We start from the raw sequence: 55,898 nt of genomic DNA on the forward strand, positions 1-55,898 counted from the left end.
ACCGTGTCGCCCTGGGGCAGGATCGGCCGGTCACGACGGAAAATCGCCGCAACGCGGGTTTCCACGTTCGGCATGTGTTCACGCAACTGCCGCAGTTGCTGGCCCACCAGCGGCCCGCCGTAGTACGCCCGCACCGCCACCAATTGCGCCTTGCCTTCGGCGAAGTCGATCACCTGCAAGGCACCGGGGTGCTGGATCAGGCGCTTGATGTAGTTGGTGACCACTTGTTCCGGGCTGATCAGCACGTCCACCGGAATCGCTTCGTTCTGGAACAACTGCTCTTCGCGGGTCAGGTACGCGGCTTCGCGAACCCGGGCGATCTTGGTCGGGGTGTGGAACAGGGTATGGGCGACCTGACAGGCGACCATGTTGGTTTCGTCGCTGTTGGTCACCGCGACCAGCATGTCGGCGTCATCGGCTCCGGCCTGGCGCAACACGGTCGGGAACGAGCCACGACCTTGTACCGTGCGGATGTCCAGGCGGTCACCAAGGTCGCGCAGGCGTTCGCCATCGGTGTCGACCACAGTAATATCGTTGGCTTCGCTGGCCAGGTGTTCCGCCAGCGAACCGCCGACCTGCCCTGCACCGAGGATGATGATTTTCATCCAGTCACTCCATTGAATCCATTTAACCGCGCGCGGCGGCGATCTTGATCAGCTTGGCGTAGTAGAAGCCATCGTGGCCACCTTCCTGGGCCAGCAACTGGCGACCATGGGGCTGCTTGATGCCGGCCGCCGTGGCGAGGTCCAGTTCACGAGCACCCGGCGTGCGGGCGAGGAAGGCTTCGATGACCTCGGTGTTCTCGGTCGGCAGCGTGGAACAGGTGGCGTACAGCAGGATGCCGCCGACCTCCAGGGTTTTCCACATGGCATCAAGCAACTCGCCCTGCAGCAGTGCCAGAGCGACGATGTCGTCGGGTTGGCGGGTCAGTTTGATATCCGGGTGACGACGAATCACGCCGGTGGCCGAACATGGCGCGTCCAGCAGGATGCGCTGGAACGGCTTGCCGTCCCACCACGCCTGAGTGTCGCGGCCGTCGGCGGCAATCAGTTCGGCGCTCAGTTTCAGGCGTTCGAGGTTTTCCCGCACCCGCACCAGCCGCTTGGCTTCCAGGTCTACCGCCACGACGCCGGCCAGTTTTGGCTCGGCTTCGAGGATGTGGCAGGTCTTGCCTCCTGGTGCACAGCAAGCGTCGAGCACCCGTTGGCCCGGCGCGAGGTCGAGCAGATCGGCAGCCAGTTGCGCGGCTTCGTCCTGCACGCTGATCCAGCCCTCGGCGAAACCCGGCAGGCTGCGCACATCGGCGGCGGCGTCGAGCACGATGCCGTCGCGGCTGTAGACACACGGCGTGGCGGCAATTCCCGCGTCAGTCAGCAAACCGAGGTAGGCATCACGGGTGTGATGGCGACGGTTGACCCGCAGGATCATAGGCGGATGCGCATTGTTCGCCGCGCAAATGGCTTCCCATTGATCTGGCCAGAACGCTTTCAAAGATTTCTGCAGCCAGCGTGGGTGAGCGGTGCGCACCACCGGATCACGTTCCAACTCGGCGAAAATCGTTTCGCTTTCGCGCTGAGCATTACGCAGCACAGCGTTGAGCAGCGCCTTGGCCCAGGGTTTTTTCAGCTTGTCGGCACAACCGACGGTTTCACCAATGGCGGCATGGGCCGGGACACGGGTGTAGAGCAACTGATAGAGACCGACCAGCAACAGCGCCTCGACATCGGCGTCGGCAGCCTTGAACGGCTTCTGCAGCAGCTTGGCCGCCAGCGCCGACAAACGTGGCTGCCAGCGCGCGGTGCCGAACGCCAGGTCCTGGGTAAAACCGCGATCACGGTCCTCGACCTTGTCCAACTGCGTAGGCAGCGAACTGTTGAGCGAGGCTTTTCCGTTCAGGACGGCAGCGAGTGCCTTGGCGGCGGCCAGACGCGGATTCATTGAGCGTCCGCCACTTGGCCGAGGACAGTGCCGGTGGCGAATTTCTCGCGACGGCTGTTGAACAGATCGCTGAAGTTCAGCGCCTTGCCGCCGGGCAATTGCAGACGGGTCAGGCACAAGGCCTGCTCGCCGCACGCGACGATAAGACCGTCTTTGCTGGCGCCGAGGATTTCACCCGGGGTGCCTTTGCCTTCGGCGAGGTTTGCGGCCAGTACTTTCAGGGCTTCGCCGTTCAAGGTGCTGTGGGTAATCGGCCACGGGTTGAAGGCACGGACCAGACGCTCCAGCTCAACCGCCGGGCGACTCCAGTCGATGCGTGCTTCGTCCTTGTTCAATTTGTGCGCATAGGTAGCGAGGCTGTCGTCCTGCACTTCGCCCTCCAGGGTTCCGTCGGCGAGGCCGGCAATCGCCTGGACTACAGCCGGCGGGCCCATTTCGGCCAGGCGATCGTGCAGGCTGCCGCCGGTATCTTCGGCGCTGATCGGCGTGGTGACCTTGAGCAGCATCGGCCCGGTGTCGAGGCCGGCTTCCATGCGCATCACGGTCACGCCACTTTCGGCGTCGCCCGCCTCCACGGCGCGCTGGATCGGCGCCGCACCCCGCCAGCGTGGCAGCAGTGAGGCGTGGCTGTTGATGCAACCCAGGCGCGGAATATCCAGCACCACTTGCGGCAGGATCAGGCCGTAGGCGACCACCACCATCAAGTCCGGCTTCAGTGCGGCCAGTTCAGCCTGAGCATCTTCGTTGCGCAGAGTGGGCGGTTGCAGCACCGGGATATTGTTCTCCAGAGCAAGCTGCTTGACCGGGCTCGGCATCAGTTTTTGCCCGCGACCGGCCGGACGATCCGGTTGGGTGTAGACCGCGACGATCTCGTAAGGGCTGCTCAGCAGGGCCTTGAGGTGTTCGGCGGCGAATTCCGGGGTGCCGGCAAAGACAATGCGCAGTGGCTCAGTCATGGGTGACGTCTCTTGAAAAGAAAAAGGCTTGCCGCAGCAAGCCTTTGAAGATGGGCATCAGGCGTTCTGGCGATGAAGCTTTTCCAGTTTCTTCTTGATGCGGTCGCGTTTGAGCGTCGACAGGTAATCGACGAACAATTTGCCGTTGAGGTGGTCGCATTCATGCTGGATGCACACCGCGAGCAGGCCTTCGGCGATCAGTTCATAGGGTTGGCCATCGCGGTCCAGCGCCTTGACCTTGACCCTTTGCGGGCGATCGACGTTTTCATAGAAGCCGGGTACCGAAAGGCAGCCTTCCTGGTATTGCTCCATCTCGTCGGTCAGGGGTTCGAACTCGGGGTTGATGAACACTCGCGGTTCGGTGCGGTCTTCGGAGAGGTCCATCACGACGATACGTTTGTGCACGTTGACCTGGGTAGCGGCGAGGCCGATGCCAGGCGCTTCATACATTGTTTCAAACATGTCGTCGACCAACTGACGCACTTCGTCGTCCACTACGGCCACTGGCTTGGCGATAGTGCGCAGACGCGGATCAGGGAATTCGAGGATGTTTAAAATGGCCATAAGCTTGATAAGTGCACGTGTGAAGTAAGGTCGGGTCGATGGCCTGGCGGTCCGAAGATGCAGGCTACCGTTGTAAAACGTAGCTCCCTTTTGTAGACAAGCAAGCCGGGAGCGAGCCACTGACGGCTCTGGCGTTTCACGCGAATGCACATAATAAAGGGATTCACCGCATGAGGAAATCACTACTCGCCCTGCTGCTCCTGGCTTCGGCAGGTTGGGCGTACGGGCAAGGGCAGCTTCGGGAAGAGATTCCCACCATAAAGCTGTCGCCTCAGGTTCGCAGCAGCCCGGTGACCGAGGCTATCCCCGGCATTGCTCTGAAGTCGATCAACAGCTTTCTGCTGAGCAACCGCATCGTCGACAAGGCCGAGGAATTCGACAAGGCGCCTTACATCGTCGCTGGTGATTCCGAACGGGTGCTCAGCGGCGCGGGTGACCGCATCTTTGCCCGTGGCCATTTCGATCCGGCACAACCGGCGTACGGTATCTTCCGCCAAGGCAAGGTCTACACCGATCCGCAGAGCAAGGAAATCCTGGGGATCAACGCCGACGATATCGGCGGCGGCGATGTCGTGGCCATCGAAGGTGACGTTGCCACCCTGGAGTTGCTACGCACGACTCAGGAGGTCCGCCTCGGCGATCGCTTGTTCAGCGGTGAAGAGCGCGCGATCAACTCGACCTTCACGCCCAGCGCACCGAGCCACGAAATCAACGGTTTGATCATCGATGTACCGCGTGGGGTCACGCAGATTGGCGAGTTGGATGTGGTAACGCTGAACAAGGGTCAGCGCGACGGTCTGGCCGAAGGCAATCTGCTGGCGGTAATGAAAACCGGTGAAACCGTAAGGGACCGGATCACTGGTCAGCCATTGAAAATTCCCGATGAGCGCGCCGGTTTGCTGATGGTTTTCCGTACCTACGACAAACTCAGTTATGGGCTGGTGCTCAGCGCCTCGCGCTCACTGTCGGTGATGGACAAGGTACGAAATCCGTAAGAGTGCTTCACAAGTTACCAACAGAGTTATCCACAGCTTATTCCCGTTTGTACGGGTGCTCATAACGATCAAGGATGATCCATGTCGATGCCTACTGTTACACCGGTTTCCCCCGCGGAACTGGAAGCTCGATTACGTCTGCACCGTTTGCCGGAACTCGGTCCTGCGCGTTTCAAGAAACTGCTCGAAGCCTTCGGTTCGGCATCCAAAGCCATCAGCGCGCCAGCCAGTGCCTGGCGCGCGCTGGGTTTGCCACTGGCCTGTTCCGAGGCCAGGCGTAGCACTGAGATCCGTGACGGCGCCAGTCATGCATTGGCCTGGCTGGAGCGCCCGGCCCAACATTTACTGATGTGGGACCAACCGGACTACCCGGCACTGCTGGCACAAATCAGCGATGCACCACCGCTGTTATTTGTCGCGGGCGATCCGGGCATTCTGGAAAAACCACAACTGGCGATGGTCGGCAGCCGTCGCGCTTCCCGGCCAGGAATGGACACCGCTGCCGCGTTTTCCCGCAGCCTGGCGGGTGCCGGTTTTGTCATTACCAGCGGCCTGGCCCTGGGTATTGACGCCGCCGCGCACCAGGCCGCGCTCGACGTTGGCGGGCAAACGGTCGGTGTGCTCGGCACGGGGCTCGAGAAGTTTTATCCACAGCGAAATAGACGCCTGGCGGACGCCATGATCGCTTCGGGCAGCGCAGTACTTTCGGAGTTTCCGCTGGATGCAGGTCCCAGCGCCAGCAACTTCCCACGGCGCAATCGCATTATCAGTGGTTTGTCCCTTGGAGTGCTGGTGGTCGAAGCCAGTGTCGCCAGCGGTTCACTGATCACCGCGAGGCTGGCGGCGGAACAGGGGCGCGAGGTGTTTGCGATGCCCGGGTCGATCCATCACCCCGGCGCCCGCGGCTGTCATCAGTTGATTCGGGACGGTGCGGTGCTGGTGGAAACCATCGAACATATCCTCGAAGCCTTGCGCGGTTGGCAACGACTGTCGTTATCCACAGAAACCTGCACCCCTGCGACGACTCACCCACTGCTGAAACTGCTGCATGTCGCGCCTCACACCAGTGAAGCGCTGGCCGACGCAAGCGGCTGGGCCTTGCCGAAAGTGCTGGCGGCGCTGACAGAACTGGAAATGGATGGCCGCGCCGTGTGCGAAAACGGGCGCTGGTTTGCACGGGTGAGCTAGGTTTTATAAACAAGATCGGTAAACTGCGCAGAGCCTTAATCTGGAGTGTTTTTCATGGTCAACAGTTGGCGTGTGCAACAAGCCGCGCAAGCAATTCGCGCCGGGGCGGTGATTGCCTACCCAACCGAAGCAGTCTGGGGTCTGGGTTGCGACCCGTGGGACATCGATGCGGTGGAACGTTTGCTGCTGATCAAGGGCCGGTCTGTGGAAAAGGGGCTGATTCTGGTCGCCGACAACATCCGTCAGTTCGATTTCCTCTTCGAAGACTTCCCCGAGTTGTGGATGGACCGCATGGCCAGTACCTGGCCGGGTCCGAACACCTGGCTGGTGCCGCACCAGAACCTGCTGCCGGAGTGGATTACCGGCGTGCATGAAACCGTGGCGCTGCGGGTCAGCGATCACCCGCTGGTGCGGGATTTGTGCGCGCTGGTCGGGCCGCTGGTGTCGACGTCGGCCAATCCGCAGGGGCGCCCGGCGGCACGTACGCGGATTCGCGTCGAACAGTATTTCCGTGGCCAGGTGGATCTGGTGCTGGGCGGAAACCTGGGCGGACGCAAGAACCCGAGCGTGATTCGCGATCTGGCGACCGGCAGGGTTGTGCGCCCGGACTGATACCCTGGTGCGCCCATCGCGAGCAAGCTCGCTCCCACAGGGGATTTGTATTCGACACAGAAACCTTGTGGGAGCGAGCTTGCTCGCGATGGCGTCAGTCAGGGCAACAAAACAACCGAGCCCGTCGTGCGCCGCGCCGACAACTCGGTCTGCGCCTTCGCCGCGTCAGCCAGTGGATAACGCTGGCTGATGTCCACGGTCAGCTTGCCGCCGATGATCATCTCGAACAACTCGTCGGCCATGCGTTGCAGGTTCTCGGCGTTGTTCGCATAAGTGCCCAGGGTTGGCCGGGTCACGTACAGCGAGCCTTTCCCCGCCAGGATCCCCAGGTTCACGCCGTCGACCGCGCCGGACGCATTGCCGAAACTCACCACCAGCCCACGCGGCGCGACGCTGTCGAGTGAAGTCAGCCAGGTGTCCTTGCCAACACCGTCGTACACCACCGGGACTTTTTTGCCGTCGGTCAATTCCAGCACACGTTGCGCGACATTTTCATGGCTGTAATCGATGGTCGCCCAGGCACCGTTGGCCTTGGCCAGCGCGGCTTTCTCCGCCGAGCTGACAGTGCCGATCAGCTTCACGCCCAAGGCCTTGGCCCATTGGCAGGCCAGGGAACCGACCCCACCGGCCGCGGCGTGGAACAGGATGGTTTCGCCACCCTTGAGTTCATAAGTCTGACGCAGCAGGTATTGCACGGTCAGGCCCTTGAGCATGACGCCGGCGGCCTGTTCGAAGCTGATGGCGTCCGGCAGTTTCACCAGATTGGCTTCGGGTAAGACGTGAACCTCGCTGTAGGCGCCCAGCGGCCCGCTGCCATAGGCCACGCGATCGCCGATCTTGAAGCGGGTCACGTCGCTGCCCACTGCCTCGACCACGCCCGCACCCTCTGAACCGACACCCGACGGCAGGGACGGCGGTGGATACAAACCGCTGCGGTAGTAGGTGTCGATGAAGTTCAGGCCGATGGCCTTGTTGGTCACGCGTACTTCCTTCGGACCTGGCTCGGCGGGTTGGTAATCCACATATTCGAGCACTTCGGGGCCGCCATGGGCGCGGAACTGGATACGCTTTGCCATCAGAACTCTCCATAGGTCGTTTTACCAAGCTCCCTATCGGACTCCTAAGCTTGATCTTCGTCAACTGCGGCGGGGTGACTTGCGATGGTATGCTACGCGCCCATTTGCGCAGGCTGAGCTCCAATGGAGCGCCGCGTTGTTTTGCCCGATTCAAGGTGATGACATGACGACCCGCACCGAGGCCGTAAAAGCCTACCTGCTCGACCTGCAAGACCGTATTTGCGCCGCCCTGGAAGCCGAAGACGGTGGCACGCAATTCGTCGAAGACGCCTGGACCAGGCAGGCGGGCGGTGGCGGTCGCACCCGTGTGATAGAAAACGGCGCGGTGATTGAAAAGGGTGGCGTCAACTTTTCCCATGTCTTCGGCAGTGGTCTTCCACCGTCTGCCAGCGCCCATCGACCGGAGCTGGCCGGTCGTGGCTTTGAAGCCCTCGGCGTGTCGCTGGTCATCCACCCGCACAATCCGCATGTGCCGACTTCCCACGCCAACGTGCGTTTTTTCATCGCCGAAAAAGAAGGTGAAGAGCCGGTCTGGTGGTTCGGTGGCGGCTTCGACCTGACCCCGTATTACGGCAACGAAGAAGACTGCATCCACTGGCACCACGTCGCCGAGCAGGCCTGCGCGCCGTTCGGTCCGGACGTCTACCCGCGTTACAAGGCCTGGTGCGACAGCTACTTCCACATCAAGCATCGTCACGAGCCGCGTGGCATCGGCGGCCTGTTTTTCGACGACCTGAACGAGTGGGACTTCGACACCAGCTTCGCCTTCATGCGTGCTATCGGTGACGCGTACATCGACGCCTATCTGCCGATCGTGCAGCGCCGCAAGAACGATGCGTTCACCGCCAAGCAGCGTGAGTTCCAGGAGTTCCGCCGTGGCCGCTACGTTGAATTCAACCTGGTCTACGACCGTGGCACGTTGTTCGGCCTGCAATCGGGTGGGCGTACCGAGTCGATCTTGATGTCGCTGCCGCCACAAGTGCGCTGGGGCTACGACTGGAAAGCCGAGCCTGGCAGTGAAGAAGCGCGTCTGACCGAGTATTTCCTGCAAGACCGCGATTGGTTGGCCGAAGCCTGAACGAGGAATCCTGATGGACCGTTATGTCGTATTCGGTAACCCGATTGGCCACAGCAAGTCGCCGCTGATCCATCGCCTGTTCGCCGAGCAGACCGCGCAGAAACTGGATTACAACACGCTGCTGGCGCCACTCGACGACTTTTCCACTTGTGCCCGGAGGTTTTTCCTAGAAGGACGCGGCGCCAACGTGACGGTGCCGTTCAAGGAAGAAGCCTATCGGCTGGCGAACAGCCTGACGGCGCGGGCGCAACGGGCCGGAGCGGTGAACACCCTGAGCAAACTGGCCGATGGCAGTCTGCTGGGCGACAACACCGACGGTGCCGGGCTGGTGCGGGACCTGACGGTCAACGCCGGGTTCAGCCTCAAGGGCAAACGCATCCTGCTGCTCGGTGCTGGCGGTGCGGTGCGCGGTGCTTTGGAGCCGTTGCTGGCCGAGCAACCGGCCTCGGTGATCATCGCCAACCGCACGGTGGACAAGGCCGAGCTGCTGGCGGAACTGTTCTGCGATCTGGGGCCGATCTCGGCCAGCGGCTACGACTGGTTGCAGGAGTCGGTGGACTTGATCATCAACGCGACCTCGGCGAGCCTGACCGGTGATGTGCCGCCTATTGCCCCCAGCTTGATTGAGCCTGGCAAAACGGTGTGCTACGACATGATGTACGGCAAGGAACCGACCTCGTTCTGCCGCTGGGCCAGCGAACACGGGGCGGCGGTGTCGATGGATGGCTTGGGCATGCTGGCCGAGCAAGCGGCGGAAGCGTTCTTCCTGTGGCGCGGCGTGCGCCCGGATACGGCGCCGGTGCTGGCTGAGCTCCGCCGGCAATTGGCCTTGTAACCTACTTGTAGGAGCGAGCTTGCTCGCGAAAAATCTGAAGGCGCTGTTGGGCATCTGGTTTTGCGCGTAATCGTTCACGACTTCGCGAGCTAGCTCGCTCCTACAGAGAGCGGTGTTTCAATCCTCAAACCGGATCGGGCATTTCTCCGCCCCTTCCAGCTTCCTCAACTCTTCCACCACCTGCGGCCGGGCCCGGCGCAAGGTCAGGCTGCGGTCCTGGCGAAGCAGGCGCCGCGCTTCCTGATGCAGCATTTCCACCCCTGAGTAGTCGATGAAGTTGATCTGCTGCGCCTCGATCACCACACGCACGCCGTGCATGCGTTGCAGGCGCACTTGCAGGTAATGGCTGGCGCCGAAAAAAATCGAGCCCCCCACCCGCAGAATGTCTTCCTCGCCATCTCGCACATGCTGCACCCGTGGTTGCGATGTGCGTTTGAGGTAGAAAAAAAGCGAGGCCAACACGCCAGCGTAGATCGCCGTCTGCAACTCCAGCAGCAGCGTGGCGACGCAGGTCAGCGCCATGACCACAAATTCGGCGCGGCTGACCCGCAACAACGCGCGAATGCCGCGATGGTCCACCAGTCCCCAGGCGATCAACAGAATGCTGCCGGCCATGGCTGGAATCGGGATGTGCGCGATCAGGCTCGCGCCGAAGATCGCAAACAGCGCCACCCACAATGCCGAAAAAATCCCGGCCAGCGGCGAACAGGCCCCCGCTTCGTAGCTCAGGCCTGAGCGAGTGAAGGAGCCGGCCGACAGCGATCCGGAAAAAAACGCACCGACGATATTCGACAAGCCCTGGGCGCGGACTTCCTGATTCGCGTCGAGTAATTGCTGCGAACGTGCCGAGATCGAGCGGGCGATCGACAGGCTGGTTACTAGCCCGAGCATTCCGACCGCCACCGCGCTGGGCAGCAGGCGCAGGATCAGATCCAGGTCCAGGGGTAACGGGCTGAAGGGCGGCAGTTTGCCGGTGAAGGCGCTTACCAGTTGCACATGGCCGAACATTGATGGCCAGAGCCAAACCAGCAAGCCGCCGAGAATCAGGGTGATCAAGAGCGTCGGCCAGCGTGGCAGCAGCAGTTTGAGGATCACGCCGACCACCACGGTCGCCAGACCCAGCGCCAGCGAAGGTTTGTCCATTTCGCCGAGATGGCGCAACAACGTGATGAAACTATCCAGCGCGGTGGCCTGGCTGGGCAAGTCCAGCCCCAGCAGGTTAGGCAATTGACCGATGGCAATCACCACGGCAGCACCCAGGGTGAAGCCGAGTACCACCGAGTGCGAGACGAAATTCACCAGCGCGCCGAACCGCAGCAAACCCAGCAGCCACTGAAAGATACCGGCAAGAAACGTCAGCAACAGGATCAGCATGACGTAGTCCTGCGACGCTGGAACGGCCAGAGGACTGACGCTGGCATACAGGACAATGGAGATGGCGGCCGTAGGACCGCAGATCAAATGCCACGACGAACCCCAGAGGCAGGCGATCAGAACGGGAATGATTGCGGCGTACAGGCCGTATTCCGGTGGCAGGCCGGCGATCAGTGCGTAGGCAATGGATTGCGGCAACGCGAGGATCGCGCCGCTGAGGCCGACGATCAGGTCGCGCCCGACACTGGCGCGGGTTTGCCGGGGTAGCCAGGTGAGGAAAGGGAAGAGTGAATGGCGGCTGGGAAGGGCCATGGGTCCTCTCGGGTGGGGATTTTGCGCAAGGGTAGCAGGACAAGGCGATCATTGTGGCGAGGGGGCTTGCCCCCGTTGGACGGCGCAGCCGTCCCAAAACCATTGAATGTGGTTTATCAGGTAGACCGCATTCAATGGTTTTACGATCGCTTCGCAATCGAACGGGGCGGTGCGGCGGTCCGACAAGCCCCCTCGCCACAAAGACCATATCGCCTCTGGTTTAGAGTTTGGCTTTGACCGCTGGCAAAGCATCCTTGCCATCCACTGTCTTCACCCCATCGAGCCATTTATCCAGCACTGCCGGGTTGGCCTTGATCCACGCCTTGGCCGCGTCGGCATTGCTGACCTTCTTGTTCACCACCTCGGCCATGATGCTGTTTTCCATCTCCTGAGTGAAACTCAGGTTGGTCAGCAGTTTGCCGACGTTCGGGCAGGCCTGTGCATAACCTTTTCGGGTCAGGGTATGCACGCTGCCGGTGTCACCGAAGTATTTCTCGCCACCCTTCAGATAATGCATTTTCAACTGCACGTTCATCGGGTGCGGGGTCCAGCCGAGGAAGGTCACGAATTTCTGTTTTTTCACCGCACGGGACACTTCCGCCAGCATCGCCTGCTCGCTGGACTCGACCAGTTTCCACTGGCCCATGTCGAAATCGTTTTTCTTGATGATCTCTTGCAGCGAGATGTTTGCCGGTGCACCGGAGCCGATGCCATAGATCTTGTGGTCGAACTTGTCGGCGTACTTGTTCAGGTCGGCAAAGTTATGCACACCCGCGTCCCACACGTAGTCCGGGACAGCGAGGGTGAATTCGGTGCCGTCGAGGTTCTTCGCCAGTTGCGTGACATCGCCGCTTGCGACGAATTTGTCGTAGAAGCCCTGCTGCGCCGGCATCCAGTTACCCAGGAACACATCGACCTGGCCGTCCTTCAACCCGCCAAAGGTGATCGGCACCGCGAGGGTGTCGACCTTGGCCTTGTAGCCCATGCCGTCCAGCAGAAACCCGGTGATGGCGTTGGTCGCGGCAATGTCGCTCCAGCCCGGGTCGGCCATCTTCACCGTCTCGCAACTCTGATCGGCAAACGCCGAGGCACTGCTCAGAGCCAGGAGCCCGACCGTCAGTACTGTGGATAACCTTTGCATGGACTTCCCCTTAACATTATTGGTTTTGGCAGGGTTGTGGATAACGTGCTTTACGTTCCAGATCGTCGAGGTCGATGTGGTTGCGCATGTACTGCTGACTGGCGTCCACCAGCGGCTGGTGATCCCAGCTCTTGAGCTTGCCGAGGGTCAGCGCCTCGGCCACGAAGCGTCGGCGCCGCTGGCTGGCGAGCACCTGCTGGTGAATCGCCGGAATGTTCCATTTGGCCCGCGCTTCGGCGAGAAAATCGTCGAACAACTGGCGATGTTGCGGCGAATGACTGAGTTCTTCCAGTTCGCGAGGGTCATTCTGTACGTCGAAGAGTAGGCAAGGGTCGTCTTCGCTGTAGATGAATTTGTAGGCACCGCGACGGATCATCATCAACGGGCTGACGGTGCCTTCGGCCATGTATTCACCGAACACTTCATCGTGGCCGCCCTGCCCTTGCAGGTGCGGAACCAGCGAGCGGCCGTCCAGCGGCAAGCCCGGTTCCAGCGAGCCGCCGGCCAGTTCGACGAATGTCGGCAACAGGTCCGCCGTGGAAACACTGGCGCTGACCCGGCCGGCGCCGAACTGCCCCGGTGCGCTGACCAACAGCGGCACCCGTGCGGCCATTTCATACCAGTGCATTTTGTACCAGAGGCCGCGCTCGCCCAGCATGTCGCCGTGGTCACCGGAAAACACGATGATGGTGTCATCGATCAGCCCGGTATCTTCGAGGGTTTGCAGGAGTTTGCCGACGTTGCTGTCGATATAGCTGCACGCGCCGAAATAGGCGCGACGGGCATCGCGGATCTTATCCACAGGCAGTGGCTTGTCCCACAGGTCGTAGACCTTGAGCAAACGTTGCGAGTGCGGATCGAGGTCATGCGGGTCCGGGGTTGTAGGCAGCGGGATATCGGCATCGTCGTACAAATCCCAGAAAGCCTTGGGAATGGTGTACGGATCGTGCGGGTGAGTCATCGAAACGGTCAGGCAGAACGGCTGGTCGCCATCCTCGCGGATATGGTCGAACAGGTACTGCTGGGCCTTGAACACCACCTCTTCGTCGAAATCCAGTTGATTGGTGCGTACGCACGGGCCGGCTTGCAGCACCGATGACATATTGTGATACCAGGTCGGGCGCACGTCCGGTTCATCCCAGTTTACCGCCCAGCCGTAGTCGGCCGGGTAAATGTCACTGGTCAGGCGTTCTTCGTAGCCGTGCAACTGGTCTGGCCCGCAGAAATGCATCTTGCCCGACAGGGCGGTGCGGTACCCGAGACGGCGCAGGTAATGGGCGTAGGTCGGTACGTCAGCGGGGAAATCGGCGGCGTTGTCGTAGGCGCCGATCTTGCTCGGCAACTGGCCGCTGACCAGTGTGAAACGCGATGGCGCGCACAATGGGCTGTTGCAATAGGCGGAGTCAAACACCACGCCTTGTGCGGCGAGGCGACTGAGATTGGGCAGTTTGATGGGCGATGGGCCGTAGAACGGCAACATTGGCGCGGCCATTTGATCGGCCATGATGAAAAGAATGTTCTTGCGCTTCATGTGATCGCGGCATTCCATAGTGGATGTTTATGCGAGAGTGCTGGCCTTGAGAATGAAACCCTCGCACCTTGCGGTAAAGCCCATACGCGGCAATGACTAGGATAAGCACAGCTTATGTATGACGCCCTTGGTGACCTGTCACTGGATCTGCTTCGCGCCTTCGAAGCGGCGGCCCGTCAGCGCAGCTTCACAGCGGCGGCGGTTGAACTGGGCACCACGCAACCGGCCATCAGCCAGCAGATCAAGCGCCTGGAAGAACAACTGGCAACACGCCTGTTCGACCGCATTTATCGCGGAATCGAACTGACAGAAGCTGGGCAGATTCTTTTTGAGCAGGTTCAGCTCGGTTTGCAGAATATCGACGCAGGATTGAGCGCAATCAGCGCACAGCAACAGCATGAAGTGCTGCAGGTGGCCACGGATTTTGCCTTCGCCGCCTATTGGTTGATGCCGCGTCTACACCGCTTTCACGCGGCCAATCCGCAGGTGGATGTCAGCCTGGTCACCAGTGAACGCAGCCATAACATGCTACGTACCGATATCGATGTGGCGGTGCTGTTCGGCGATGGCCGCTTCAAGCAGGGTGAAAGCCATTGGCTGTTCAGTGAGGAAGTGTTTCCGGTGTGCAGCCCGCAGCTGTTGAGCGAGCGTCCACTGCCCTTGCCAGCCCAGGCATTGCTGGAGTTCCCTTTGTTGCACCTGCGTGGGGAACACAGCAGTAACTGGTTCGACTGGAGTGGTGTGTTCCGCGAGTTGGGCATTACCTCGCCCCCGGCGCCCGGGCAGTTGCGCTTCGATAATTACACCTTGCTGATTCAGGCGGCGATTGGCGGCCAGGGCGTGGCCATCGGCTGGCGCCACCTTGTGGATAACTTGCTGGCGCAAGGATTGTTGTGTCGACCGATCGGCGAAACGGTGATGTCGAGGCTGGGTTACTACGTGGTTCTGCCCCAGCGCAAAAGACGCGGAGCATTGATCCAGCAGTTTGTGGATTGGTTGATGGCCGAACAGGCCTGCAGTGCGCAATCGCTCAACGGCCTGACGCTGCCGTCCATTGCGGTTTAACTGTCGGTTGCGATGAAGTTGACGTGCTCGCCGATGTGCAGGTTCAGGTGCAATTCATCGGCAATGCCCACGGCAGTGCGGGCCAGCCGTTTGAGCGGTTCAGCCAACCCCGGTTCGGGGTTGCCACCGATGTTGGCAAAGTGTTCGATGGTCAGCCCTGGTACCCCGCGCGGTTCGTTAACCAGCGTCCACTTCAAAGGACTGCTTTGCAGTGCCTCGCGGATTTCCTCGGCGGCGTGACGTTGCAAGCTATCCTCGGTTTCCGGGTCGTCCAGCACGTCGAAATCACCCACCAGAAACAATCGGGCGATGTTTGCTGCCTGCATGCCATCGATGAGCGCATCCACTGCCAGCACCTGCTCGACCGGGCCGGGCACGATGGTTTTTTCCACGTGTTCGCTATTGAACGGTAACCCTGGTGCGTCCAGTAAGCAGATAACCACTGAACTGCCGGCCACACTCTGCTTGACCCGTTGCGCGTCGAACAGGTCGCCAGTCTTGGTGCGCAGCCCCGGACGGGGTGCCAGCGCCGTCAGGTCATCGAGAATCGCGATCACTTCATGCTGGCGTCGCAGCATTTCAGCCATCAGCGCACTGCCCAGGCTACTCATGGCACCATAAAGCACCACTTTCACGACGGGGGTTTCGGCATTTTTCATGGCTGGGCTTCCTGTTTTCCAGCGTCTATATAACGTATGACCCGCAGGAAACGGCGAGGGTTCGAACAGCTTTCAGAGGGGTTCAGATGCAGCAGATAACGGGCTACCACGCCCACGTTTATTTCGATGCCAGCACGATCGGGCAGGCGCGGGCCTTGTGTGAACAGGCGGCGCAATTGTTTCCACTGAAAATGGGCCGCGTGCACGAGCGCCCGGTTGGTCCGCACCCGGACTGGAGCTGCCAGTTGGCGTTCGAACCGCAGGTGCTGGGCGACGTTCTGCCGTGGCTGGCGCTGAACCGCAAGGGGCTGGTGGTGTTCCTGCACCCGGACACCGGCGACGATTTGCTTGACCACACCGAGCACGCGATCTGGATGGGCGCGATTCGGCCGCTGGACCTGTCTGTTTTTTGATCAGAGTGTTTCTTCAGCCTCACCGGGCAAATGTTCGTCCAGATGCAGCCACGGCAAGCGGCTGTCGGTCCAGATGTGCCGCTCGGCTGGTGCTTGCTCAGGATGGTCGAGGGTGGCGATGGTCAGGTCGATGCTTTCCGGACTTAGTTGCGTCGCTAGTGCCAGTTGCGCCCCACAGTGGCCGCAGAAATATCGCGCACAGGTGGATGAAGAATCGTACCGCGCCGGCGTCCCGGCCAGCCATTGAAAGGCGGATGCCGGCACGGTTATCCAAGTGGTCACTATGCCGCCGCTGACCCGCCGGCAAATCGAACAATGGCAGTGGGCGATATCGTGCAGCGGCCCGCTGAATTGATAGCGCAGTTGCCCGCAATGGCAGCCGCCGGTGTGAAGCTCGCCCATGTTCAACCTCCCGCCCTGTGTTCAGGGACTTGAAACCCAATCCGACGATCGGTTGCACATCCGGTCCTTGCTTTCATTGGCGAAAGCTGGCTGAAAGCTTCCCCGATTAGGATCGCCCCCACTACCGGCAACAGACCGGTTGGCCAATGCCAGCGTTTATCGCTCGCACAGCCCATTTAACAACAACAATGGTGATTCTGATGTCCTCTTCCATCCGCCGCTTCGCTGCAACTCCGCCCGTACGTCTCGTGCTTCCCGTTCTGCGCTGATCCCGCCTGATCCGCCCATTCCCTAGCCGCGCTACGCCTGGAGTATTCCCATGCTGACTTTCCTTGGCTTCGCCATGGTCATCACGTTCATGTTCCTGATCATGACCAAGCGCCTGTCCGCGCTGATCGCCCTGATCATCATTCCAATCATCTTTGCCCTGTTCGGCGGTTTTTCGCCGAAAATCGGTCCGATGATGCTCGAAGGCATTACCAAGCTTGCGCCAACCGGCGTGATGCTGATGTTCGCTATCTTGTACTTCGCCCTGATGATCGACTCCGGCCTGTTCGACCCGGCCGTGCGCAAGATCCTCAAACTGGTCAAGGGCGACCCGCTGAAAGTTTCGGTCGGCACCGCCGTTCTGGCGCTCGTTGTCTCCCTCGATGGTGACGGCGCGACCACTTATATGATCTGCGTGGCCGCCATGCTGCCGCTCTACAGCCGTATCGGCATGAGCCCGCGAATCATGGCCGGCCTGATCATCCTCGCCGGTGGCGTGATGAACATGACCCCATGGGGTGGCCCGACCGCTCGCGCCGCCAGTGCGTTGCATGTGGATCCGTCCGACATCTTCGTACCGATGATTCCTGCGATGCTGGCTGGTGTGGTGGCGATCCTGGTCATTGCCTACTTCTACGGCAAGCGTGAACGTGCACGCCTGGGTGAACTGCACCTGGTGGGCGATGAAATCGACCACAGTGAAATCAGCGTTTCGCAGTTCCCGGATGCCCGTCGTCCGAAGCTGATCTGGTTCAATGGCGCCCTGACCCTGGCCCTGATGTGCACCCTGATCGCCGGCCTGCTGCCGTTGCCGGTACTGTTCATGGTGGCGTTCAGTATCGCCATGATCGTCAACTATCCTTGCCTGCAACAGCAGAAGGATCGCGTCGCGGCTCACGCCGGTAGCGTACTGGCGGTGGTCGGGTTGATCTTTGCGGCCGGTATCTTCACCGGTATCCTGACCGGCACCGGGATGGTCGACGCCATGTCGAAGAGCCTGTTGGCGGTGATTCCGGACTTCCTCGGCCCGTACCTGGCAGTGATCACGGCGCTGGTAAGCATGCCGTTCACTTTCTTCATGTCGAACGATGCATTTTATTACGGCGTGTTACCGGTACTTGCCGAAGCCGCCAGCCATTACGGTATAACCGCAGTGGAAATGGCACGTGCCTCGATCGTCGGTCAGCCCGTCCACCTGTTGAGCCCGCTGGTTCCATCGACCTACCTGTTGGTGGCCCTGGCTGGCATCGACTTCGGTGACCACCAGCGCTTCACTCTCAAGTGGGCAGTGCTGGTTTGTATCTGCATACTGATTGCTGCACTGCTGTTGGGGACTTTCCCGGTGTTCAGCACTCTATAAGCCCAAGACTCACCACTTCGGGTCCAGGCTTCGCTGTTTGAAGCCCGGGCCCGTTTTGGTTTAACAATCGCTCAAAGGAATACACATGGAATGGCTGACCAACCCTGAAATCTGGGTTGCCTTCTTCACCCTGACCGCCCTGGAAATCGTCCTGGGTATCGATAACATCATCATGATTTCGATCCTGGTCAGCCGCATGCCCAAACACATGCAGGCGCGCACCCGGATTTTCGGTCTGGCGCTGGCCATGATCACGCGAATCCTGCTTCTGCTGTCGATCACCTGGGTCATGCGCCTGACGGCGGACCTGTTCGTAGTATTCGGCCAGGGTATTTCCGGACGCGACCTGATCCTGTTCTTCGGTGGTCTGTTCCTGCTGTGGAAGAGCTCGCAAGAGATGTACCACGCGCTGGAAGGTGAAGACGAAACCAACGAAGAGCCTTCGGGCAAGGGCGGCAACTTCCTCTACACCATCGTCCAGATTGCGATCATCGACATCGTATTCTCCCTGGACTCGGTGATCACTGCGGTCGGCATGGTGTCCCACGTACCGGTCATGGTCGCGGCAATCATCGTGGCCGTACTGGTGATGATGTGGGCATCTGGCACCATCAGTGAGTTCATCGACAAGCACCCATCGCTGAAGATGCTGGCGCTGTCGTTCCTGCTGATCGTCGGTACGGTGCTGATTGCCGAATCCCTGGACGTGCACGTGCCAAAAGGCTACGTCTACTTCGCCATGGCGTTCTCGCTGGCGGTGGAAGCGATCAACATCAGGATGCGCACTGCCATCGCGAAAAAGAAGAAACAGCAGGATCCGGTAAGGCTGCGCAAGGACATTCCGGGCCAGTAACCCGGTAGCGGTAAATACGCAAAACCTGTGGGAGCGAGCTTGCTTGCGATGGTGGTCTGTCAGTCAACGTCAAAGTTGAATCTGATGGCCTCATCGCGAGCAAGCTCGCTCCCACAGTGTTTTGTGTGGCTGGAAGATCGCTCTTTTCATGACAGTTTTGTTTCAATCGCGTCTTTGGCTATGCGATGCTGGCGCGCAGACCGTTAGCCAACTACAGCTTAAGTACAGAACGTAGAACGTCGCGCGGTACCGTCAACTTGCTCCTTTGGGGCGCTACACCACAGGGGGTCATTATGCTCACCCTGCTCAATTTGCTTTCTGCCGTGGCCCTGCTGATCTGGGGCACGCACATCGTCCGAACCGGCATCCTGCGGGTCTACGGCACCAACTTGCGCCATGTCATCAGCCATAACATGTCCAACCGCTGGCTGGCTTTCCTCTCCGGGATCGCCGTGACGGCGATGGTCCAGAGCAGCAACGCCACCGCGATGCTGGTCACCTCCTTTGTCGGCCAGGGCCTGATGGCGCTTACGCCAGCGTTGGTCACCATGCTCGGTGCCGATGTCGGTACGGCCCTGATGGCGCGGGTGCTGACGTTCGATCTGTCGTGGTTGTCGCCGTTGCTGATTTTTGCCGGGGTGATTTTCTTTCTGTCGCGCAAGCAGACCCGACTCGGGCAGATGGGCCGTGTCGCCATTGGCTTGGGGTTGATCATTCTGGCGCTGCAACTGATTGTTGAAGCCGCGCACCCGATTACCCATGCCAAAGGGGTGAAGGTGATTTTCGCCTCGCTCACCGGCGATATCCTGCTCGACGCCTTGGTCGGCGCGCTGTTCGCGATGCTTTCCTATTCCAGCCTGGCCGCTGTATTGCTCACCGCGACCCTGGCGGGCGCCAACGTGATCAGCCTGCCGGTGGCCATCGGGCTCGTGATCGGCGCCAATATCGGCAGCGGCGTACTCGCGTTCCTCAGCACCAGCATGCAGAACGCCGCGGGGCGCCAAGTGGCGCTGGGCAGCCTGCTGTACAAACTGATTGGTCTTTTACTGATCATTCCAGTGCTCGATCCGCTGGTGCACTGGCTCGATGGCCTGGACTTCAGCCCTCAGGAAATGGTCATTGGCTTTCACCTGCTCTACAACATCGCGCGTTGCCTGATCTTGCTGCCCAGTGTTGGGCCGATGGCCAGGTTTTGTGCCTGGGTGCTGCCGGAGCGCCCGCTGGCCAACGGTACGGCCAAGCCCCGACACCTTGACCCCACGGCGTTGGTCACCCCCGGTTTGGCGCTGGCCAACGCAGCCCGGGAAACCCTGCGCATGGGCGACCTGATCGACAACATGCTCGAAGCCATGCTCGACGTGTTGCGCGGAAAGCAAACCGCCGTCACCCAGGAAATGCGGCGCCTGACCGACGATGTCGAAGCGCTCTACAGCGCGATCAAGTTGTATTTGGCGCAAATGCCCCGGGAAGATCTCAGCGATCAGGACAGCCGGCGCTGGGCGGAAATCATCGAACTGGCGATCAACCTGAAACTGGCTAGCGACTTGATCGAACGCATGCTGCGCAAGGTCCAGCAGCAGAAAACCTCGCAGCGCCGGTCGTTTTCCGAAGTGGGGCTGGACGAATTGACCGGGCTTCAAACTCAGTTGATTTCCAACCTGCGGCTCGGGATGTCGGTGTTTCTCAGTGGCGACCCGGAAAGTGCCCGCCAGCTGGTGCGTGAAAAACGTCGTTTCCGCGCACAGGAACGGCGCCTGGCTCACGCTCATGTCAGCCGCTTGCAACGTAAAATCGTGCAAAGTATCGAAACCAGTTCGTTGCACCTGGAGCTGATCGCCGACATGAAGCGTCTTAATTCGCTGTTTTGCAGCAGTGCCTACGTGGTGCTGGAAACATCGGACACAGGTGCGCTGGTGGTCGACGATTTGAGCGACATCACTCATTCACCCTGAACGTCCACAGTTGCCTGAAGTCTGTTGAACTTACGCTAGCCGTACGGAAGCTCGTTATGCGTTGTCTGTTGTTCGCCTGCCTGTTGCTAGGTTCACTCCCGTCATTCGCCCTGGATCGCTTCCAGGTCGAGGGCTACACCCTGCGCAACGGTTTGCAGTTGCTGCTCAAGCCCGGCACTGACCATGGGCATGTGGCGATCCGGCTGGTGGTCGGCGTTGGCCTGGACGATTTCAAGTGCGAAGAAAAGGAGTTGCCGCATCTGCTGGAACACTTGTTGTTCAGCGGTATCGACGCCAGCGGCGAAGGCGGCCTGGAAGAAAGCATGCAGGCTCTGGGCGGCGAGTGGAACGCGTTCACCAGTAATGCCGATACGACTTTCGTCATCGAAGCCCCGGCGAAAAACCAGCGCAAGGTGCTCGACCTGTTGCTGGCGCTGCTGACCCAGACCCGCTTCGACGACAGCGCCATCAAAGCGGCCAAGCAAGTGGTCGAGCGTGAAGACGGCGGCCACTACTCGCACCTGCAGCGCTGGCTCGATCGTCAGGACCTCGGCCACACGGCCAGCAACCAACTGGCCGTGGAGTTGGGCCTCAAATGCCCGGAGCGTGCGCAGGTCGATGACCTGACCCGTGAACAACTGGAGCAGGTGCGCAAGGACTGGTATGCGCCGAACAACATGACCCTGATCGTGGTCGGCGACCTCGACAAGTTGCTGCCAGCCTATCTGGAGCGGGCGTATGGCGCGCTGGAGGCGATCACCCCTGGCGAGCATCCGCCGCTGCCGCAAATCCAGGCCAGCGCCACCCATGAGCGCACCTTGACCCACAGTCTGGTCGGCAACGGCGCCAAGTTGCACTGGCTGGTGCCGGAGCCGGTACTGGAGGATGGGCACGATGAAACCTTCGATTTGCTCAAGGACTATCTGGATTGGGCGCTTTATCGCCAGCTACGCCTGGCTCACGGTTTGTCCTACGGCCCGTGGGCGGAGCGCGAGGTGTTCGGCGGCGTGGGTTTCATGAGCCTCAACGCCGACCTTGAGCGCGACGCCGTGGCCGATGCCGAACAAGTACTCGAGGACCTGAAGGCCGGTCTGCTCAAGGACGGCCTCAATGCCGACACCTTCAACCGCCTCAAGCAGGCCGCGATTGCCCGCCAGGCCTGGGCCGTACAAGGCAACAGCGCGTTGGCCGACTACTACTGGAGCGCCATCGGTAACTACGAGGACGGTCACTTCACCAACCCGGCCCGGGAGCTGCAAGGGGTGACCCTGGAAGAAGCGAACAAGGCCGTGCGTGAATTGCTCCTGCAACCGGGGTATTTGCGGATCGAGAAGCCTTTGTTCAGTTTTGACCAGTTGATGTGGCTGGTGGTCGGTGGGGTGGGCTTGATCGTGTTGATGTTGGTGGGCTGGCGTTTGCACCGCAGGAAGTAACCATTCCATGTGACAACGGACTGAGAGGCCTGCCGGTTCCCTGTGGGAGCGAGCTTGCTCGCGATAGCGGATTGTCAGCCGCCGAAAATGTTGGATGTGCCGGCCTCATCGCGAACCCTCGCCACAGCGCCGCACCAGCGGTACCCTGTCGAGGTTTTTTCCTACGACGACTGTGAAACCACCGAATGCAAAACCTATCCCTTTTCGTACAGCGCATCCTTGATTTGATGAAGCGGTACCCTGGGGTCATTGCGCTCTTTGGTTTCATCTCCGGGGTGGGCAGTTTCATTCTGGTCGATCGCCAGCAAGGCCTGGCGAGCTGGATCACCACCATCATGCTGATCAGCTGGATCTGGCTGATGCTGGAAAACAGCTTGACCAAGCTGTTCACGCGCATCTTCAAGCGCGAAATACCGGAACCGTTGTTGCGTTACGCAACGCAGATGATCCATCAGGAAAGCCTGTTCTTTGTCCTGCCGTTCTTCTTCATCACCACGACGTGGAACAGCGGCCAGTTGTTTTTCACCGGGTTGCTGGGCGTGGCGGCGCTGATTTCGATCGTCGACCCGCTCTACTACAAGTGGCTGGCTCCACGGCGCTGGGCGTTTCTGGCTCTGCACACCCTGACCCTGTTCGCCGCGCTGCTCACCGCATTGCCGGTGATCATGCACCTGACCACCGCGCAAAGTTTCAAATGGGCACTGGGTATCTCGGTACTGCTGTCGTTCCCGAGCCTGGCGTCGATCTTCCCGATTCGTACCCTGCGCAATGCGCTGGCGATCTTGAGTATCACCCTGGGCATCGGCGCCGTTGGTTGGGAGCTGCGCTCGTGGGTGCCGCCGGCGACGCTGTGGATGACCGACGTGGCCATCAGTACGCAAATGCAGGATCGCACACCTGGCGCCAGTCTCGACGAAGTCAGCGCCGAACAGATCCGTAATGGTGGGCTTTACGCGTACACCGCGATCAACGCCCCGCGTGGCCTGGACGAGCGGATTTATCACGTCTGGCAGTTCAACGGTAAAGAGGTCGACCGCATCCCCCTGGATATTCGTGGCGGGCGCAAGGAAGGTTACCGGGCCTGGACCCACAAGCAGAACTTCCCGGGCAACCCGGCCGGTAAATGGCAGGTTAGGGTCCTGACCGAAGATGGCCAGGTCATTGGCGTGCTGCGCTTCAAAGTCACGGACAGCACAGCGATCAAAGAAAAGTAGTCCGGTTCGTGCTATTACGTAGAGCTGCGTAATCACTGAACAAGCACGGAGCTTATGATCAGCAGCACGATGGCCGGCAACGCCCGATTGGACTCCTCGAGCACCCCTGCGCGGTTGCGGGTGACGGGCGACTGGACGCTTGCCCATTACGCTGACCTCAAGCTGTTGAGCGAAAAACTCCACGGCCAGTACGACGCCAACACCCCCATCGACCTCAATGGTCTCGGCGCCCTCGACACCGCCGGTGCCTCGCTGTTGGTCGAGCTGCTCGGCTCCGAGCGCCTCGGTCGTTCTGCCGAACATCCTGATTGCACACTCTCTGCCGCTGATCGGGCGTTGCTGCAAACCGTCTACTGCTCGTTGACCGATTTCTGCGTACCGATCAAGGAACCGGAAGTCAGCGTTTCCATTCAGTTGCTGACCCGCATTGGCCGCGCGGTGGACACTGTCTGGCAGGACACCCTGCAACTGCTGGGTTTCGTCGGCCTGATCATCGAAACCATCGTCCGCGGCCTGTTCCGTCCCAAGCGCTGGCGCGTCACGCCGATGATCGCCCATATCGAACAGACTGGTCTCGACGCCGCCCCCATCGTTGCGTTGCTGACTTTTCTGGTGGGCGCCGTGGTGGCGTTTCTCGGGTCGACGGTGCTGGCCACTTTCGGCGCCACCGTCTTCACCGTGGACCTGGTGGGGTTTGCCTTCCTGCGCGAATTCGGTGTGCTGCTGACCGCGATCCTGATGGCCGGGCGCACCGCCAGTGCGTTCACGGCGCAAATCGGTTCGATGAAGGCCAACGAAGAAATCGACGCCATCCGCACCCTGGGCCTCGATCCCGTGGAGTTGCTGGTGGTGCCGCGGGTCCTGGCGTTGCTGATCGCCCTTCCGATGCTGACCTTCCTGGCGATGCTGTCAGGGATTATCGGCGGTGCCGTGGTCTGCGCGGTGGCGCTGGATATCTCGCCAGCGATGTTCCTGTCGCTGCTGCAAACGGACATCGGCGTTCAGCACTTTCTGGTGGGGATCGTCAAAGCGCCGGTGTTCGCCTTCCTCATCGCCGCCATCGGTTGCCTCGAAGGCTTCAAGGTCAGTGGCAGCGCTGAGTCTGTGGGCGCGCACACCACGTCGAGTGTGGTGCAGTCGATTTTCGTGGTGATCGTGATGGATGCGATCGCCGCGATGTTTTTCATGGAGATGGGTTGGTGAGTCGTATCCCCAGAGCGCCCTCCGAGGCGGTGATTGAAGTCCGTGGGTTGTGCAACCGTTTTGGAAGCCAGAGCGTGCACGAGAACCTCGACCTGGACTTGTACAAGGGCGAGATCCTCGCCGTGGTCGGCGGCTCCGGCAGCGGCAAGTCGGTGCTGCTGCGCAGCATTGTCGGGTTGCGCCAGCCCAGCGAAGGCGTGGTGAAAGTTTTCGGGAAAAACCTGCCGACCTTGTCCGAGCACGAGCGTTCGCTGGTGGAGCGGCGATTCGGCGTGCTGTTCCAGAAAGGCGCGCTGTTCTCTTCACTGACGGTGACCGAGAACGTCGCCCTGCCGCTGATCGAACACGCCGGCTTGAGCCGCAACGACGCCGAGCACCTGGCGGCGGTGAAAATGGCCCTGGCCGGGTTACCGCTGTCGGCCGCAGAGAAGTACCCCTCGTCGCTGTCCGGCGGCATGATCAAGCGCGCCGCGCTGGCCCGGGCATTGGCGCTGGACCCGGACATCCTGTTTCTCGACGAACCCACCGCCGGTCTCGACCCGATCGGCGCCGCCGCGTTCGACCAATTGATCCTGACCCTGCGCGATGCTTTGGGCCTGAGTGTCTTTCTGGTGACCCACGACCTCGACACGCTCTACACCATCACTGACCGGGTGGCGGTGCTGGCGCAGAAAAAAGTGCTGGTGGCGGACGCCATCGACAAGGTTTCGGAAACCAACGATGCGTGGATTCACGAATACTTCCATGGCCCTCGTGGCCGCGCGGCATTGACGGCCGCCCAACAGCTCAACGAGGTCTGACATGGAAACCCGAGCCCATCATGTATTGATCGGCCTGTTCACCGTGATTGTGGTGACGGCCGCGCTGCTGTTCGGCCTGTGGCTGGCCAAGTCCAGTGTCGACACCGAGTTCAAGGACTACGAAGTCGTGTTCAACGAGGCGGTCAGCGGTTTGTCCCAAGGTAGCTCGGTACAGTACAGCGGGATCAAGGTCGGCGACGTGATCTCGCTGCGCCTGGACCCGAAAGACCCGCGCCGGGTGCTGGCGCGAATTCGCTTGGCCGGCGATACCCCGGTCAAGGAGGACACCCAGGCCAAACTGGCCCTGACCGGCGTCACCGGGACTTCGATCATCCAACTCAGCGGCGGCACACCACAGAGTCCGACGCTCAAGGGCAAGGACGGTAACCTGCCGACCATCGTCGCCTCGCCCTCGCCCATCGCCCGGCTGCTCAACGACAGCGAAGACCTGATGGCCGGGGTGAGTACGCTGATGCATAACGCCAATCTGATGTTCTCCACGGAAAACATCGAGCGCATCAGCAACACCCTGGAGCACCTGGAGCAAACCACCGGGGCCATTGCCGATCAGCGCGGCGATATCCGCCAGACCATGCAGCAACTGGCCTCGGTGGGTAAGCAGGCCAACACCATGCTGGAGCAGACGACGGCGTTGATGCGCAATGCCAACGGGCTGCTCAACGAGCATGGCAAGGAAGCGCTGGGCAGTGCCGAGCAGGCGATGAAGTCGCTGCAGGAGAGCAGCGCCACCCTCAACAAACTGATCACCGCCAATCAGGATTCGCTCAACAGCGGCATGCAAGGCCTTAATGGCCTGGGCCCGGCGGTCCGTGAGATGCGCGAAACCCTGAGTTCGTTGCGCACCATCACCACACGCCTGGAAGCCAACCCCAGCGGTTACCTGCTGGGCAGTGACAAGACCAAGGAATTTACGCCATGAAGCTGATTCGGATTGCCCTCCTCGCTGGCTTCACATTGATCAGTTCGTGCTCGATCCTGCCCAAGCCCGAGCCCTTCGAGGTCTATCGATTGCCGTCGGCCCAGAGCGCATCGGCCAGCCATGGCACGCCGCAGCGCTGGTCGCTGCGCCTGAGCAAATTCCAGTCCAGCGAAGCGTTGAACAGTCCGAACATTGCCGTAATTCCCCAGGGCGATGTGATCAGCCACTACAAGGGTTCACGCTGGAGCGACCCGGCGCCGGTGCTGGTGCGCAATCGCCTGCTGGAAGGTTTCCAGCATGACGGGCGGGTGCCGCTGCTGAGCACCGATGACAGCATTTTCCAGACTGATCTTGAATTGGGCGGTAGCCTGCAGGCGTTCCAGACTGAATACCAGGGCACGAATGCCAGCGCGGTCGTGCGTCTGGATGCATTGCTGGTGCGCAGTTACGACCAGCGCATCCTCGCCAGCCGCCGCTTTGAAGTGCGCCAGCCGTTGAGCAATGTGCAAGTCCCGGCGGTGGTGGCGGGGTTTGGTCAGGCGAACGATCAGTTGACCGCGCAGGTGGTGAACTGGGCGGTTGAGCAAGGACAGAAACTCGCCCCGCCGCCCAGACCTTGAGGACTTGCGCAGTCCTGTGGGAGCGAGCTTGCTCGCGATGACTGAGGCACCTTCACAATCAATGTGCCTGACACACCGCTATCGCGAGCAAGCTCGCTCCCACAGTTGACTTGTGTCGGCCTGATCAGCTCGGCAAAAACGCCTGATGCAACTCTTCCAGCGTCTCAAAGTGATACGTCGGCGCTTCGGCGCTCAACTCTTCATGGCTGCCGAACCCGTAACCTACCGCCGCCGCGTCCAGGCCATTGCTGCGCGCGCCGATCAGGTCGTGCTTGCGGTCGCCGATCATCAAAGTGTTGGCCGGGTCCAGGTTTTCTTCGGCCATCAGGTGAGCGATCAGCTCGACCTTGTTGGTCCGGGTGCCGTCCAGTTCGCTGCCGTAAATCACCTTGAAGTGTTTGGCAAAATCGAAATGCCGGGCGATTTCCCGGGCGAACACCCACGGTTTCGAGGTCGCGATGTACAGCTGTCGCCCTTGTCCGCCCAGGGTTTCCAGTAGTGGCGTGACACCATCGAACACCCGGTTTTCGTAGAGGCCGGTGACCTTGAAGCGCTCGCGGTAGAAATTCACCGCTTCCCAGGCCCTGGCTTCATCGAAGTCGTAGAACTGCATGAACGCTTGCAACAGTGGCGGGCCGATAAAATGTTCGAGTTTGGCCAGGTCCGGCTCATCGATACCCAATTTGTCCAAAGCGAACTGGATCGAACGAGTAATGCCCTCGCGTGGGTCGGTCAGGGTGCCATCGAGGTCGAACAAAACGGTTTGGTAATGCATGTCGAATCCTGAATAAGGGGCCGGGTCAAAGCTGGTCGTAGCCTTCGGCCAGATGCAGGTCCTTGAGCTTCACGTAGTTCGCCGCGCTGTAGGTGAAAAACGCGCGTTCCTTGTCATTCAGCGGGCGGATCTGCTTCACCGGGCTGCCCACATACAGGAAGCCGCTTTGCAGATGCTTGCCCGGCGGTACCAGGCTGCCGGCACCGATGATCACCTCATCGTCGACCACCGCACCGTCCATGACGATGCTGCCCATGCCGATCAACACCCGGCTGCCCACCGAACAGCCATGCAGCATGACCTTGTGGGCGATGGTCACGTCATCACCGATCAGCAACGGAAAGCCGTCCGAGTTGAACGGCCCGGCGTGGGTGATGTGCAACACGCAGCCATCCTGCACGCTGGTGCGCGCGCCGATGCGGATTCGGTGCATGTCGCCACGGATCACTGTCAGCGGCCAGACCGAGCTGTCTTCGCCGATTTCAACGTCGCCGATCACCACCGCCGAGCCGTCGACAAAAGCGCCTTTACCCAGCAGCGGCGTGTGGTTCTGATACTTGCGAAGGTTCACGATAGGGTTTCTCTCTGTTGCTGATAGCTGCGGTGAACGTCGATTGTAATTAAGATGGCTGCATGTTTCTTCAGCCAAGGTATCAACCGTGAGCGCGAACAACCCTCTTTTGCAGTCCTATGACCTGCCGCCGTTCTCCGCCATCCGCGCCGAACACGTACAACCGGCCATTGAACAGATCCTGGCTGACAACCGTGCCGCTATCGTCGAGATCCTCAAGACCCAGGTCAAACAGCCAACGTGGGCTGGCCTGGTGCTGGCGATGGACGAACTCAACGACCGTCTGGGCGCCGCCTGGAGCCCGGTCAGCCACCTCAATGCCGTGTGCAACAGCGCCGAACTGCGTGAAGCCTACGAGTCGTGCCTGCCGGCCTTGAGCGCCTATTCCACTGAAATGGGTCAGAACCGCGAACTGTTCCAGGCTTTCGAAGCCCTGGCCAGCAGCCCGGAGGCCGCCGGTTTCGACGTGGCGCAGAAAACTATCCTGGAACACTCCCTGCGTGACTTCCGTCTGTCGGGTATCGACCTGCCGGAAGCCGAACAAAAGCGTTACGCCGAAGTGCAGAGCAAGCTGTCCGAATTGGGCAGCCGTTTTTCCAACCAGTTGCTCGATGCCACTCAGGCCTGGACCAAGCACATCACCGATGAAGCCGCCCTCGCCGGCCTGACTGATTCGGCCAAAGCGCAAATGGCCGCCGCGGCTCAGGCCAAGGATCTGGACGGCTGGCTGATCACTCTGGAATTCCCGAGCTATTACGCGGTGATGACCTACGCCCAGGACCGCGCGCTGCGTGAAGAAGTCTACGCCGCGTACTGCACCCGGGCGTCGGACCAGGGGCCGAATGCCGGCCAGAACGACAACGGCCCGGTCATGGAAGAAATCCTCGACCTGCGTCAGGAACTGGCAAAACTCTTGGGGTTCAGCAGTTTCTCCGAGTTGAGCCTGGCGACCAAAATGGCCGAGTCCAGCGATCAGGTGCTGAGTTTCCTGCGCGACCTGGCCAAGCGCAGCAAACCGTTCGCTGCCCAGGATCTGGAACAACTCAAGGCTTATGCCGCCGAACAGGGCTGCCCGGATCTGCAAAGCTGGGACAGCGGTTTCTACGGCGAAAAACTCCGTGAACAGCGTTACAGCGTCGCCCAGGAAGCCCTGCGCGCCTACTTCCCGATCGACAAGGTACTCAGCGGCCTGTTCGCCATCGTCCAGCGCCTGTACGGCATCGAGATTGCCGAGCAGAAAGGCTTCGACACCTGGCACCCGGATGTCCGCCTGTTTGAAATCAAGGAACACGGTCAGCACGTCGGCCGCTTCTTCTTCGACCTCTATGCTCGCGCCAACAAGCGTGGCGGCGCCTGGATGGATGGCGCCCGCGACCGTCGTCGCACCGCTGGTGGTGTATTGCAAAGCCCGGTAGCCAACCTTGTGTGCAACTTCACCCCGGCCGACAGCGGCAAGCCTGCGCTGCTGACCCACGACGAAGTCACCACCCTGTTCCACGAGTTCGGTCACGGCCTGCATCACCTGCTGACCCGCGTCGAGCATGCTGGCGTGTCCGGCATCAACGGCGTGGCTTGGGATGCGGTCGAGCTGCCGAGCCAGTTCATGGAAAACTGGTGCTGGGAGCCGGAAGGCCTGGCGCTGATTTCCGGTCATTATGAAACCGGCGAACCGCTGCCTCAGGACCTGCTCGGGAAGATGCTTGCGGCGAAAAACTTCCAGTCCGGCCTGATGATGGTGCGCCAACTGGAGTTCTCGCTGTTCGACTTCGAACTGCACGCCACCCACGGCGACGGCCGTAGCGTGCTGCAAGTGCTTGAAGGCGTGCGTGACGAGGTTTCGGTGATGCGTCCGCCGGCCTACAACCGCTTCCCCAACAGTTTTGCACACATCTTCGCTGGCGGTTACGCCGCGGGTTACTACAGCTATAAGTGGGCTGAAGTGCTTTCGGCCGATGCGTTCTCGAAGTTCGAAGAAGAAGGCGTGCTCAACGCCGACACCGGTCGTGCGTTCCGCGAAGCAATCCTGGCCCGTGGCGGCTCCCAGGAGCCGATGGTGCTGTTCGTCGACTTCCGTGGTCGTGAGCCATCAATTGACGCACTCTTGCGCCACAGCGGCCTGAGTGAGGGCGCGGCAGCATGAGTGAGGGACCTGTGATTACGAAAAAACGCTTTATCGCCGGGGCGGTCTGCCCGGCATGCAGCGAGCCGGACAAATTGATGATGTGGAATGAAGACCAGGTCCCGCACCGAGAGTGCGTGGCCTGCGGTTACTCCGACACACTCAATGAGCAAGGGCTGTCAGTGCCCAAGGAGTTGGGTACGCGGGTGAACACCAGCGCCCCAAAACCTGCCGACACCAAGGTTCAGCCGGTTCAGTTCTTCCCGAATCCGAAGCTGAAGAAAAAGCCTGACGAACAAAATTGAGTGAAAAAAGCCCCCGTTGTGCAATGCAGCGGGGGCTTTTTTTATTCGATGTGAGCGGACTTGAACCAGCTCTTCATTGAACACGCAGCGAATGGGCTGGTGCTGCAATCGCCATTGGCCAGGGCCGTGCGCAGTTTTTCCACGTCGGCCTGCATCATGTAGCGAATTCCGTCCTTGAAGTGGGTGCTGTCGCCAAAGCCGCCCTGGGTCATTTCGTTCAGGGCCTCCTCCTTGGTCCAGCCCTGGATGACAGTCCGGTACATGGCGGCCATCAGGCCGGTACGGTCGGAACCGTGTTTGCAGTGCATCAGCACCGGGCCTTTGGCTTCGGCGGACCGAATGGCGCGCAAGGCCTTGAGCACATCGGCGTCATCCACATGGTTGGTGCGATAAGGCAGTTGTACTTGCGTGATACCTGGCGCGGACAACCAACTGGAGTCTGCTTCGGGCAGGAAATTGATCACAGTGCCCACCTTGAGTTTCTCCAGCAGCGGCACCGCGCCCTTGTCCGGCAAGGCGCTGCGATAGAGCGTCGGCGACATCTGGAAGAGGTTGTATTGCTTCTCTATCTGTTGAGCCCAGTCTGCTGGACGCTGCATCACACTGTCGTCAGCAAGTGCCGGTGTCAGGTTAGCGAGCACAACCAGCGACAAGCATATTGCAGATAAAAAACGTGGAAAAAGCATGCTTGAGCGACCGTTCAGAAAGGGACGGGAAGATGGTGGCAAGGATCAGCCATGCACGGTCAAAGGCCTGTGAGCTGACTGTCAAAGAATCGTGAAGTCCGCGCTCAGGTTATAGTTTCAGTTTGATGAAGGATTTGAGCAGCTCGTTCAGTCCGACCCCATAGTTAAACACCTGTCCAGTTAAAGGGTTGCGCTTGCGACCTTCAAAAGACGAGCCGGCATTCGCAGATTTAGTTTCGTACACACCGAGGCTATACAGTTGATGATCATCTTCGTCAATTTCAAATTCCTCAACGTCTACTCGAAGCTCGGGTGATTCAGCGGGAAGACGATAAAGGTACGCTATGCCCTCTGGGGCAATTATTTGTTGATGATAAAAAGCGAGTGCAAGTTGTGTAAGGGCGGCAATGTCCTTTTCGTCGATGCTATTGTCTGGAGTGACATTGATATCGGACCAAGGATCAAAATCGAGCTTTGAAGTCTTGCCTTCGTCTTTTATATGGAGTGTCACTGAGGGAGCGCCTGCGAGAATATCAGCGAATTGCTCCATTGTTTTGTTCGGATACTCGCCTGCCCTTATTAGCTTGATAATTACCTGCACACCTTTCGTCGTTTCTTTTTGTTGTAGATAAGCACCAGTTTTTATGAGCATTGACATTTTTATCCTCCAGGCTGTCTGGAATGCATGCGGGAGCCCGCATGCATTCGGCAATAGCACTTTCCAGTGATCGGAAAGTCAGGGCTCAGGGATTGACGATACTGGCATAAGCCTTTGCCAGCGCCTGTAACTTGGCTTTGTCGTCGGCATCGATGGTCCCGTCTCCATCGACATCCTTGCCCACGGTCCGGATGCTGAAAGAGTTGCCAAGGTCGGTGGAAGTGGCGGTGTAGTAAGTTGAGTCGACCAGCTTTTCAACTTGCATTTCATTTTCCGCATCCCAACTCAACTCTTTGCGAGCCAGTTGCAAAGAAACCAAGGTGTTGGGTTCCGAAGGGCCTGGTTTCATGAGTTGAAGGAAAATACCGCGTTGATTAAAGAAAGACATTAATAAATCCTTTTATTTGATTGCTGTTGAGGGTATTGCCTGTTGGGTTGAATATACGGTTGGGTATTGAATCTAACCACTGACTATATGTTTCCTGAGTTTTCTGATTATTAATGAACAAGTAAGCATCATGATGCCCCTTTGTCAGATGAAGGGCTGAGCGGTACTGGTCGACAGGCAGTGAGTTTGGTACTGTATGGATATACAGATCAAGGAGTCCGCTGATGGTTAGCTCTCTGCCTCCCCGCGGCCGCGGCACCGCAACCAACCCGCACAACCGCTTTGCCCCCAGCCATTCGGTGGTTGAGGACGACGGCTGGTATCAGGAAGTACCGCTCACCCAGGGCACCGAGGTGAGCATTGAAACGGCGAAAACCATCATTACCCGCAATACGTCGCCGGACTTGCCCTTCGATCGATCGATCAATCCCTATCGCGGTTGCGAGCATGGCTGCATCTACTGCTACGCGCGGCCAAGCCATGCCTATTGGGACATGTCGCCCGGGCTGGATTTCGAGACAAAGCTGATCGCCAAGACCAACGCTGTGGATGTGTTGGAGCAACAACTGTCCAAACGCGGCTATCAATGTGCGCCGATCAACCTCGGCTCCAACACCGACCCCTATCAGCCGATCGAGCGTGAATACAGGATCACCCGGCATACCCTCGAAGTACTGCTGCGATATCGCCATCCCGTGACCATCGTCACCAAAGGCTCGCTGATACTTCGCGATTTGGACCTGCTGACCGAACTTGCACAGCAAAACCTGGTGGCGGTGATGATCAGCCTGACCACCCTGGACGACGATCTCAAACGCATCCTTGAACCCCGCGCCGCAGCGCCCAAGGCCCGGTTGCGGGCGATCAGGGTCATGCGCGAGGCGGGCATTCCGGTGGGCGTCCTGTGTTCACCGATGATTCCGATGATCAACGACAGCGAACTCGAAAGCCTGCTCGCCGAGGCTCACGGCGCCGGAGCACAAAGCGCCGCCTACATGATGCTGCGTCTGCCGCTGGAAGTGGCGCCGCTGTTCGAAGAATGGCTGGGCGCCCACTATCCGCAACGGGCGGCGCATGTGCTGAGCCTGATTCGCCAGAGCCGTGGCGGTGAACTCTACGACAGCCGCTTTGGTGCTCGAATGCGCGGCGAAGGTCCTTTCGCCGACCTGCTGGCACAGCGTTTTGCCAAAGCCATCAAGCGCCTGGGGCTCAATCGCCGGGAAGGCTTTGACCTGGACTGCAATGCCTTTTGTCCGCCTGGTCGCCAAATGTCGTTGATTTGAGGACAATTGGCCTATGGTTGAGTACTGAAGATCGCGCTCGCGTCTTAGGCTGGTCACGTTCTTTGTGACCTGTAACACGCATTCTAGAGCGTTTTATTCAGTTTCAATTAAGATTCGGCCGCTACCTTGTTCATCGAGTGACTGATGGGTCGAGATGTTTGGCCTGGATGTTTTTTAACCAGCCACTGGCTTCACACCGGACCACACGGGATGACTCCCTGAGCCCGCCAATGAGGATGAATTGATGAGTGACAAGGATAAACAGCCGTTGGCTGCGTCGGCTTCAGCCCAACCCGAGGCCGAAACCGCCGATGCAGCGTTGCAGCATATCGTTGACGGCTTTTTGCATTTTCATCATGAGATCTTTCCTCAACAGGAAGAGCTCTTCAAGAAACTCGCCACGGCCCAGCGGCCACGAGCGATGTTCATCGCCTGCGCCGATTCGCGCATCGTTCCCGAGTTGATTACCCAGAGCTCCCCCGGCGACCTGTTCGTGACCCGTAACGTCGGCAACGTCGTGCCGCCTTACGGGCAAATGAACGGTGGTGTTTCCACGGCCATCGAGTACGCCGTACTGGCTCTTGGGGTGCATCACATCATCATTTGCGGGCATTCCGACTGCGGCGCCATGCGCGCGGTGCTCAACCCGGACAGTCTGGAAAAAATGCCCACGGTCAAAGCCTGGCTGCGTCATGCCGAAGTGGCCAAAACCATGGTGCAAGAGAACTGCAACTGCTCCAGCGAAAGCGAAAGCATGCACATCCTCACTGAAGAGAATGTGATCGCCCAGTTGCAGCATCTGCGCACCCATCCGTCGGTTGCTTCGCGCATGGCCAACGGTCAGCTATTTATTCACGGCTGGGTCTACAACATCGAAACCAGCGAAATCAAAGCGTACGACGCAGATCAAGGCTGTTTCCTGCCGCTCAATGGCAGCCTGCCAATTCCCGTGGCGACGCCCAAAGCGCGCTTCTAAATCCTCCTAAATCGTTGTGTGGTTCAGCCGAGGCTGCCGTTCAGGCAGCCTGGCTTTGCCATGCCTGAAGAAAAATTTCGGGAGACTCACCATGCGTGCTGCTCGACTCAAAGCTGTTCTGCCACGGGAGCTGCTGGCTTCGGTGGTTGTGTTTCTGGTCGCCCTGCCTCTGTGCATGGGCATCGCGATTGCTTCGGGGCTGCCGCCGGCCAAAGGCCTGATCACCGGCATCATCGGTGGTCTGGTGGTCGGCTGGTTGGCCGGTTCGCCACTGCAAGTCAGCGGCCCGGCGGCGGGCCTGGCCGTTCTGGTGTTCGAGTTGGTCCGCCAGCACGGCATCGCCATGCTCGGGCCGATACTGTTGTTGGCGGGTTTGCTGCAACTGGTGGCTGGCCGATTGAAGCTGGGCTGCTGGTTTCGAGTGACGGCACCCGCGGTGGTGTACGGCATGCTGGCCGGGATTGGCGTGCTGATCATCCTGTCTCAGGTGCATGTGATGCTGGATGCCGTGCCCAAACCTTCGGGTCTGGATAACCTGGCGGCCTTCCCGGCGGCGCTGTCTCTGGCGTTGCCCACGTTTGGCTGGCAAGCCGGGTTGCTCGGTTTGTCGACAATCGCCGTCATGTGGCTGTGGGATAAATTCCGTCCGCAATCCCTGCGCTTCGTTCCTGGCGCGCTACTTGGCGTCGGTCTGGCCACGCTTGCCAGCCTGATGCTGGCGTTGCAGGTCAAACGGGTTGAGGTTCCGGCCAACCTGACGGAGGCCATCGACTGGCTCAAGCCAGAGGATCTGCTCAACCTGGCTGATCCGACCTTGCTGATCGCGGCGTTTGCCGTGGCTTTCATCGCGAGCGCCGAAACCTTGCTCTCAGCCGCCGCGGTTGATCGTATGCACAGTGGTCAGCGCTCGGACTTCGACCGGGAATTGTCGGCGCAAGGTATCGGCAACATGCTGTGTGGCCTGCTTGGAGCGTTGCCGATGACCGGCGTTATCGTACGCAGTTCGGCGAATGTTCAGGCTGGCGCAACCACGCGGTTTTCGACCATTTTCCACGGCCTGTGGTTGTTGGCGTTCGTACTGTTGCTGTCCAGCGTGCTGCAAAGCATTCCGGTGGCGAGCCTGGCGGGCGTGCTGGTGTACACCGGTTTCAAGCTGGTGGATCTCAAGGTATTCCGTGGTTTGGGCCGGTATGGTCGGGCGCCGATGTTCACCTATGCGGCAACCGCGCTCGCCATCGTTTTCACGGACCTGCTGACTGGCGTATTGATTGGCTTCGGCCTGACGCTGGTGAAACTGGCGCTGAAAGCTTCGCGGTTGAAAATCAGCCTGATCGACCTGCCTCAGGAAGGGGAAATGGAATTGCGCCTGGTGGGCGCGGCGACCTTCCTCAAAGTGCCGGCGCTGACCCAGGTGCTGGGTAGTATTCCACCAGGCGCGACGGTGCATGTGCCGCTTAACAACCTGAGCTACATCGATCACTCGTGTCTGGAGCTTCTGGAGGAGTGGGGCCGGGCGAATGCGGCCAAGGGTTCGAAGCTGTTGATTGAATCGCGGGGGCTGAAGCGCAGACTTGAAGGCAGGGTTCGTACCAACACGGGCATAGGTGCGGCTGGCTGAGGCCCGATGTGGGAGCGAGCTTGCTCGCGATGGCGGTAGATCAGTCAACTTTGATGTTGAATGACATAGCCTCATCGCGAGCAAGCTCGCTCCCACAGGGGATTGTGTTTACCGGTGAATCAAGCCGCCGGTTGATCCAGTTCCAGGCCTACGCCCAAACGGCGGGACATGCACGGCCAGCGTTTCCACGCGGCGCCGGTGTCCGGGCTGTTGAGCTTCTCGCGGTAGGCTTCCACGGACTCCAGTGCGAAGGTTTCGTCGTTGAGCATCTCGTCGATGGCGTGATGCACCACTTCGTCCAGTTGGTTGGCGAACGTCTCACCGATCAATTGGTGAGCAATCAGGTTGGCGACAGTCATGTCCAAGGGGATCAGTGGCTGGCCAAGATGCTTGATGTACAGGTCGTTGACCTCTTCGACAAACCGGTGCGCCAGATAGGCTTCATCCAGCAGACTGTCGAGCCCGGCATGGCCGGCCATGATGGCTGGCGGCTGGAGGAAGTATTGCTCGGCGATTTTCAGCACCGGTTTGATCTGTGACTCAATGCCCGCTTCCCTGGCGACTTCATTGGCTGCATCCAGCAGATCAGGCACTTCTTCGATGTAGGCGGCGACAAATCGCGTCAGTACGCCTTTGGTATCGGCCTCCGGCAATTGGATCGCCGGGTGCAGATGAGCCAGTTTGCTTTCCAGTTGACGCGTCAGCAGACCGGTCTCGGCTTCGTGTTGTTGGGCTGTTTGGATCTGCTCGCGCAATGCGGCGGTGTTCATGAAAACTCCAGGAAACAAGGCAATGAAATAGGGAAGACATAACTTAGCTGGCTTACGAAAAATGCTAAGACGCATTTGTCATAATTATTTCATCCTTGAGACGGTCCCGTTATATCGATTTGCCACCACTCGTCTGCATCCTTCTCCATTCGTGCCCTGCAACGCAAGTTAATGCTGTTTCAGATCATTTACGCCTTCGCATTGCGAGGTGAGAGTCGCTGTCTATACTCGGGGTGGAATGGAGTTAGCTGATGACGCCCGACTGCATATGCAGCAAGGCCCGGTGCTCAAGTTCGTAGTCTGATGCAGCCGCTCCCTTGCCGCAGGTGAAAGCCGGCGGGATAACAAGAACGATAAGGGGAACCCGCAATGATGCGACATCCACATGTCTGGATGGGCCTCCTGTTGTGGTCGATTTTCAGTCAGGCGCAAGCGGCCTGGACTGTGAATATGGCGCCTGGAGCGACTGAAATCAGTCACGCAGTATTCGACCTGCACATGATTATTTTCTGGATCTGTGTGGTGATCGGCATCATCGTATTTGGTGCCATGTTCTGGTCGATGATTCTCCACCGCCGCTCGACCGGGCAGGTGGCCGCCAAATTTCATGAAAGCACCACCGTCGAAATCCTCTGGACCATCGTGCCCTTCCTGATCCTGGTGGCCATGGCGGTTCCCGCTACCGCGACCCTGATCAAGATGTACGACGCCAGTGAGCCGGAAATCGACATCCAGATCACCGGTTACCAGTGGAAGTGGCACTACAAATACCTGGGCCAGGACGTCGAGTTCTTCAGCAACCTGACCACCCCCCAGGATCAGATCCACAACAAGGAAACCAAGGGCGAGCACTATCTGCTCGAAGTCGACAAGCCATTGGTGCTGCCGGTCGGTGCCAAGGTGCGCTTCCTTGTGACCTCCGCCGACGTGATCCACTCCTGGTGGGTGCCGGCTTTCGCGGTCAAGCGCGATGCGATTCCCGGGTTCGTCAATGAAGCTTGGACCCGTATCGACAAGCCCGGCATCTACCGTGGCCAGTGCGCCGAGTTGTGCGGCAAGGATCACGGCTTCATGCCGACCGTGGTCGAGGTCAAGGAAAAGGCCGATTACGAAAAATGGCTGGCCGATCGCAAGGCCGAGGCCGCGCAACTCAAAGAGCTGACCAGCAAGGAATGGACGCTCGAGGAGCTCAAGGAACGCGGCGACAAGGTCTATCACACCACCTGCGTGGCCTGTCACCAGGCCGAAGGCCAGGGTCTGCCGCCGATGTTCCCGGCACTCAAGGGCTCGAAAATCGCCACCGGACCGAAAGACGCTCACCTGGGCATTGTCTTCCACGGCAAGCCTGGCACTTCCATGGCCGCATTCGGCAAGCAACTCTCGGAGGTCGATATCGCGGCGGTCGTGACCTATGAACGTAACGCCTGGGGCAACAACAAGGGCGACATGGTCACGCCTAAAGAAGTGCTGGAGCTGAAACAGGCGGAAAGCAAATGACCCGGTCTATTGCGCACGTAAGGAACCGGTCGGGGCTACGCACCCCGGCCCGCCCAGTCCATCTGTTTGCAGGAGACAGGACATGACTGCTGTAATCGATGAACATGTTCATACCGCCACCGACCACGCCCATGGCCCCGCAAAAGGCCTGATGCGCTGGGTGCTGACCACCAACCACAAGGACATCGGTACGTTGTACCTGTGGTTTGCGTTCTCCATGTTCCTGCTTGGCGGTTCGTTCGCGATGGTGATTCGCGCCGAGCTGTTCCAGCCGGGGCTGCAGATCGTCCAGCCGGAATTTTTCAACCAGATGACCACCATGCACGGTCTGGTGATGGTCTTCGGTGCGGTGATGCCGGCCTTCGTCGGCCTCGCCAACTGGATGATCCCGCTGATGATCGGCGCGCCGGACATGGCCCTGCCGCGCATGAACAACTTCAGCTTCTGGCTGTTGCCGGCGGCGTTCCTGATGCTGGTGTCGACCCTGTTCACTGCCGGTGGCGGGCCGAACTTCGGCTGGACGTTCTATGCGCCGCTGTCGACGACCTATGCGCCGGAAAGCGTGACCTTCTTCATTTTCGCCATCCACTTGATGGGAATCAGTTCGATCATGGGCGCGATCAACGTGATCGCCACCATCCTCAACCTGCGCGCCCCCGGCATGACGCTGATGAAAATGCCGTTGTTCGTCTGGACCTGGCTGATCACCGCGTTCCTGTTGATTGCGGTGATGCCGGTACTGGCCGGTTGCGTGACGATGATGCTGATGGACATCCACTTCGGCACCAGTTTCTTCAGTGCCGCCGGTGGCGGAGACCCGGTGCTGTTCCAGCATGTGTTCTGGTTCTTCGGTCACCCCGAGGTGTACATCATGATCCTGCCGGCCTTCGGCGCCGTCAGCTCGATCATTCCGGCCTTTTCGCGCAAGCCACTGTTCGGCTACACCTCGATGGTCTACGCCACGGCGAGTATCGCGTTCCTGTCGTTCATCGTCTGGGCGCACCACATGTTCGTGGTCGGCATTCCGCTGGTGGGCGAGTTGTTCTTCATGTACGCCACGTTGCTGATTGCGGTGCCGACGGGCGTGAAGGTGTTCAACTGGGCCAGCACCATGTGGCAGGGCTCGCTGACGTTCGAGACGCCGATGCTGTTTGCCGTGGCGTTCGTGATCCTGTTCTCCATCGGCGGTTTCTCCGGGTTGATGCTGGCCATCGCCCCGGCGGACTTCCAGTACCAGGACACCTACTTCGTGGTCGCGCACTTCCATTACGTGCTGGTGCCGGGGGCGATCTTCGGGATCTTCGCCTCGGCCTACTACTGGCTGCCGAAATGGACCGGCCACATGTACGACGAAACCCTCGGCAAGCTGCATTTCTGGCTGTCGTTCATCGGCATGAACCTGGCCTTCTTCCCGATGCACTTTGTGGGGCTGGCGGGCATGCCACGACGGATTCCGGACTACAACCTGCAGTTCGCCGACTTCAACATGGTGTCGTCGATCGGCGCATTCATGTTCGGCGCCACGCAGATCTTTTTCCTGTTCATCGTGATCAAGACCATTCGCGGCGGCGCGCCGGCACCGGCCAAGCCGTGGGATGGGGCTGAAGGTCTGGAGTGGAGCATCCCGTCGCCGGCGCCGTATCACACCTTCACCACGCCGCCGGAAGTGAAATGAACGCCTGGCCCTTTGTAGGAGCGAGCTCGCTCGCGATGGTCGTCAACGATGACGCTGGAAGCCTGACACACCACGGCGCTCTCAAGTTTTTCGCGAGCAAGCTCGCTCCTGCAGGGGTGTGCGGAAATCATGGCTGACTCGATTTCGATGAAGAAACTGGTCACGCGCCTGCTGACCGTGGTGGTGGCAATGTTTGTGTTCGGCTTTGCCCTGGTGCCGATCTACGACGTGATGTGCAAGGCCTTCGGCATTAATGGCAAGACCGGCGGGCAGTACGAGGGTGAGCAAACGGTCGACACCTCGCGGCAGGTACGCGTGCAGTTTCTGTCGACCAACACCGCCGACATGCCGTGGGACTTTTATCCCAAACATGACGAATTGACCGCGAACCCGGGGGCGGTGAACGAGATGATCTTCATCGCCCACAACCCCACCGATAAGCCGATGAGCGCCCAAGCCGTGCCGAGCATCGCGCCCAGCAATGCGGCGGCGTACTTCCACAAGACCGAATGTTTCTGCTTTACCCAGCAAGTGCTGCAGCCCGGTCAGCGGATCGAGATGCCGGTACGTTTCATCGTTGACCGTGATATGCCCAAGGATGTGAAGCACCTGACGCTGTCCTACACGCTGTTCGATATCACCGCCCGACATCCACCGGTAGCTGTAAACACTGGCGGCTGAGCGTGCCCGATAAGGAGAACAATAAATGGCAACTCATGAACATTATTACGTCCCGGCCCAGAGCAAATGGCCGATCATCGCCACGGTCGGGATGTTCGTCACGGTGTTTGGCCTGGCCACCTGGTTCAATGATCTGAAAGCAGCGCGTCCGGAATCCCACGGGCCGCTAATCTTTTTCGTCGGCGGGCTGTTGCTGGCCTACATGCTGTTTGGCTGGTTCGGCACGGTGATCAAGGAAAGTCGCGGCGGCTTGTACAGCGCACAGATGGATCGCTCGTTCCGCTGGGGCATGAGCTGGTTCATTTTCTCGGAGGTGATGTTCTTCATCGCCTTTTTTGGCGCGCTGTTTTATGTGCGTCAAATCTCCGGACCGGCGCTCGGTGGTGAAGGCGCCAAAGGCATGGCGCACATGCTGTGGCCGAACTTCCAGTTCACCTGGCCGCTGCTGAGCAACCCCGACTCGAAACTGTTTCCGCCGCCCAAGGAAGTCATTAGCCCCTGGGGCCTGCCGCTGCTCAATACCGTGTTGCTGGTCAGTTCCAGCGTGACCGTGACCATCGCCCACCATGCCTTGAAAAAGGGCCATCGCGGCGCACTGAAACTCTGGCTGGCGCTCACTGTATTGCTCGGCAGTGCGTTCCTCATCTTCCAGGCCGAAGAGTACATGCACGCCTACCGCGAACTGGGCCTGACCCTGGGCTCGGGCATCTACGGCGCGACCTTCTTCATGCTCACCGGGTTCCACGGCGCCCACGTCACCATCGGCACCATCATCCTGTTCGTGATGCTGGTGCGGATCATGCGCGGGCATTTCGACAACGAGCACCAGTTCGGTTTCGAAGCGGCGACTTGGTACTGGCACTTCGTGGATGTGGTGTGGATCGGGCTGTTTGTTTTCGTCTATGTGCTTTAAAGCCGCTTGTAGGAGCGTGTTACCAAGGGGCATTGGAAACCAACTGGCCGCTGAAAAAGCCCCAGGCAATCAAGCCAAGGGTAAGGGCGGCCAGGGTCACACGAACACTCAAGGCAATGACGAGGCGGTTTGAGCGGCTGTCGTCCTTGACCAGAAAAAACAGGCCGCTGAACAGGCTGACAACCGTGGCAATCAGCATCAGGACGATGGCTGCTTTGAGCATGGTGAGACTCCGGGGGGACAAGCGATGTACTTGAGTATAGCTATCGCGATGACCGATTTTCTGGCAATGCCATGAAGTGCTTTCGGCCAGGTATCGTGCCAACGCTGGTGGTGGCGTTGTTGCTGCCGCTACTGGTGTCCCTGGGGCTCTGGCAGTTGAGCCGGGGCGCGGAGAAAAGCGTGCTGCTGCAAAGCTACACAGAGCGGCGGGCCGCCGAGCCGATGGCCAGCACCGAACTGCAACACACGACAGACCCGGCCTTCCGTCGGGTTCACCTGTACGGCCAGTTCGATGCCGAACACAGCCTGCTGCTGGATAACAGTCAACGCAACGGCAGGGTTGGCGTCGAGCTGTTGCAACCCTTTCACGATCAGGCCACCGGGCTTTGGCTGCTGGTCAATCGCGGCTGGTTGCCTTGGCCGGAGCGCCGCACGCCACCGCAATTCAAGACACCCACCGAGGCGGTAAGCCTCGACGCGTGGGTCTACGTCTCCCCTGGGGCGACGTTCCAATTGCACGCTGATCCCACAACGTTGACATGGCCGAAGCTGATTACGGCCGTTGAGCCAGACAAGCTCTGGACAGCACTGAATCGCGAAGGCTTTGCCTACGAACTACGTGCCGAAACCGGCCCCGCCACCTATCAGGCCGACTGGCCCGTAGTCGCCATGGGCCCGGAAAAACACATCGCTTATGCCGTGCAGTGGTTCGCCATGGCGATCGTCCTGTTCGGTCTTTATCTCTATCTCGGCTGGCACAACGCAAAGGAGAAACACCATGGGAGCGGCCATGAATCCACCCAGCATGTCTGAGGCGAAACCGTTGGTGAACCGGCGCAAGGGCCGTATGCAACTGCTGCTGATCCTGCTCGGGGTGATCGGTCCGATGATCCTTGCCACCGGCATGTACAAGCTGAATTTCTGGGTGCCCGAGGGCCGCAGTTATCACGGCGAACTGATCGGCAACGGTCAGACCCGCGCGGACATCGGCGTGCAGGCCCAGGAAGAGCGTTGGCAGATACTGGTGACCGCGCCCAAGGATTGCGCGGTGGACTGCCAGCAACTGGTGTATCTGGCGCGGCAAATCCAGATCGGCTTGGGCCGCGATGCGTCCCGCGCCAGCCATGCATTGGCCACCGCGCAGACGCTGAACAGCGATTACGAGACTAAACTTCAACGCGAGTACCCGCAGTTGCAACGTTATTCACTGGACTTGCCTGCCTACACAAAAGGCGCTCAGAGCAATGACGTGCCGCACCTGTGGATCATCGACCCCCACGGCAATCTGGTTCTGCGCTACGACCCGTCGGTGAAGGGCAAGGACTTGCTCAACGATCTGCGCCACCTGCTGAAACTGTCGAACATCGGATAAGGGCATCGTCATGGCCAAGCCTGGATTTCGCCTCGCGTTGTTTGCCACCTTGCTGGCACTGATTGTGGTGTTGCTCGGCGCCTACACGCGCCTGACCCACGCCGGCCTCGGCTGCCCGGACTGGCCCGGCTGCTATGGCTTCATCAGCGTGCCGAAAAGCGAAGCCCAACTGGCCCATGCCGAATTGCATTTCCCGGACGCTCCGGTCGAGGCCCATAAGGGCTGGAACGAGATGATCCACCGCTACTCCGCCGGCACGCTGGGGCTGTTGATCGCGGTGTTGGCGGGTCGTGCGTGGGTGCATCGCCGCCATCCCGGACAGCCGGTGAAGCTGCCGTTGTTCCTGTTGGCGGTGGTTGTTGGCCAGGCCGCGTTCGGCATGTGGACGGTAACGCTCAAGCTCTGGCCGCAGGTGGTCACCGGGCATTTGCTGGGCGGCTTCGCGACCTTGAGCCTGTTGTTTCTGCTGACCTTGCGCCTGTCCGGCGTACTGCCGGCGCTGACCGTGCCACGACGTTTGCAGCACTGGGCGACGGCAGGGCTGTTGCTGGTGATCGGGCAAATCGCCCTCGGGGGCTGGGTCAGTTCCAATTACGCCGCCGTGGCCTGCATCGACTTTCCGACCTGTCACGGCCAGTGGTTGCCAGCGGCGGACTTCGCCAACGGCTTTCACCTGACCCAGCACATCGGCCCGAACTACCTCGGCGGGCAACTGGACAGCGATGCCCGTACGGCCATTCACCTGACTCATCGCATCGGCGCGTTACTGGTCACCCTGGTATTGCTCGGTCTGGCCTGGCAACTGAAGGCGGTTGGCATGACGCGCCTGGCAGGCCTGGTGCTGATCGCCCTCGGCGCACAAATCACCCTGGGCATCAGCAACGTGCTGTTCCATCTGCCGCTGCCGGTGGCCGTCGCGCATAACGCGGGCGGCGCGGCGCTGTTGCTGACCATGGTGCTGGTCAATTACCACGCCCGAACCAGTCTGGTCCGGGTCAAGCAAGCGCGCTGGCACTTCAGCCCGCGTAAACACTCAGCCGGGCCCATAACAATAAAAGGAGAAATGCCATGGCGATTCTGATCGGCGAACGTCCCAGTCAGGCGATCTGGCGTGACTACCTGGAACTGACCAAGCCCAAAGTCGTGGTGCTGATGCTCATCACTTCGCTGGTGGGAATGTTCCTCGCGACCCGCGCCGGCGTGCCGTGGACAGTGCTGATTTTCGGCAACCTGGGCATCGCCCTGTGTGCCGGTGGCGCGGCGGCGGTCAATCATGTGGTGGACCGGCGCATCGACGCGGTGATGGCGCGCACCCACAAACGGCCGCTCGCCGAAGGCCGGGTTTCGCCGACCGCCGCGCTGACGTTCGCGCTGGTATTGGCGGTCCTCGGGCAAGCCATGCTGCTGGCGTTCACCAACCCGCTGACCGCGTGGCTGACCCTCGCCTCGTTGCTCGGCTACGCGGTGGTCTACACCGGATTCCTCAAGCGCGCGACCCCGCAGAACATCGTCATCGGTGGACTGGCCGGTGCCGCGCCGCCATTGCTTGGCTGGACCGCCGCCACCGGTCACGTCAGCGCCGAACCGCTGCTGCTGGTGCTGATCATCTTCGCCTGGACCCCGCCGCACTTCTGGGCGCTGGCGATCCATCGCAAGGAGGAATACGCCAAGGCCGACATCCCGATGTTGCCGGTCACCCATGGCGAGCACTACACCAAGATTCACATCCTGCTTTATACCTTCGCATTGCTTGCCGTCAGCCTGATGCCTTATGTGATCCACATGAGCGGCACGCTCTACCTGGTCTGCGCGCTCGGGTTGGGCGCGCGGTTTCTGCAATGGGCCGTGGTGCTGTACCGTGGCACTCGGCCGCACGCGGCAATCAACACGTTCAAGTACTCTATCTACTACTTGTTCCTGCTGTTTATCGCCCTGCTCGTAGACCACTACCTATTGTTGAACCTATGACTCGAACCCAGAAAACCGTCTTCATACTTGTCGCCCTGGTCGCACTGATCCTGGGCCTGACCGTCAACAAGGTGCTGTCCGGGAAAAACCAGGGCGATCCGACGGCGCTGATCGACGCCGGCATCATCTTGCTGCCGCAGAGCCGTAATCTGCCGGACGTGATGATGACCAATCAGGACGGCCAGCCGGTCGCGATCAATGAATTGAAAGGCAAGTGGAGCCTGCTGTTCTTCGGCTACACCTTCTGCCCGGACATCTGCCCGACCACCCTCGCCCAGTTGCGGCAGATCAAGAGCGAGTTGCCGCCCGAGGCTGTGGATAAATTGCAGATTGTGCTGGTCAGCGTCGACCCGAACCGCGATACGCCCAAGCAGCTCAAGCAGTACCTGGGCTACTTCGACCCGCAGTTCATCGGCCTGACCCCGGCGTCGACCGATGAACTGCAAACGATCGCCAACGCAGTGAGCATTCCGTTCATTCCGGCGGACACGAGCAAGCCGAACTACACCGTTGATCACAGCGGCAACCTCGCGGTGATCGGGCCGGATGGGACACAGCGTGGGTTCATTCGGGCGCCGTTGAACAATGCGAAGCTGGTGGCGCAGTTGCCGGTGATGCTCAAGCGCAACTGAAAACACCACCAAACCCTGTGGGAGCGAGCTTGCTCGCGATGGCGGTGTATCAGTCAGCTTGGATGTTGAATGTTATGGCCCCATCGCGAGCAAGCTCGCTCCCACTGGGGCCGTATTTCCAGGCACAAAAAAGGGGATGCACTTGGCATCCCCTTTTTCGTTTACGTCAGCTGATCAGAACGCCGGCACCACCGCGCCTTTGTACTTCTCGAGGATGAAGGCTTTCACTTCCGGGCTGTGCAGCGCGGTAACCAGCTTCTTCATCGCATCGGTGTCCTTGTCGTCTGGACGGGCTACGAGGATGTTCACGTAAGGCAAGTCGCTAAACTAACAGTGCATTCTTGGCAAAATCCAGCATTATCTGAATCACAGTTTCAACAGCCTAGCGGCGGCGTCGGTGGAAGAAATTCAGATGTTGGTCAACTCAGTAAGAGTTCCGCTCATTCCAGCGACAGAAAAATTACACGGTTGCTTACAGCGGAAATCTGGTGGTGATCGAGCCCGCGTCTATTCACCGTTGAATAACCTGTATTTGGTAGCGCAGGCACTGGCGATGATTGAGACTAACGAAATTATCAGTCTAAAGCTTGTATCTTTGTCGCCTATAGAACTGCACTTCCAACATATCAATCATGTAGTGTGCAGTTCTATTGAGTTATACGGTAAATTATAATCTCAGATTTTAAGCCAGTCCTCATGCCGCAGTAGATTTACCCGTGCACCCATACCTTCCAAAAACTCTTTTACGGGGTAAAGCGATCTGTACGGTGGTTGATAATGTCCAGATCTATGGGCGATTGCATACTCCTGGTTTCCTGTTTGCCGGATGTATCCAGCACTAATAACGGTAGACCTATTAACGTATGCGCTCAGCGTTGGGTGAGTTGTGTCAGAACCAATTATAAAGTCTCTCTTGTCGGTATAAACAAATTTAGTACGCTCTGAAATATCCACATGCTCAAGATCCTTAGCCAATGATACTCTGGTCAACGGCACTCGACGTGGTCCAAATTCTTCTGGTCGATTATTATAATGCTGCATATACTCCTCCGGAGAGGTAGGATGGCGGTTCTTAAAGAGCTCTGGCGACGACTCAACTAACGATTCCCTGGAAGTGGTCGCGCGGTATAATGTATCTGTTTTTTTAAGTTTTGAGCCAGCAGTTGAAGCTACAGGCGGGCCTTTTTTTGTTTTAAAAAATCTGAATGCTGATCTTATAGCTTTGAATAGAGAAAAATGGCCGCTTTCGTCATTTCGGTTAATCGGATCTCCTAAGCAATACACATACGGATTTAAACCGCCTTTTCCGAACGGACTTAAATTGTCAGGACTATTGAACCGCATCAACACCGGATTAAACGCTCGGTAACCATTGCCCAGCAAGTAATGTCCAGTGAACGAGTCTGTCCGCTCGCCGTTGAACCCCAACAAACTTAGCAAGCCGCCACCAGCAGGACGATGCCCGTAAGGCGAATAGGCAATGGCACTGAGTCGATTGGCTTTGACTACCTGCGATACTGAGTGCATTTGATCTGTCGCTAAAATCGAGGTTTCAACCAAATCACCCTGACGACTTTGTTGAGCCAAAAGTTGCTCGCCTTGCTGAAAAATCGAGCGTTGAACCTCGTCCTGAATTTCCGTGGCCAAGCGACTTTTGCAATAGAAGCGCTGAAGCCCAGCATCGCTTGATGGGGTCGTTCCGATCAGTCGGTCCAGCGGATCGTATTGATAACGACAAAGTACATCTTGAGCATCGGCAGGCATGAACTGAACTCCTGAGGGTCTAGATCCAGATGATTCAGATTCGTTATTCGGCGTAAGACTGTCTACTAGCAGAACTGATAGGGTGGCGGTCAAAACGATCCCTGTAGGAGCCCGGATTACCGGCGATGGCGCCAGCAAGCCAGCCCCTACAGGGTCTGTGTTTCGGGCAAAAAAATGGGGCGCATTCGATGCACCCCATTTTTTGTTACAGCTTCAAATCAGAACGCCGGCACCACCGCGCCTTTGTACTTCTCGAGAATGAAGGCTTTCACTTCCGGGCTGTGCAGCGCGGTAACCAGCTTCTTCATCGCATCGGTGTCCTTGTCGTCTGGACGGGCAACGAGAATGTTCACGTAAGGCGAGTCGCTGCCTTCGATGAACAGCGCATCCTTGGCCGGATCGAGCTTGGCTTCCAGCGCGTAGTTGGTGTTGATCAGCGCCAGGTCGACCTGAGTCAGCACGCGCGGGATGGTCGCGGCTTCCAGTTCGCGGATTTTCAGATCCTTGGTGTTCTCGGTGATGTCCTTGACGGTCGACAGGATGTTGTTCGAATCCTTCAACTTGATCAGGCCGGCCTTGGCCATCAGCAACAGCGCACGGCCGCCGTTGGTAGCGTCGTTCGGGATGACCACGTTGGCACCGCCAGGCAGTTCAGCGATGGTCTTGTACTTGCTGGAGTAAGCGCCCAGGGGCTCCAGATGCACGCCAGCCACAGAAACCAGATGGGTGCCCTTGGCCTTGTTGAACTCATCCAGGTACGGCTGGTGCTGGAAGAAGTTGGCGTCCAGGCGTTTTTCCGCGACCTGCACGTTTGGCTGGATGTAGTCGGTAAATACCTTGACCTTCAGGTCCACGCCTTCTTTGGCCAGGGCCGGCTTCACGAATTCGAGGATCTCGGCGTGCGGAACCGGAGTGGCCGCGACGGTCAGGGTTTCAGCGTGGGCAGAGAATGCCGCAACGGCCGCGAAGGCCACGAGTAGTTTTTTCATTCAGCTAACTCCATGTGAGGCGCCCGTTTGGCGCCTGCCAGCGAATGGCCGGCTCATGTCTTACTTACGGGAAAAGTGGACGACCAATTTGTCGCCAACGGTTTGCAGTACCTGGACCAGTACCAGCAGCAACACCACTGTCACCACCATCACATCGGTCTGGAAACGCTGGTAACCGAAACGGATCGCCAGGTCACCCAGACCACCAGCGCCAACGACACCGGCCATCGCCGTGTAGGACACCAGTGTAATGGCGGTCACCGTAATCGCCGCGAAGATGCCCGGACGAGCCTCAGGCAGCAAGGCATTGGTGATGATCTGTCGTGTAGTCGCGCCCATGGCCTGGGTCGCTTCGATGATGCCGCGATCCACTTCACGCAGGGCGGTTTCCACCAGGCGCGCGAAAAACGGCGTGGCACCCACTACCAGCGGCGGAATTGCACCGGCGACACCAAGGGAGGTACCGGTGATCAACACGGTGAACGGAATCATCACGATCAGCAGGATGATGAACGGCAGCGAGCGCAGGATGTTCACCACCAGCGACAACATCGCGTAGATGCCTTTGGCTTCCAGCAACTGGCGCGGGCTGCACAGGAACAGCAGCACACCCAGCGGCAGGCCAAGCAGTACGGTGAACAACAGCGAACCACCCAGCATCAGCAAGGTGTCACCGGTGGCCAGCCAGATTTCGAACCAGTCGATATTGGCGAAGAAACTTGTCAGGGCTTCCATTAGCGCAGCACCTCCATGTGGACGTCGGCTGCGGTGAAGCGGGCGAAGGCTGCTTCCATGTCACCGCCGGTCACGGCCAGGGTCAGTTGCCCGTAGGGGATGTCTTTGATGCGGTCGATGCGACCGGCCAGGATGCTGTAGTCCACACCGGTTTCCCGGGCGACGGTGCCCAGCAACGGCGCGTAGGTCGCGTCGCCCTGGAAGGTCAGACGCACGATGCGGCCTGGCACGTGAGCGAAGTCGTCACGCTGTTCGCTTTCGTCGATCTGCTCGTCTTCCTGCACGAAGCGCTTGGTGGTCGGGTGCTTCGGATGCAGGAACACTTCGGCCACCGAGCCTTGCTCGACGATCACGCCGGCGTCCATCACGGCCACCTGGTCGCAGACCCGGCGGATCACGTCCATCTCGTGGGTGATCAACACGATGGTCAGTTTCAGCTCGCGATTGATCTCGGCCAGCAATTGCAGGACCGATGCGGTGGTTTGCGGGTCGAGGGCGCTGGTGGCTTCGTCGCACAGCAGGATTTTTGGCTTGGTCGCCAGTGCACGGGCAATGCCGACACGCTGCTTCTGCCCGCCGGACAATTGCGCCGGGTACTTTTTCGCGTGGTCGGACAAGCCGACCCGCGCCAGCAACTCGGCCACGCGCGAATCGATCTCGCTGCGCGACAATTCGCCGGCCAGGGTCAGAGGCAGCGCGACGTTGTCGGCGACAGTCTTGGAGGCCAGCAGGTTGAAGTGCTGGAAAATCATCCCGACCTGCTGACGGAAGCGGCGCAGGCCGTTGGCGTCGAGTGCAGTGACTTCTTCACCGTCGACGGTGATTTTGCCGCCACTGGCGTTTTCCAGGCGATTGATCAGACGCAGCAGGGTACTTTTTCCTGCGCCGGAATGACCGATCAAGCCGTAAACCTGCCCGTTCTCAATCGTCAGACTGGTCGGATGCAGGGCGGGGATTTCCTTACCGGCGACGCGGTAGGTTTTATGGACGTTTTGAAACTCGATCACGTAGCGAACCTTGTGGGGCGCGTTAGAAAAGGATCAGCGGTTAGCCGGGCGCGCATTTTAGCCTGTCCGTATAGAGGTTCTTAGCATTTATTTCGTATTTGTCCTGTCATTTGGCAATAACGCGATCAAAGGTCAGAAAAAGGAACGGCTGAAGAAACTCACCCAAGGCCGAAGGCAACTTCGACATGGTGGGCAGCATCGGGTTTGGGACAGGGAGGCGAAGGCCAAGGCGATTCCGGCCTGAAGATCTGCGGAGCCAGGGAGACCGCCATCGCGAGCAAGCTCGCTCCTACAGTAGAGAAGTGTTGGTCACAAAATGTGTGGGCAACCCGAAACCCTGTGGGAGCGAGCTTGCTCGCGATGCTTTTAAGATTTACGAGGCGTTAGAACCATCTGCGCCGGGACACTGCGCAAAATCTGCCGCTCCAGCTTCAGATCAAACTCAGGATCGAGTTTCTTCACCCGTTTGGTCAGCAAGTTGGCCAGCCAAGGGTAATCATTAGTGCGTGGAGCCTGAATGCTCACGTCGCACTGAAAATTCACCACATCGGCGGCAATGGCATCCAGTTGGCGACGCAGTTTGCCCATATCGTTGATATTGAGCACGACCGTGGTGCTTTCAGCCGTCAGGTCGATAACCTTGGCTTTTGGCTTGGCTTCGGCAGCCTTGAGGGCGGCTTCGGCTCTTTCCAGTTCGGCCTTGCGCGCCTGGGCAATCGAGCCGTTGACTCCGCCGGTCAGTGCCGGAGCCTTGGGCATCAACGCGCGGGCACGGCTCAGGGCAGTTGCTGCGGCATCCACGTCACCCTTTTGCAGCACGATCTGGCTGCGGCGCAGATAGGCTTCGGCCAGCTGCCGCTGGTATTGCTCAAGCGAAGCATCGTTGGGCGATTCGGCCTGCAAGGCTGCCAATTGGTCTTCGGCGATGGCCAGTTCATCGCTGGCGATGTTTTGTTCCAGTTGTACGATGGCCGCGGCCCGCGCATCGGCGGCCTCGGTGGCCGCCGGTGGCGTGCTTTGGCAGGCGCCCAGCAGCAAAGAAAATGCGACAAGGAGCAGATAACGGGAGGCGAACGACTTCATTCCTGCGACTCTCTATTTGCGCAAAAAACGAGCAAGTCTACACCCCTCGACGGGGCAGAACAAAACTCAGCAGAAATAGCGCGGCGGCCGTCACCACAATCGACGGGCCAGCCGGGGTGTCCTTGAACCAGGACAGCGCCAGCCCGCCACACACGGCGAGTATGCCCAGCAGGCTCGCGCCCAGTGCCATCTGTTCCGGCGAGCGAGCATGACGTTGTGCCGCAGCCGCCGGGATGATCAGCAACGAAGTGATCAGCAACACGCCGACGATTTTCATCGCCACGGCAATTACCACGGCGATCAACAGCATTAACGCCAGGCGCAATCCCGCCACGGGCAAACCTTCGACCCTGGCCAGTTCTTCATGCACCGTGATCGCCAGCAATGGGCGCCACAACGTAACCAGCAAGACCAGTACCGCCGCGCTGCCGCCAAGAATCCAGGCCAGATCGGTCGGGCTGATCGCCAGCAGGTCACCGAACAGATAGGCCATCAGGTCGATCCGCACTTCGTGCATGAAGCTTAGTACCACCAGGCCCAGAGAGAGCGTGCTGGGTGCGAGAATTCCCAAAAGTGTGTCGGATGCCAGCGGCTGGCGTTGTTGCAACGTCACCAGCATCACCGCCAACAGCAAGCAGCCAACAGTGACGGCAACGGTCGGACTGACATCCAGCAGAAAACCCAGGGCCACGCCGAGCAATGCCGCGTGGGACAGGGTGTCGCCGAAATAGGCCATGCGCCGCCAGACCACGAAAGACCCCAGCGGGCCTGCGACGACGGCCAGGGCCAGGCCTGCAAGCAGGGCGTAGAGCAGAAAATCAGCCATGCTTGCAGCTATCTCCGTGAACATGGGGTTGGCCCGACGCGGGCGCCTTGACCACCGAGCCATGCAAGTCGTGGGCGTGGTCGTGATGGTGGTGATAAATCGCCAGGCTTTGTGCGTTCTTTCCGAACAGCTCGACGAAAGCCGGATCGCCGCTGACCTGCTCGGGATGGCCGGAACAGCATACGTGACGATTGAGGCAAACCACCTGGTCCGTGGTGCTCATCACCAGATGCAAATCGTGGGAGACCATCAGCACACCGCAACCATGACGGTCACGCAGGCGGGTGATCAGGCTGTACAGCTCAGCCTGGCCGGCCACGTCGACACCCTGTACCGGTTCGTCGAGTACCAGCAGTTCCGGTTCGCGCAACAAGGCACGGGCCAGCAACACACGTTGCATTTCGCCACCGGAAACGCTTTGCACCGGGCTGTCGATCACCTGTTCGGCGCCGACTTCCTTGAGTGCAGCCAAGGCCATCGCACGGTCCACCCCCGGTACCAGGCGCAGGAAACGCAGGACCGACAGCGGGAGGGTCGGATCGACATGGAGTTTTTGCGGCATGTAACCGACCCGCAGTTTCGGCTTGCGCCAGACGCTGCCGCTGTCCGGTTTCAACAGGCCGAGTACGGCACGCACCAGGGTGGTTTTGCCTGCGCCGTTGGGGCCGATCAGGGTAACGATCTGCCCCGGCTCGACGCTCAGTTCGATGTTGTCCAGCACCGGTTGCCCGGCGAACGTGACGGCAACCTGCTCAAGACGGATCAGCGCGTTGCTCATCAAGCCCCCTGGCAACCGGAGCAGAGACCGACCACTTCAACGGTCTGGCCTTCGACGACAAACCCGACATCCCTGGCGCTGGCGATGATCGCGTCGCTGATGGATTTTTGCTCAAGTTCGATCGCGGCGTGGCACACACGGCAGATCAGGAACTGACCCTGGTGAGCATGTTCCGGGTGATTGCAGCCGATGAAGGCGTTGAGCGAGGAAATCCGATGGACCAGGCCGTTTTCCAGCAGGAAATCCAGCGCGCGGTACACCGTCGGCGGCGCGGCGCGACGACCGTCCTGCTCGCTGAGGACCGCGAGAATGTCGTAGGCACCCAAAGGCTTGTGGCTTTGCCACACCAGCTCCAGCACTCGCCGGCGCAACGCGGTCAGGCGCAGACCTTGACGTGCGCACAGGGCATCGGCCTCGGACAAAGCGCTGTGAACGCAATGTGAGTGGTCGTGGGGACGGCTGGCGATCGGTGTTTTTAGCATGAGCGGCGACGAGGTTTGTGAGAGACGTTATTATGTTACCCGTTCTCGCCTCTTCGAGTGGTCATCGTGTCCCGACTTTTTTCTGTTTTTGTCGCATTTATCGCAAGTTTTCTGCTGATCGGTTCGGCGCAGGCCGAGGTCAAGGTCCTTACCAGCATCAAGCCTCTGCAACTGATCGCCGCGGCGGTGCAGGATGGCGTGGCGATCCCCGAGGTTTTGCTGCCACCGGGTGCCTCACCACATAACTATGCGTTGCGTCCTTCCGACGTACGCAAGGTGCAATCGGTGGACCTGCTGTACTGGATCGGCCCGGACATGGAGGGCTTCCTGCCACGGGTGCTCAATGGTCGTACGTTGCCTAACGTCGCCGTGCAGGATTTGCCGGGCATGAAACTGCGTCACTTTGCCGAAGATAACCACTCCCACGCTGAAGAAGCCGACGAACACGACCACGATCACCGTCCGGGCAGCCTGGATGCGCACTTGTGGCTGTCGCCGGTCAACGCCCGGGTCATCGCCACGAAAATGGCGGCTGACCTGAGTGCCGCAGATCCTGCAAATGCCGCGCGCTATCAGAGCAATCTGAAAGCCTTCGACGAGCGTCTCGATGCACTGGATGCGCGCCTGAAGAAGCGCCTGGCCGATGTTCAGGGCAAGCCCTACTTCGTTTTCCACGAAGCCTTCGACTACTTCGAAGACGCCTACGGCCTCAAGCACGTGGGTGTGTTCAGCGTCGCGGCCGAAGTGCAACCCGGTGCCCAGCATGTCGCGGCGATGCGCGCGCGATTGCAGGAAGTCGGCAAGACCTGCGTGTTCAGCGAACCTCCGCTGCGGCCCCGTCTGGCGGAAACTCTGGTGGCGGGTTTGCCGGTGAAACTGGCTGAACTGGATGCGCTGGGCGGGTACACGCCGGCGACGGCCCAGGGCTATGAGCAGGTGTTGGAGAAATTGGGGAATGATCTGGCGGGGTGCCTGGAGTCACTGTAACCGACACCAGACCCTGTGGGAGCGAGCTTGCTCGCGAAGGCGGCATTACATCAACATCAATGTTGACTGACCCGACGCTATCGCGAGCAAGCCCGCTCCCACAGGTCAAAGCCTTTAAAGGGCGAAAGGCAAAGGCGTGTTGACTGTCTGTCGCTGTGCCAATCGCAATTGAAATTCCATCGGATCGTGAATCAACACATCCTGTCCGGCAAACGACTCCGCCGCGATCAGGCGTGACAACCAGAACCGTACGCAAGCCACCCGCAGCATGGTTGGCCACAACTCGGCTTCAGCGGCGGTGAACGGTCGCAAGGCCGCGTAAGCGCCCAGCAAGGCCCGCGCTCGCGGTCCATCGATTACGCCATTGTCGTCCGAGCACCAGTCGTTCAAGGCAATCGCCACGTCGTAGAGCATCGGCCCGGAGCAGGCGTTGTAGAAGTCGATCAGCCCGGTCAGGTGCGTGCCTTCGAACATCGCGTTGTCGCGGAACAGGTCGGCGTGAATGTTCGCCCGCGGCAGTGCCAGGATTTTTTCCTTCTGCCGGGTGATTTCTTCCAGCGCCCGTTGCAGCAGGTCTTTCTGTTCGGCACCGAGGTGCGACAGGAATTGCGTGCCCTCCTCCAGCATCCAGTCCAGGCCGCGATCGGTTTTGCGCTTGATCATGTTGGCCTGGGTCGCCAGGTGCAGATGGCCGAGCAATTCACCCACCTGCGCGCAATGTTGCGCGTTGGCTTGCTTGATGTGCTTGCCGGCCAGGCGCGGTTGCAGCAAGGCAGGTTTGCCCGCCAGCTCGCGCAGGGCCACGCCGTCTGTGGTGCGCAAGGCGTAAGGCACCGGCAGGTCGGCGCCGTGCAGTACGTCGAGCAGTTCGATGAAGAATGGCATCTCCTGAACCGGACCGCGCTCGACCAGGGTCAAGACAAATTCGCCCTGCTCCAGGCTGATAAAGAAATTGGTATTTTCGCTACCGGCGGCAATCCCCTGGAAATCAAGCAGGCGGCCGAGGCCATAAGGGGCGAGAAAAGCTTCCAGCTCGGGCCGAGCCAGGGGGGTGAACACAGACATGTTTAAGCTGCCAGTACGGGCGCCGCTGTTGAGCCGGCGCCGATTAAAGTTAAGGACGACTTACCACTTAAAAATTTCCCACGCCGGAATCAGCATATCCGGGTAGTCGGAACGGACGAAGTTTCCCTCCGAGCCATCCGCGCGCACCAGGAAATACGGTTTGCCAACCTTTGGGGTGACCTTGATGGCGTACAAAAAGCCGTTTTGCCGGTATTCCTGAATGAGTTTATCCCCTTCCGTGCGAATGGTGACATCCGGGTCCGCCGATGGCGCATCGTCCGCCGCCATCACG

General features: G+C 59.6%; 57 protein-coding genes and 3 pseudogenes (2 of these 60 running past the window's edge). 32 read left to right on the forward strand and 28 right to left on the reverse strand.

Going from position 1 to position 55,898, the window contains the following annotated elements; genetic code table 11:
- The 4 genes in view from trkA to def are tightly spaced (at most 57 nt apart) and all read right to left on the reverse strand, a layout consistent with a single transcriptional unit that may run on beyond the window.
- Positions 1-605, reverse strand: partial view of a Trk system potassium transporter TrkA gene (gene trkA, locus PSJE_RS19710; RefSeq protein ID WP_057712646.1) — the beginning only. 772 nt of this gene lie to the left of the window's left edge; only the first 605 of its 1,377 coding nucleotides appear in the window; the start codon lies at positions 603-605; its stop codon lies off the left edge, out of view.
- A 22-nt stretch (positions 606-627) separates the two neighbouring features.
- Positions 628-1,938: a 16S rRNA (cytosine(967)-C(5))-methyltransferase RsmB gene (gene rsmB, locus PSJE_RS19715; RefSeq protein ID WP_090452281.1), complete on the reverse strand. Its 1,311-nt coding sequence runs from the start codon at positions 1,936-1,938 to the stop codon at positions 628-630.
- Positions 1,935-2,894 (reverse strand): methionyl-tRNA formyltransferase, encoded by a 960-nt coding sequence (fmt, locus tag PSJE_RS19720; protein ID WP_090452283.1) that lies wholly within the window; start codon positions 2,892-2,894, stop codon positions 1,935-1,937. Before fmt ends, rsmB begins: the two co-directional genes overlap by 4 nt.
- 57 nt (positions 2,895-2,951) lie before the next feature.
- Complete coding sequence (gene def / locus PSJE_RS19725; protein WP_057712643.1) at positions 2,952-3,458, reverse strand: peptide deformylase; 507 nt, start codon at positions 3,456-3,458, stop codon at positions 2,952-2,954.
- 242 nt (positions 3,459-3,700) lie between these two features.
- Between def and PSJE_RS19730 the strand changes: the two are divergent.
- From PSJE_RS19730 to tsaC, 3 genes and pseudogenes are all read left to right on the forward strand, one after another.
- Positions 3,701-4,453 (forward strand): annotated as a pseudogene (locus tag PSJE_RS19730) (peptidoglycan-binding protein); the annotation flags it as partial.
- A gap of 81 nt (positions 4,454-4,534) precedes the next feature.
- Positions 4,535-5,641 (forward strand): DNA-processing protein DprA, encoded by a 1,107-nt coding sequence (dprA, locus tag PSJE_RS19735; RefSeq protein ID WP_090452285.1) that lies wholly within the window; start codon positions 4,535-4,537, stop codon positions 5,639-5,641.
- Positions 5,642-5,695: 54 nt separating this feature from the next.
- On the forward strand, positions 5,696-6,253 hold the full coding sequence (gene tsaC, locus PSJE_RS19740; protein ID WP_057712640.1) for an L-threonylcarbamoyladenylate synthase type 1 TsaC: 558 nt from the start codon (positions 5,696-5,698) through the stop codon (positions 6,251-6,253).
- A 98-nt stretch (positions 6,254-6,351) separates the two neighbouring features.
- Here tsaC and PSJE_RS19745 read toward each other — a convergent pair whose 3' ends face one another.
- Positions 6,352-7,329, reverse strand: a complete 978-nt coding sequence (locus PSJE_RS19745; RefSeq protein WP_090452287.1) for an NADPH:quinone reductase — start codon at positions 7,327-7,329, stop codon at positions 6,352-6,354.
- 163 nt (positions 7,330-7,492) lie between these two features.
- On the opposite strand from PSJE_RS19745, the gene hemF reads away from it, so the two are divergent.
- Entirely contained in the window at positions 7,493-8,407 is a 915-nt protein-coding gene (gene hemF / locus PSJE_RS19750; protein ID WP_090457720.1) for an oxygen-dependent coproporphyrinogen oxidase, read from the forward strand.
- A 13-nt stretch (positions 8,408-8,420) separates the two neighbouring features.
- Positions 8,421-9,242 carry a shikimate dehydrogenase gene (gene aroE, locus PSJE_RS19755; RefSeq protein WP_090452288.1) on the forward strand — a complete coding sequence of 274 codons (822 nt, stop codon included), beginning with the start codon at positions 8,421-8,423 and terminating at the stop codon, positions 9,240-9,242.
- A 117-nt stretch (positions 9,243-9,359) separates the two neighbouring features.
- Here aroE and PSJE_RS19760 read toward each other — a convergent pair whose 3' ends face one another.
- The 3 genes from PSJE_RS19760 to betC form a co-directional block, all read right to left on the reverse strand.
- Positions 9,360-10,928 (reverse strand): SulP family inorganic anion transporter, encoded by a 1,569-nt coding sequence (locus PSJE_RS19760; RefSeq protein WP_090452290.1) that lies wholly within the window; start codon positions 10,926-10,928, stop codon positions 9,360-9,362.
- Positions 10,929-11,148: 220 nt separating this feature from the next.
- Positions 11,149-12,069, reverse strand: coding sequence for a choline ABC transporter substrate-binding protein (gene choX / locus PSJE_RS19765; RefSeq protein WP_090452292.1), 921 nt, complete (start codon positions 12,067-12,069; stop codon positions 11,149-11,151).
- 16 nt (positions 12,070-12,085) lie between these two features.
- Entirely contained in the window at positions 12,086-13,600 is a 1,515-nt protein-coding gene (gene betC, locus PSJE_RS19770; RefSeq protein WP_057712635.1) for a choline-sulfatase, read from the reverse strand.
- A gap of 114 nt (positions 13,601-13,714) precedes the next feature.
- On the opposite strand from betC, the gene PSJE_RS19775 reads away from it, so the two are divergent.
- Positions 13,715-14,665: a choline sulfate utilization transcriptional regulator gene (locus tag PSJE_RS19775; RefSeq protein ID WP_057712634.1), complete on the forward strand. Its 951-nt coding sequence runs from the start codon at positions 13,715-13,717 to the stop codon at positions 14,663-14,665.
- Here the strand turns inward: PSJE_RS19775 and PSJE_RS19780 are convergent.
- On the reverse strand, positions 14,662-15,324 hold the full coding sequence (locus PSJE_RS19780) for an NAD(P)-dependent oxidoreductase (protein WP_090452294.1): 663 nt from the start codon (positions 15,322-15,324) through the stop codon (positions 14,662-14,664). The two genes, PSJE_RS19775 and PSJE_RS19780, sit on opposite strands and share 4 nt — an antisense overlap.
- A gap of 86 nt (positions 15,325-15,410) precedes the next feature.
- Between PSJE_RS19780 and PSJE_RS19785 the strand changes: the two genes are divergently transcribed.
- Entirely contained in the window at positions 15,411-15,737 is a 327-nt protein-coding gene (locus tag PSJE_RS19785) for a DOPA 4,5-dioxygenase family protein (protein WP_057397350.1), read from the forward strand.
- On the opposite strand, the gene PSJE_RS19790 is transcribed toward PSJE_RS19785, so the two are convergent.
- Positions 15,738-16,139 carry a GFA family protein gene (locus tag PSJE_RS19790; protein WP_090452296.1) on the reverse strand — a complete coding sequence of 134 codons (402 nt, stop codon included), beginning with the start codon at positions 16,137-16,139 and terminating at the stop codon, positions 15,738-15,740. It abuts the gene before it with no gap.
- 319 nt (positions 16,140-16,458) lie between these two features.
- On the opposite strand from PSJE_RS19790, the gene PSJE_RS19795 reads away from it, so the two are divergent.
- The 9 genes from PSJE_RS19795 to PSJE_RS19835 all read left to right on the forward strand — a co-directional run bounded on the left by PSJE_RS19795 (position 16,459) and on the right by PSJE_RS19835 (position 26,781).
- Positions 16,459-17,766, forward strand: a complete 1,308-nt coding sequence (locus tag PSJE_RS19795) for a CitMHS family transporter (protein WP_008045759.1) — start codon at positions 16,459-16,461, stop codon at positions 17,764-17,766.
- An 85-nt stretch (positions 17,767-17,851) separates the two neighbouring features.
- The gene (locus PSJE_RS19800) at positions 17,852-18,619 is read left to right on the forward strand and encodes a TerC family protein (protein WP_090452298.1); all 768 of its coding nucleotides are present in this window, start codon (positions 17,852-17,854) and stop codon (positions 18,617-18,619) included.
- Positions 18,620-18,912: 293 nt separating this feature from the next.
- Positions 18,913-20,571 carry a Na/Pi cotransporter family protein gene (locus PSJE_RS19805; RefSeq protein ID WP_090452300.1) on the forward strand — a complete coding sequence of 553 codons (1,659 nt, stop codon included), beginning with the start codon at positions 18,913-18,915 and terminating at the stop codon, positions 20,569-20,571.
- A 56-nt stretch (positions 20,572-20,627) separates the two neighbouring features.
- The gene (locus PSJE_RS19810) at positions 20,628-22,004 is read left to right on the forward strand and encodes a M16 family metallopeptidase (RefSeq protein WP_090452302.1); all 1,377 of its coding nucleotides are present in this window, start codon (positions 20,628-20,630) and stop codon (positions 22,002-22,004) included.
- Positions 22,005-22,189: 185 nt separating this feature from the next.
- Positions 22,190-23,218, forward strand: a complete 1,029-nt coding sequence (locus tag PSJE_RS19815) for a DUF5924 family protein (RefSeq protein ID WP_057712627.1) — start codon at positions 22,190-22,192, stop codon at positions 23,216-23,218.
- A 54-nt stretch (positions 23,219-23,272) separates the two neighbouring features.
- Positions 23,273-24,421, forward strand: a complete 1,149-nt coding sequence (locus PSJE_RS19820) for an ABC transporter permease (RefSeq protein WP_057712626.1) — start codon at positions 23,273-23,275, stop codon at positions 24,419-24,421.
- Complete coding sequence (locus PSJE_RS19825) at positions 24,418-25,221, forward strand: ABC transporter ATP-binding protein (RefSeq protein ID WP_057712625.1); 804 nt, start codon at positions 24,418-24,420, stop codon at positions 25,219-25,221. Before PSJE_RS19820 ends, PSJE_RS19825 begins: the two co-directional genes overlap by 4 nt.
- Before the next feature lies 1 nt (position 25,222).
- Entirely contained in the window at positions 25,223-26,161 is a 939-nt protein-coding gene (locus tag PSJE_RS19830) for an MlaD family protein (protein ID WP_090452304.1), read from the forward strand.
- The gene (locus PSJE_RS19835; RefSeq protein ID WP_090452306.1) at positions 26,158-26,781 is read left to right on the forward strand and encodes an ABC-type transport auxiliary lipoprotein family protein; all 624 of its coding nucleotides are present in this window, start codon (positions 26,158-26,160) and stop codon (positions 26,779-26,781) included. The genes PSJE_RS19830 and PSJE_RS19835 overlap by 4 nt, the downstream gene beginning before the upstream one ends.
- Positions 26,782-26,905: 124 nt before the next feature.
- On the opposite strand, the gene PSJE_RS19840 is transcribed toward PSJE_RS19835, so the two are convergent.
- Together PSJE_RS19840 and PSJE_RS19845 are read right to left on the reverse strand one after the other, a co-directional pair.
- Positions 26,906-27,556, reverse strand: a complete 651-nt coding sequence (locus PSJE_RS19840) for an HAD family hydrolase (RefSeq protein ID WP_090452308.1) — start codon at positions 27,554-27,556, stop codon at positions 26,906-26,908.
- Positions 27,557-27,581: 25 nt separating this feature from the next.
- The gene (locus tag PSJE_RS19845; protein WP_090452310.1) at positions 27,582-28,127 is read right to left on the reverse strand and encodes a gamma carbonic anhydrase family protein; all 546 of its coding nucleotides are present in this window, start codon (positions 28,125-28,127) and stop codon (positions 27,582-27,584) included.
- An 88-nt stretch (positions 28,128-28,215) separates the two neighbouring features.
- Between PSJE_RS19845 and prlC the strand changes: the two genes are divergently transcribed.
- Both prlC and PSJE_RS19855 read left to right on the forward strand, forming a co-directional pair.
- Positions 28,216-30,267, forward strand: coding sequence for an oligopeptidase A (gene prlC, locus PSJE_RS19850; protein ID WP_090452312.1), 2,052 nt, complete (start codon positions 28,216-28,218; stop codon positions 30,265-30,267).
- A complete protein-coding gene (locus PSJE_RS19855) occupies positions 30,264-30,551 on the forward strand; it encodes a YheV family putative zinc ribbon protein (RefSeq protein ID WP_057712619.1) in 288 nt (95 codons plus the stop codon). Before prlC ends, PSJE_RS19855 begins: the two co-directional genes overlap by 4 nt.
- Positions 30,552-30,592: 41 nt before the next feature.
- Here the strand turns inward: PSJE_RS19855 and PSJE_RS19860 are convergent, their stop codons facing one another.
- The 3 genes from PSJE_RS19860 to PSJE_RS19870 form a co-directional block, all read right to left on the reverse strand.
- Entirely contained in the window at positions 30,593-31,237 is a 645-nt protein-coding gene (locus tag PSJE_RS19860; protein ID WP_207238421.1) for a phosphatase domain-containing protein, read from the reverse strand.
- Positions 31,238-31,346: 109 nt separating this feature from the next.
- Complete coding sequence (locus tag PSJE_RS19865) at positions 31,347-31,895, reverse strand: hypothetical protein (protein WP_090452316.1); 549 nt, start codon at positions 31,893-31,895, stop codon at positions 31,347-31,349.
- An 85-nt stretch (positions 31,896-31,980) separates the two neighbouring features.
- Entirely contained in the window at positions 31,981-32,283 is a 303-nt protein-coding gene (locus PSJE_RS19870; protein ID WP_057712616.1) for a hypothetical protein, read from the reverse strand.
- 224 nt (positions 32,284-32,507) lie between these two features.
- On the opposite strand from PSJE_RS19870, the gene PSJE_RS19875 reads away from it, so the two are divergent.
- From PSJE_RS19875 to PSJE_RS19885, 3 genes are all read left to right on the forward strand, one after another.
- On the forward strand, positions 32,508-33,566 hold the full coding sequence (locus PSJE_RS19875; RefSeq protein ID WP_090452318.1) for a PA0069 family radical SAM protein: 1,059 nt from the start codon (positions 32,508-32,510) through the stop codon (positions 33,564-33,566).
- Positions 33,567-33,810: 244 nt separating this feature from the next.
- Complete coding sequence (locus tag PSJE_RS19880; RefSeq protein WP_008045785.1) at positions 33,811-34,542, forward strand: carbonic anhydrase; 732 nt, start codon at positions 33,811-33,813, stop codon at positions 34,540-34,542.
- Positions 34,543-34,633: 91 nt separating this feature from the next.
- A complete protein-coding gene (locus PSJE_RS19885) occupies positions 34,634-36,160 on the forward strand; it encodes a SulP family inorganic anion transporter (protein WP_090452320.1) in 1,527 nt (508 codons plus the stop codon).
- 119 nt (positions 36,161-36,279) lie between these two features.
- Here PSJE_RS19885 and PSJE_RS19890 read toward each other — a convergent pair whose 3' ends face one another.
- On the reverse strand, positions 36,280-36,930 hold the full coding sequence (locus PSJE_RS19890; RefSeq protein ID WP_057712613.1) for a hypothetical protein: 651 nt from the start codon (positions 36,928-36,930) through the stop codon (positions 36,280-36,282).
- Between the two features lie 369 nt (positions 36,931-37,299).
- Between PSJE_RS19890 and coxB the strand changes: the two genes are divergently transcribed.
- The 5 genes and pseudogenes from coxB to PSJE_RS19910 all read left to right on the forward strand — a co-directional run bounded on the left by coxB (position 37,300) and on the right by PSJE_RS19910 (position 41,696).
- On the forward strand, positions 37,300-38,427 hold the full coding sequence (gene coxB / locus PSJE_RS19895; RefSeq protein ID WP_090452322.1) for a cytochrome c oxidase subunit II: 1,128 nt from the start codon (positions 37,300-37,302) through the stop codon (positions 38,425-38,427).
- An 82-nt stretch (positions 38,428-38,509) separates the two neighbouring features.
- Positions 38,510-40,102 (forward strand): cytochrome c oxidase subunit I, encoded by a 1,593-nt coding sequence (gene ctaD, locus PSJE_RS19900; protein WP_057712611.1) that lies wholly within the window; start codon positions 38,510-38,512, stop codon positions 40,100-40,102.
- Positions 40,099-40,224, forward strand: a pseudogene (locus PSJE_RS32235) (outer membrane lipoprotein carrier protein LolA); the annotation flags it as partial. The gene ctaD and the pseudogene PSJE_RS32235, both read left to right, overlap by 4 nt.
- 7 nt (positions 40,225-40,231) lie before the next feature.
- Positions 40,232-40,783 carry a cytochrome c oxidase assembly protein gene (locus PSJE_RS19905; protein ID WP_056726726.1) on the forward strand — a complete coding sequence of 184 codons (552 nt, stop codon included), beginning with the start codon at positions 40,232-40,234 and terminating at the stop codon, positions 40,781-40,783.
- Positions 40,784-40,808: 25 nt separating this feature from the next.
- Positions 40,809-41,696, forward strand: a complete 888-nt coding sequence (locus PSJE_RS19910; protein WP_090452324.1) for a cytochrome c oxidase subunit 3 — start codon at positions 40,809-40,811, stop codon at positions 41,694-41,696.
- Positions 41,697-41,715: 19 nt separating this feature from the next.
- Here PSJE_RS19910 and PSJE_RS19915 read toward each other — a convergent pair whose 3' ends face one another.
- Positions 41,716-41,919 carry a twin transmembrane helix small protein gene (locus PSJE_RS19915; protein WP_057712609.1) on the reverse strand — a complete coding sequence of 68 codons (204 nt, stop codon included), beginning with the start codon at positions 41,917-41,919 and terminating at the stop codon, positions 41,716-41,718.
- A 71-nt stretch (positions 41,920-41,990) separates the two neighbouring features.
- On the opposite strand from PSJE_RS19915, the gene PSJE_RS19920 reads away from it, so the two are divergent.
- From PSJE_RS19920 to PSJE_RS19940, 5 genes are read left to right on the forward strand one after another with little or no spacing between them, the layout of a single operon-like run.
- On the forward strand, positions 41,991-42,731 hold the full coding sequence (locus tag PSJE_RS19920) for an SURF1 family protein (protein ID WP_090452326.1): 741 nt from the start codon (positions 41,991-41,993) through the stop codon (positions 42,729-42,731).
- Positions 42,697-43,290, forward strand: a complete 594-nt coding sequence (locus PSJE_RS19925) for a hypothetical protein (protein WP_090457722.1) — start codon at positions 42,697-42,699, stop codon at positions 43,288-43,290. The genes PSJE_RS19920 and PSJE_RS19925 overlap by 35 nt, the downstream gene beginning before the upstream one ends.
- A gap of 10 nt (positions 43,291-43,300) precedes the next feature.
- On the forward strand, positions 43,301-44,371 hold the full coding sequence (locus tag PSJE_RS19930) for a COX15/CtaA family protein (RefSeq protein WP_057712606.1): 1,071 nt from the start codon (positions 43,301-43,303) through the stop codon (positions 44,369-44,371).
- Positions 44,359-45,258 (forward strand): heme o synthase, encoded by a 900-nt coding sequence (gene cyoE, locus PSJE_RS19935; RefSeq protein ID WP_008045805.1) that lies wholly within the window; start codon positions 44,359-44,361, stop codon positions 45,256-45,258. Before PSJE_RS19930 ends, cyoE begins: the two co-directional genes overlap by 13 nt.
- Positions 45,255-45,890: an SCO family protein gene (locus PSJE_RS19940; protein WP_057712605.1), complete on the forward strand. Its 636-nt coding sequence runs from the start codon at positions 45,255-45,257 to the stop codon at positions 45,888-45,890. Before cyoE ends, PSJE_RS19940 begins: the two co-directional genes overlap by 4 nt.
- A 174-nt stretch (positions 45,891-46,064) precedes the next feature.
- On the opposite strand, the pseudogene PSJE_RS19945 reads toward PSJE_RS19940, so the two are convergent.
- The 9 genes and pseudogenes from PSJE_RS19945 to zur form a co-directional block, all read right to left on the reverse strand.
- A pseudogene (locus PSJE_RS19945) lies at positions 46,065-46,214 on the reverse strand (MetQ/NlpA family ABC transporter substrate-binding protein); the annotation flags it as partial.
- Positions 46,215-46,565: 351 nt separating this feature from the next.
- On the reverse strand, positions 46,566-47,654 hold the full coding sequence (locus PSJE_RS19950; protein ID WP_090452327.1) for an RHS repeat-associated core domain-containing protein: 1,089 nt from the start codon (positions 47,652-47,654) through the stop codon (positions 46,566-46,568).
- A gap of 218 nt (positions 47,655-47,872) precedes the next feature.
- Positions 47,873-48,643: a MetQ/NlpA family ABC transporter substrate-binding protein gene (locus tag PSJE_RS19955; protein ID WP_090452329.1), complete on the reverse strand. Its 771-nt coding sequence runs from the start codon at positions 48,641-48,643 to the stop codon at positions 47,873-47,875.
- A gap of 60 nt (positions 48,644-48,703) precedes the next feature.
- Positions 48,704-49,378: a methionine ABC transporter permease gene (locus PSJE_RS19960; protein ID WP_057712603.1), complete on the reverse strand. Its 675-nt coding sequence runs from the start codon at positions 49,376-49,378 to the stop codon at positions 48,704-48,706.
- Entirely contained in the window at positions 49,378-50,385 is a 1,008-nt protein-coding gene (locus PSJE_RS19965) for a methionine ABC transporter ATP-binding protein (protein WP_057712602.1), read from the reverse strand. Before PSJE_RS19965 ends, PSJE_RS19960 begins: the two co-directional genes overlap by 1 nt.
- Positions 50,386-50,751: 366 nt before the next feature.
- A complete protein-coding gene (locus tag PSJE_RS19970) occupies positions 50,752-51,468 on the reverse strand; it encodes a PA5502 family lipoprotein (RefSeq protein ID WP_057712601.1) in 717 nt (238 codons plus the stop codon).
- 37 nt (positions 51,469-51,505) lie between these two features.
- Positions 51,506-52,294, reverse strand: a complete 789-nt coding sequence (gene znuB, locus PSJE_RS19975) for a zinc ABC transporter permease subunit ZnuB (protein WP_057712600.1) — start codon at positions 52,292-52,294, stop codon at positions 51,506-51,508.
- Complete coding sequence (gene znuC / locus PSJE_RS19980; RefSeq protein ID WP_007989407.1) at positions 52,287-53,072, reverse strand: zinc ABC transporter ATP-binding protein ZnuC; 786 nt, start codon at positions 53,070-53,072, stop codon at positions 52,287-52,289. The genes znuB and znuC overlap by 8 nt, the downstream gene beginning before the upstream one ends.
- Positions 53,072-53,554 (reverse strand): zinc uptake transcriptional repressor Zur, encoded by a 483-nt coding sequence (gene zur, locus PSJE_RS19985; protein WP_008045818.1) that lies wholly within the window; start codon positions 53,552-53,554, stop codon positions 53,072-53,074. Before zur ends, znuC begins: the two co-directional genes overlap by 1 nt.
- A gap of 66 nt (positions 53,555-53,620) precedes the next feature.
- Here zur and znuA point away from each other — a divergent pair, with 66 nt between their 5' ends.
- Positions 53,621-54,541, forward strand: coding sequence for a zinc ABC transporter substrate-binding protein ZnuA (znuA, locus tag PSJE_RS19990; RefSeq protein ID WP_057712599.1), 921 nt, complete (start codon positions 53,621-53,623; stop codon positions 54,539-54,541).
- 114 nt (positions 54,542-54,655) lie between these two features.
- On the opposite strand, the gene PSJE_RS19995 is transcribed toward znuA, so the two are convergent.
- Positions 54,656-55,606, reverse strand: coding sequence for a homoserine kinase (locus PSJE_RS19995; protein WP_057712598.1), 951 nt, complete (start codon positions 55,604-55,606; stop codon positions 54,656-54,658).
- A gap of 60 nt (positions 55,607-55,666) precedes the next feature.
- Positions 55,667-55,898, reverse strand: the 3' portion of a protein-coding gene (locus tag PSJE_RS20000) for a DUF2782 domain-containing protein (protein WP_057712597.1). It continues 56 nt past the right edge of the window; only the last 232 of its 288 coding nucleotides appear in the window; its start codon lies off the right edge, out of view — the gene reads right to left on this strand; its stop codon occupies positions 55,667-55,669.

It is taken from the genome of Pseudomonas jessenii, assembly GCF_002236115.1.
GTDB classification, from domain to species: domain Bacteria; phylum Pseudomonadota; class Gammaproteobacteria; order Pseudomonadales; family Pseudomonadaceae; genus Aquipseudomonas; species Aquipseudomonas jessenii.

Coding starts and splice junctions, on each gene's coding strand:
- PSJE_RS19780 (WP_090452294.1), bottom strand. CDS start 15,324: ATGAAAAATGCCGAAACCCCCGTCGTGAAAGTGGTGCTTTATGGTGCC.
- PSJE_RS19790 (WP_090452296.1), bottom strand. CDS start 16,139: ATGGGCGAGCTTCACACCGGCGGCTGCCATTGCGGGCAACTGCGCTAT.
- ctaD (WP_057712611.1), top strand. CDS start 38,510: ATGACTGCTGTAATCGATGAACATGTTCATACCGCCACCGACCACGCC.
- cyoE (WP_008045805.1), top strand. CDS start 44,359: ATGGCGATTCTGATCGGCGAACGTCCCAGTCAGGCGATCTGGCGTGAC.
- PSJE_RS19970 (WP_057712601.1), bottom strand. CDS start 51,468: ATGAAGTCGTTCGCCTCCCGTTATCTGCTCCTTGTCGCATTTTCTTTG.
- aroE (WP_090452288.1), top strand. CDS start 8,421: ATGGACCGTTATGTCGTATTCGGTAACCCGATTGGCCACAGCAAGTCG.
- PSJE_RS19995 (WP_057712598.1), bottom strand. CDS start 55,606: ATGTCTGTGTTCACCCCCCTGGCTCGGCCCGAGCTGGAAGCTTTTCTC.
- hemF (WP_090457720.1), top strand. CDS start 7,493: ATGACGACCCGCACCGAGGCCGTAAAAGCCTACCTGCTCGACCTGCAA.
- PSJE_RS19960 (WP_057712603.1), bottom strand. CDS start 49,378: ATGGAAGCCCTGACAAGTTTCTTCGCCAATATCGACTGGTTCGAAATC.
- PSJE_RS19940 (WP_057712605.1), top strand. CDS start 45,255: ATGACTCGAACCCAGAAAACCGTCTTCATACTTGTCGCCCTGGTCGCA.
- PSJE_RS19910 (WP_090452324.1), top strand. CDS start 40,809: ATGGCAACTCATGAACATTATTACGTCCCGGCCCAGAGCAAATGGCCG.
- PSJE_RS19760 (WP_090452290.1), bottom strand. CDS start 10,928: ATGGCCCTTCCCAGCCGCCATTCACTCTTCCCTTTCCTCACCTGGCTA.
- znuC (WP_007989407.1), bottom strand. CDS start 53,072: ATGAGCAACGCGCTGATCCGTCTTGAGCAGGTTGCCGTCACGTTCGCC.
- PSJE_RS19880 (WP_008045785.1), top strand. CDS start 33,811: ATGAGTGACAAGGATAAACAGCCGTTGGCTGCGTCGGCTTCAGCCCAA.
- PSJE_RS19905 (WP_056726726.1), top strand. CDS start 40,232: ATGGCTGACTCGATTTCGATGAAGAAACTGGTCACGCGCCTGCTGACC.
- choX (WP_090452292.1), bottom strand. CDS start 12,069: ATGCAAAGGTTATCCACAGTACTGACGGTCGGGCTCCTGGCTCTGAGC.
- tsaC (WP_057712640.1), top strand. CDS start 5,696: ATGGTCAACAGTTGGCGTGTGCAACAAGCCGCGCAAGCAATTCGCGCC.
- PSJE_RS19915 (WP_057712609.1), bottom strand. CDS start 41,919: ATGCTCAAAGCAGCCATCGTCCTGATGCTGATTGCCACGGTTGTCAGC.
- PSJE_RS19795 (WP_008045759.1), top strand. CDS start 16,459: ATGCTGACTTTCCTTGGCTTCGCCATGGTCATCACGTTCATGTTCCTG.
- PSJE_RS19930 (WP_057712606.1), top strand. CDS start 43,301: ATGGCCAAGCCTGGATTTCGCCTCGCGTTGTTTGCCACCTTGCTGGCA.
- PSJE_RS19955 (WP_090452329.1), bottom strand. CDS start 48,643: ATGAAAAAACTACTCGTGGCCTTCGCGGCCGTTGCGGCATTCTCTGCC.
- betC (WP_057712635.1), bottom strand. CDS start 13,600: ATGAAGCGCAAGAACATTCTTTTCATCATGGCCGATCAAATGGCCGCG.
- znuB (WP_057712600.1), bottom strand. CDS start 52,294: ATGGCTGATTTTCTGCTCTACGCCCTGCTTGCAGGCCTGGCCCTGGCC.
- PSJE_RS19815 (WP_057712627.1), top strand. CDS start 22,190: ATGCAAAACCTATCCCTTTTCGTACAGCGCATCCTTGATTTGATGAAG.
- PSJE_RS19775 (WP_057712634.1), top strand. CDS start 13,715: ATGTATGACGCCCTTGGTGACCTGTCACTGGATCTGCTTCGCGCCTTC.
- PSJE_RS19830 (WP_090452304.1), top strand. CDS start 25,223: ATGGAAACCCGAGCCCATCATGTATTGATCGGCCTGTTCACCGTGATT.
- PSJE_RS19855 (WP_057712619.1), top strand. CDS start 30,264: ATGAGTGAGGGACCTGTGATTACGAAAAAACGCTTTATCGCCGGGGCG.
- PSJE_RS19865 (WP_090452316.1), bottom strand. CDS start 31,895: ATGTCAATGCTCATAAAAACTGGTGCTTATCTACAACAAAAAGAAACG.
- coxB (WP_090452322.1), top strand. CDS start 37,300: ATGATGCGACATCCACATGTCTGGATGGGCCTCCTGTTGTGGTCGATT.
- PSJE_RS19950 (WP_090452327.1), bottom strand. CDS start 47,654: ATGCCTGCCGATGCTCAAGATGTACTTTGTCGTTATCAATACGATCCG.
- PSJE_RS19875 (WP_090452318.1), top strand. CDS start 32,508: ATGGTTAGCTCTCTGCCTCCCCGCGGCCGCGGCACCGCAACCAACCCG.
- zur (WP_008045818.1), bottom strand. CDS start 53,554: ATGCTAAAAACACCGATCGCCAGCCGTCCCCACGACCACTCACATTGC.
- PSJE_RS19870 (WP_057712616.1), bottom strand. CDS start 32,283: ATGTCTTTCTTTAATCAACGCGGTATTTTCCTTCAACTCATGAAACCA.
- PSJE_RS19745 (WP_090452287.1), bottom strand. CDS start 7,329: ATGGCAAAGCGTATCCAGTTCCGCGCCCATGGCGGCCCCGAAGTGCTC.
- def (WP_057712643.1), bottom strand. CDS start 3,458: ATGGCCATTTTAAACATCCTCGAATTCCCTGATCCGCGTCTGCGCACT.
- PSJE_RS19805 (WP_090452300.1), top strand. CDS start 18,913: ATGCTCACCCTGCTCAATTTGCTTTCTGCCGTGGCCCTGCTGATCTGG.
- PSJE_RS19810 (WP_090452302.1), top strand. CDS start 20,628: ATGCGTTGTCTGTTGTTCGCCTGCCTGTTGCTAGGTTCACTCCCGTCA.
- PSJE_RS19835 (WP_090452306.1), top strand. CDS start 26,158: ATGAAGCTGATTCGGATTGCCCTCCTCGCTGGCTTCACATTGATCAGT.
- PSJE_RS19925 (WP_090457722.1), top strand. CDS start 42,697: ATGGGAGCGGCCATGAATCCACCCAGCATGTCTGAGGCGAAACCGTTG.
- PSJE_RS19890 (WP_057712613.1), bottom strand. CDS start 36,930: ATGAACACCGCCGCATTGCGCGAGCAGATCCAAACAGCCCAACAACAC.
- dprA (WP_090452285.1), top strand. CDS start 4,535: ATGTCGATGCCTACTGTTACACCGGTTTCCCCCGCGGAACTGGAAGCT.
- PSJE_RS19840 (WP_090452308.1), bottom strand. CDS start 27,556: ATGCATTACCAAACCGTTTTGTTCGACCTCGATGGCACCCTGACCGAC.
- PSJE_RS19785 (WP_057397350.1), top strand. CDS start 15,411: ATGCAGCAGATAACGGGCTACCACGCCCACGTTTATTTCGATGCCAGC.
- PSJE_RS19820 (WP_057712626.1), top strand. CDS start 23,273: ATGATCAGCAGCACGATGGCCGGCAACGCCCGATTGGACTCCTCGAGC.
- PSJE_RS19920 (WP_090452326.1), top strand. CDS start 41,991: ATGAAGTGCTTTCGGCCAGGTATCGTGCCAACGCTGGTGGTGGCGTTG.
- PSJE_RS19800 (WP_090452298.1), top strand. CDS start 17,852: ATGGAATGGCTGACCAACCCTGAAATCTGGGTTGCCTTCTTCACCCTG.
- PSJE_RS19860 (WP_207238421.1), bottom strand. CDS start 31,237: ATGCTTTTTCCACGTTTTTTATCTGCAATATGCTTGTCGCTGGTTGTG.
- rsmB (WP_090452281.1), bottom strand. CDS start 1,938: ATGAATCCGCGTCTGGCCGCCGCCAAGGCACTCGCTGCCGTCCTGAAC.
- fmt (WP_090452283.1), bottom strand. CDS start 2,894: ATGACTGAGCCACTGCGCATTGTCTTTGCCGGCACCCCGGAATTCGCC.
- PSJE_RS19885 (WP_090452320.1), top strand. CDS start 34,634: ATGCGTGCTGCTCGACTCAAAGCTGTTCTGCCACGGGAGCTGCTGGCT.